This window comes from Paenibacillus sp. ALJ109b, from assembly GCF_010747435.1.
Classification (GTDB): Bacteria; Bacillota; Bacilli; order Paenibacillales; family Paenibacillaceae; genus Paenibacillus; species Paenibacillus taichungensis.
On the sequence record NZ_JAAIFP010000018.1, the window covers coordinates 1 to 50,316 of the forward strand.

Annotated in this window: 46 protein-coding genes, 1 tRNA gene, 1 rRNA gene, 1 other RNA gene, 2 pseudogenes and 1 riboswitch; of the genes and pseudogenes, 13 read left to right on the top strand and 38 right to left on the bottom strand. The window is 46.7% G+C overall.

Features of this window, described 5'->3' with window-relative positions:
• Positions 1–331 precede the first annotated feature (331 nt).
• From G3352_RS18770 to rpoE, 14 genes are all read right to left on the bottom strand, one after another.
• The gene (locus tag G3352_RS18770) at positions 332–601 is read right to left on the bottom strand and encodes a pro-sigmaK processing inhibitor BofA family protein (protein WP_163758783.1); all 270 of its coding nucleotides are present in this window, start codon (positions 599–601) and stop codon (positions 332–334) included.
• 38 nt (positions 602–639) lie between these two features.
• Positions 640–912 (bottom strand): DUF2508 family protein, encoded by a 273-nt coding sequence (locus G3352_RS18775; RefSeq protein WP_163758785.1) that lies wholly within the window; start codon positions 910–912, stop codon positions 640–642.
• Between the two features lie 296 nt (positions 913–1,208).
• A complete protein-coding gene (gene recR / locus G3352_RS18780; protein ID WP_062329683.1) occupies positions 1,209–1,808 on the bottom strand; it encodes a recombination mediator RecR in 600 nt (199 codons plus the stop codon).
• Positions 1,809–1,842: 34 nt separating this feature from the next.
• The gene (locus G3352_RS18785; protein WP_024628773.1) at positions 1,843–2,154 is read right to left on the bottom strand and encodes a YbaB/EbfC family nucleoid-associated protein; all 312 of its coding nucleotides are present in this window, start codon (positions 2,152–2,154) and stop codon (positions 1,843–1,845) included.
• 48 nt (positions 2,155–2,202) lie between these two features.
• Positions 2,203–3,963 carry a DNA polymerase III subunit gamma/tau gene (gene dnaX, locus G3352_RS18790; RefSeq protein WP_163758787.1) on the bottom strand — a complete coding sequence of 587 codons (1,761 nt, stop codon included), beginning with the start codon at positions 3,961–3,963 and terminating at the stop codon, positions 2,203–2,205.
• A 173-nt stretch (positions 3,964–4,136) separates the two neighbouring features.
• Positions 4,137–4,404, bottom strand: an RNA gene (gene ffs, locus G3352_RS18795) — signal recognition particle sRNA large type.
• Positions 4,405–4,553: 149 nt separating this feature from the next.
• On the bottom strand, positions 4,554–4,751 hold the full coding sequence (rpmE, locus tag G3352_RS18800) for a 50S ribosomal protein L31 (RefSeq protein WP_024628775.1): 198 nt from the start codon (positions 4,749–4,751) through the stop codon (positions 4,554–4,556).
• A 103-nt stretch (positions 4,752–4,854) separates the two neighbouring features.
• A complete protein-coding gene (locus G3352_RS18805; RefSeq protein WP_163758790.1) occupies positions 4,855–6,129 on the bottom strand; it encodes a radical SAM family protein in 1,275 nt (424 codons plus the stop codon).
• Positions 6,130–6,228: 99 nt separating this feature from the next.
• Entirely contained in the window at positions 6,229–7,554 is a 1,326-nt protein-coding gene (gene rho / locus G3352_RS18810) for a transcription termination factor Rho (RefSeq protein WP_076292185.1), read from the bottom strand.
• 469 nt (positions 7,555–8,023) lie between these two features.
• Entirely contained in the window at positions 8,024–9,277 is a 1,254-nt protein-coding gene (locus tag G3352_RS18815) for a UDP-N-acetylglucosamine 1-carboxyvinyltransferase (protein ID WP_063567653.1), read from the bottom strand.
• Positions 9,278–9,426: 149 nt separating this feature from the next.
• Positions 9,427–10,281 carry a class II fructose-1,6-bisphosphate aldolase gene (gene fba, locus G3352_RS18820; protein ID WP_024628780.1) on the bottom strand — a complete coding sequence of 285 codons (855 nt, stop codon included), beginning with the start codon at positions 10,279–10,281 and terminating at the stop codon, positions 9,427–9,429.
• Positions 10,282–10,541: 260 nt separating this feature from the next.
• Positions 10,542–10,928 carry a response regulator gene (locus G3352_RS18825; protein ID WP_024628781.1) on the bottom strand — a complete coding sequence of 129 codons (387 nt, stop codon included), beginning with the start codon at positions 10,926–10,928 and terminating at the stop codon, positions 10,542–10,544.
• 222 nt (positions 10,929–11,150) lie between these two features.
• Positions 11,151–12,755 carry a CTP synthase gene (locus G3352_RS18830; protein ID WP_076292186.1) on the bottom strand — a complete coding sequence of 535 codons (1,605 nt, stop codon included), beginning with the start codon at positions 12,753–12,755 and terminating at the stop codon, positions 11,151–11,153.
• Positions 12,756–13,247: 492 nt separating this feature from the next.
• Entirely contained in the window at positions 13,248–13,823 is a 576-nt protein-coding gene (gene rpoE / locus G3352_RS18835) for a DNA-directed RNA polymerase subunit delta (protein WP_163758792.1), read from the bottom strand.
• Between the two features lie 462 nt (positions 13,824–14,285).
• On the opposite strand from rpoE, the gene G3352_RS18840 reads away from it, so the two are divergent.
• A complete protein-coding gene (locus G3352_RS18840) occupies positions 14,286–15,440 on the top strand; it encodes a S8 family peptidase (RefSeq protein WP_163758794.1) in 1,155 nt (384 codons plus the stop codon).
• A 245-nt stretch (positions 15,441–15,685) separates the two neighbouring features.
• Here G3352_RS18840 and argS read toward each other — a convergent pair whose 3' ends face one another.
• The 7 genes from argS to speE all read right to left on the bottom strand — a co-directional run bounded on the left by argS (position 15,686) and on the right by speE (position 23,786).
• Positions 15,686–17,365 (bottom strand): arginine--tRNA ligase, encoded by a 1,680-nt coding sequence (gene argS, locus G3352_RS18845; RefSeq protein ID WP_163758796.1) that lies wholly within the window; start codon positions 17,363–17,365, stop codon positions 15,686–15,688.
• Positions 17,362–17,787, bottom strand: coding sequence for a YwiB family protein (locus tag G3352_RS18850; protein ID WP_063567645.1), 426 nt, complete (start codon positions 17,785–17,787; stop codon positions 17,362–17,364). Before G3352_RS18850 ends, argS begins: the two co-directional genes overlap by 4 nt.
• Before the next feature lie 265 nt (positions 17,788–18,052).
• On the bottom strand, positions 18,053–18,274 hold the full coding sequence (locus tag G3352_RS18855) for a DUF6171 family protein (protein WP_345940778.1): 222 nt from the start codon (positions 18,272–18,274) through the stop codon (positions 18,053–18,055).
• Between the two features lie 76 nt (positions 18,275–18,350).
• Entirely contained in the window at positions 18,351–19,832 is a 1,482-nt protein-coding gene (locus G3352_RS18860) for an alpha-N-arabinofuranosidase (protein ID WP_163758800.1), read from the bottom strand.
• Positions 19,833–20,048: 216 nt separating this feature from the next.
• Positions 20,049–21,236 (bottom strand): WD40/YVTN/BNR-like repeat-containing protein, encoded by a 1,188-nt coding sequence (locus G3352_RS18865; RefSeq protein WP_163758802.1) that lies wholly within the window; start codon positions 21,234–21,236, stop codon positions 20,049–20,051.
• An 838-nt stretch (positions 21,237–22,074) separates the two neighbouring features.
• Entirely contained in the window at positions 22,075–22,944 is an 870-nt protein-coding gene (speB, locus tag G3352_RS18870; RefSeq protein WP_024628791.1) for an agmatinase, read from the bottom strand.
• Between the two features lie 14 nt (positions 22,945–22,958).
• Positions 22,959–23,786: a polyamine aminopropyltransferase gene (gene speE, locus G3352_RS18875; protein WP_064641349.1), complete on the bottom strand. Its 828-nt coding sequence runs from the start codon at positions 23,784–23,786 to the stop codon at positions 22,959–22,961.
• A 294-nt stretch (positions 23,787–24,080) separates the two neighbouring features.
• On the opposite strand from speE, the gene G3352_RS18880 reads away from it, so the two are divergent.
• Positions 24,081–26,159, top strand: coding sequence for a transglycosylase domain-containing protein (locus G3352_RS18880; protein WP_163758804.1), 2,079 nt, complete (start codon positions 24,081–24,083; stop codon positions 26,157–26,159).
• A 144-nt stretch (positions 26,160–26,303) separates the two neighbouring features.
• On the opposite strand, the gene G3352_RS18885 is transcribed toward G3352_RS18880, so the two are convergent.
• Complete coding sequence (locus G3352_RS18885) at positions 26,304–26,807, bottom strand: YwhD family protein (RefSeq protein ID WP_163758805.1); 504 nt, start codon at positions 26,805–26,807, stop codon at positions 26,304–26,306.
• A gap of 101 nt (positions 26,808–26,908) precedes the next feature.
• On the opposite strand from G3352_RS18885, the gene G3352_RS18890 reads away from it, so the two are divergent.
• The 5 genes from G3352_RS18890 (at position 26,909) to G3352_RS18910 (ending at position 32,017) form a co-directional block, all read left to right on the top strand.
• Entirely contained in the window at positions 26,909–28,900 is a 1,992-nt protein-coding gene (locus tag G3352_RS18890; RefSeq protein ID WP_163758807.1) for a M1 family metallopeptidase, read from the top strand.
• Between the two features lie 10 nt (positions 28,901–28,910).
• Positions 28,911–29,753 (top strand): hypothetical protein, encoded by an 843-nt coding sequence (locus G3352_RS18895; RefSeq protein WP_076292198.1) that lies wholly within the window; start codon positions 28,911–28,913, stop codon positions 29,751–29,753.
• A 252-nt stretch (positions 29,754–30,005) separates the two neighbouring features.
• Positions 30,006–30,143: riboswitch (cyclic di-AMP (ydaO/yuaA leader) on the top strand.
• A gap of 3 nt (positions 30,144–30,146) precedes the next feature.
• On the top strand, positions 30,147–30,617 hold the full coding sequence (locus G3352_RS18900; RefSeq protein WP_163758809.1) for a C40 family peptidase: 471 nt from the start codon (positions 30,147–30,149) through the stop codon (positions 30,615–30,617).
• Positions 30,618–31,012: 395 nt separating this feature from the next.
• Positions 31,013–31,507 carry a GNAT family N-acetyltransferase gene (locus tag G3352_RS18905; protein WP_163758811.1) on the top strand — a complete coding sequence of 165 codons (495 nt, stop codon included), beginning with the start codon at positions 31,013–31,015 and terminating at the stop codon, positions 31,505–31,507.
• Positions 31,508–31,657: 150 nt separating this feature from the next.
• On the top strand, positions 31,658–32,017 hold the full coding sequence (locus tag G3352_RS18910) for a c-type cytochrome (protein ID WP_063567633.1): 360 nt from the start codon (positions 31,658–31,660) through the stop codon (positions 32,015–32,017).
• Positions 32,018–32,350: 333 nt separating this feature from the next.
• On the opposite strand, the gene rbsK is transcribed toward G3352_RS18910, so the two are convergent.
• The 3 genes from rbsK to G3352_RS18925 form a co-directional block, all read right to left on the bottom strand.
• Positions 32,351–33,337 carry a ribokinase gene (gene rbsK / locus G3352_RS18915; RefSeq protein ID WP_163758813.1) on the bottom strand — a complete coding sequence of 329 codons (987 nt, stop codon included), beginning with the start codon at positions 33,335–33,337 and terminating at the stop codon, positions 32,351–32,353.
• Positions 33,338–33,381: 44 nt separating this feature from the next.
• On the bottom strand, positions 33,382–33,678 hold the full coding sequence (locus tag G3352_RS18920; protein WP_064641360.1) for a 4a-hydroxytetrahydrobiopterin dehydratase: 297 nt from the start codon (positions 33,676–33,678) through the stop codon (positions 33,382–33,384).
• 244 nt (positions 33,679–33,922) lie between these two features.
• Positions 33,923–34,216, bottom strand: coding sequence for a hypothetical protein (locus G3352_RS18925; protein WP_063567630.1), 294 nt, complete (start codon positions 34,214–34,216; stop codon positions 33,923–33,925).
• 234 nt (positions 34,217–34,450) lie between these two features.
• Between G3352_RS18925 and motA the strand changes: the two genes are divergently transcribed.
• Positions 34,451–35,251: a flagellar motor stator protein MotA gene (motA, locus tag G3352_RS18930; protein ID WP_024628803.1), complete on the top strand. Its 801-nt coding sequence runs from the start codon at positions 34,451–34,453 to the stop codon at positions 35,249–35,251.
• Positions 35,238–36,053: a flagellar motor protein MotB gene (gene motB, locus G3352_RS18935; RefSeq protein WP_076292202.1), complete on the top strand. Its 816-nt coding sequence runs from the start codon at positions 35,238–35,240 to the stop codon at positions 36,051–36,053. The genes motA and motB overlap by 14 nt, the downstream gene beginning before the upstream one ends.
• 132 nt (positions 36,054–36,185) lie before the next feature.
• Here motB and rluF read toward each other — a convergent pair whose 3' ends face one another.
• Entirely contained in the window at positions 36,186–36,887 is a 702-nt protein-coding gene (gene rluF / locus G3352_RS18940; RefSeq protein ID WP_163758815.1) for a 23S rRNA pseudouridine(2604) synthase RluF, read from the bottom strand.
• 18 nt (positions 36,888–36,905) lie between these two features.
• A complete protein-coding gene (locus tag G3352_RS18945) occupies positions 36,906–39,245 on the bottom strand; it encodes a PAS domain S-box protein (protein WP_163758816.1) in 2,340 nt (779 codons plus the stop codon).
• A gap of 335 nt (positions 39,246–39,580) precedes the next feature.
• Here G3352_RS18945 and tadA point away from each other — a divergent pair, with 335 nt between their 5' ends.
• Both tadA and G3352_RS18955 read left to right on the top strand, forming a co-directional pair.
• Positions 39,581–40,081, top strand: coding sequence for a tRNA adenosine(34) deaminase TadA (tadA, locus tag G3352_RS18950; RefSeq protein WP_163758817.1), 501 nt, complete (start codon positions 39,581–39,583; stop codon positions 40,079–40,081).
• Positions 40,082–40,115: 34 nt separating this feature from the next.
• A complete protein-coding gene (locus tag G3352_RS18955; RefSeq protein WP_163758818.1) occupies positions 40,116–40,685 on the top strand; it encodes a GNAT family N-acetyltransferase in 570 nt (189 codons plus the stop codon).
• 86 nt (positions 40,686–40,771) lie between these two features.
• Here the strand turns inward: G3352_RS18955 and G3352_RS18960 are convergent, their stop codons facing one another.
• From G3352_RS18960 to G3352_RS18975, 5 genes are all read right to left on the bottom strand, one after another.
• Entirely contained in the window at positions 40,772–41,866 is a 1,095-nt protein-coding gene (locus tag G3352_RS18960) for a hypothetical protein (RefSeq protein ID WP_163758819.1), read from the bottom strand.
• A 265-nt stretch (positions 41,867–42,131) separates the two neighbouring features.
• Positions 42,132–42,284: a small acid-soluble spore protein P gene (locus G3352_RS18965; protein WP_063567623.1), complete on the bottom strand. Its 153-nt coding sequence runs from the start codon at positions 42,282–42,284 to the stop codon at positions 42,132–42,134.
• Positions 42,285–42,307: 23 nt separating this feature from the next.
• Positions 42,308–42,484 carry a hypothetical protein gene (locus tag G3352_RS30925; protein ID WP_205524943.1) on the bottom strand — a complete coding sequence of 59 codons (177 nt, stop codon included), beginning with the start codon at positions 42,482–42,484 and terminating at the stop codon, positions 42,308–42,310.
• 25 nt (positions 42,485–42,509) lie between these two features.
• Complete coding sequence (locus G3352_RS18970) at positions 42,510–42,851, bottom strand: hypothetical protein (protein ID WP_064641367.1); 342 nt, start codon at positions 42,849–42,851, stop codon at positions 42,510–42,512.
• 193 nt (positions 42,852–43,044) lie between these two features.
• Positions 43,045–43,133 (bottom strand) — tRNA-Ser (locus tag G3352_RS18975).
• 293 nt (positions 43,134–43,426) lie between these two features.
• Between G3352_RS18975 and G3352_RS31725 the strand changes: the two are divergent.
• A pseudogene (locus tag G3352_RS31725) lies at positions 43,427–43,498 on the top strand (S-layer homology domain-containing protein); the annotation flags it as partial.
• Between the two features lie 15 nt (positions 43,499–43,513).
• Entirely contained in the window at positions 43,514–43,744 is a 231-nt protein-coding gene (locus G3352_RS18980) for a hypothetical protein (protein WP_240343143.1), read from the top strand.
• A 150-nt stretch (positions 43,745–43,894) separates the two neighbouring features.
• On the opposite strand, the gene serS is transcribed toward G3352_RS18980, so the two are convergent.
• From serS to rrf, 6 genes and pseudogenes are all read right to left on the bottom strand, one after another.
• Positions 43,895–45,178 carry a serine--tRNA ligase gene (serS, locus tag G3352_RS18985; RefSeq protein WP_163758820.1) on the bottom strand — a complete coding sequence of 428 codons (1,284 nt, stop codon included), beginning with the start codon at positions 45,176–45,178 and terminating at the stop codon, positions 43,895–43,897.
• A gap of 264 nt (positions 45,179–45,442) precedes the next feature.
• Complete coding sequence (pdxT, locus tag G3352_RS18990) at positions 45,443–46,033, bottom strand: pyridoxal 5'-phosphate synthase glutaminase subunit PdxT (RefSeq protein WP_099859271.1); 591 nt, start codon at positions 46,031–46,033, stop codon at positions 45,443–45,445.
• A 57-nt stretch (positions 46,034–46,090) separates the two neighbouring features.
• Positions 46,091–46,165 (bottom strand): annotated as a pseudogene (locus G3352_RS18995) (hypothetical protein); the annotation flags it as partial.
• Positions 46,166–46,461: 296 nt separating this feature from the next.
• A complete protein-coding gene (locus tag G3352_RS19000) occupies positions 46,462–47,850 on the bottom strand; it encodes a D-alanyl-D-alanine carboxypeptidase family protein (RefSeq protein ID WP_163758821.1) in 1,389 nt (462 codons plus the stop codon).
• A 432-nt stretch (positions 47,851–48,282) separates the two neighbouring features.
• Positions 48,283–49,740 (bottom strand): IMP dehydrogenase, encoded by a 1,458-nt coding sequence (gene guaB / locus G3352_RS19005; protein ID WP_163758822.1) that lies wholly within the window; start codon positions 49,738–49,740, stop codon positions 48,283–48,285.
• A gap of 356 nt (positions 49,741–50,096) precedes the next feature.
• Positions 50,097–50,213, bottom strand: a 5S ribosomal RNA gene (rrf, locus tag G3352_RS19010).
• Positions 50,214–50,316 lie beyond the last annotated feature (103 nt).

A 50,316-nucleotide genomic window follows, 5' to 3' on the forward strand; every position in this document is an offset into this window, starting at 1 on the left:
TGAAACTGACGAGATTAAAAATCTCATTTGTGCTCCAGTCGATCCAAGCCAAGGCTTGTCTCTAACTTTCGCGTTCATTCTGCAAGCAGAATGTTTACTCACTCGTTGTTCAGTTTTCAAAGATCAAACTTGATAATTTTCTTGCTTTTTCGTCACCATTTTCTCTCAGCGGCGACTTTTATAATATACCATACTTCGTTTGTTTCAGTCAAGCTTTTTTTGAAATTCTTTTTTCGAGTTCTTATCGAACTCAATCATTTCGTCAAAAGCATTTAACCAAGCAAGCAAAGCAACGAGATATAATGTACCATATAAACATCGAAGGAGTCAACTACCCAAACAAAGAAATTTTCAAACCCAATAATAAACCAACACCCGGCAATCCCAGAATGCTTACAGTACCTATTGTGGCAGGGTTCAGTGGAATGTAAGTTCCGGTGATCCAACCTGAATAATTAACAACATATATCCCCACCGCAGCCAGTACGAGATGAATCCCGAATGATGTAAAAAAGGATAGCCCAATTCTTTTTCTAAATAAGATGATTACCAGCCCTAGCAACGACACAACAAGCACACTGCCTAATATAAGACTCTTCATACTCTCAACACCTCCATAATTGAATGTAATACCTCCACCTACATGCTCACTCCCCGATCACCTGTAACTGCCTTATTAATCCCTACGCGTTTAGCGCGCTTCAAATGAATCTGATATTTACGCTCCGCGGCCTCCAGCACATAGATCGCATAATCGATCTCATCCTGCCCCTGTGCCTCTTCAAACTGTCTAACAGCCCGTTCCCACTCCGCCTTGGCTTTCTGTATATCTGAATAAATCTGGTCCTCTTCCATCTCCTTTAAGATTCTTTCACGTTTCTCCACCGATCTTCCATTTCTCCATGTAAACATAAGCCATCCCCTTCCTGATCAGCACAGCATATTCTCATACATATCAGGGAAAGGACAAACTTAGAACTGAGCTAAACAATTTAATGAATCGTTATTTTAATCTCAACGATATTCTATGAATTTATAACCATACATCAGTAGAAACGAGAGACTTCACATTTAAGCAACGTTAGAAAGGGGATTAAAACAAAAAAAGAGAGCCTAGTAGGCTCTCTAAGTAATCCAAACTCATCTATTCTTTTCTTTTAGGAAAACAATCATTATAAACGCATGCTCTTATTAAGAAACACGCATTGCTATCTCATCTCCCTGCGCCCTTCCAGCGCCTTCGAAAGAGTCACTTCATCCGCATACTCCAGATCGCCCCCAACAGGCAGTCCATGGGCAATCCGAGTCACCGAGATCTCAAACGGACGGACCAGACGGGAAATATACATCGCCGTGGCCTCACCTTCGATATTCGGATTTGTAGCCAGAATCAGTTCTTTAACTCGCTCATCGCTCAAACGGGTCAAAAGTTCCTTCAGACGGATATCATCCGGACCTATTCCCTCCATAGGAGAGATTGCACCCTGCAGCACATGATAGTATCCGTCAAATTCCTTGGTACGCTCCATAGCCACTAAATCTTTGGAATCCTGAACTACACAGATTACCGAGACATCCCTGGATTTATCCTGACAGATCCGACACGGGTCAGTATCCGTAATATTACAACACACCGAACAGTAATGAAGATTCCGCTTCACACTGACAAGTGCTTTGGCAAAATCAATAACGTCATCTTCCTTCATGTTAAGCACATGAAAAGCTAGTCGCGCTGCAGTCTTGGGGCCAACACCCGGCAAACGGGTGAAGGCGTCAATCAGCTTCGCTATCGGTTCGGGATAATACAATCGATTGCGTCTCCTTTGATAGGATCAATTTTAATTAAAATAATCCCGGAATTTTCATGCCGCCTGTGAATTTACCCATATCCTGGTTCGCAATTTCATCAGCTTTGGTCATTGCGTCATTGACTGCTGTCATAACCAGATCCTGCAGCATTTCTACATCTTCTGGATCAACCGCTTCTGGCTTGATAGTGATAGCCAGCAATTTCTTATGACCGTTAACTTCAGCAGTTACAACACCGCCACCAGAAGTACCTTGGACTGTTTTGTCCGCCAGTTCCTCCTGTGCCTTCAGCATTTGCTCCTGCATTTTCTTCACTTGTTTCATCATTTGGTTCATGTTGTTCATGATTATTCATCTCCTTTGGTATAGTTATCGCGCCAAGCGCATGTATATCTATTCTTTGATCACTACAAGGTCCTCACCAAAGAGCTGGATGGCTTCATCAATCCAAGGCTGCTTGTTGCCTGAACCGCCGTCTTCATGCTCAGGTTCAAGCTTAAAGTCCTCCTTTGGCGTTTCAGTAGCTCCTTCCATCGCTCCAGTCCAATCTTTGAGCATCATCGTCACAAGACGTGCTGAACGTCCAAGCTGTTCAGACAGCACCCGTTCAATCACTTCGCGATTAGCCTGCTTCTCCGTAGTTTCACGGTGGATGTTGTTCTTAAACGCCACCAGAACATTGTCTTCCAGCAGCGATACCGGTTCACCATCCATAAACCAGGCGTGAACAGTTACTTTCTCTTCTTTGACGCGCTGCAGGATCTGCCCCCACTTCTTGCTAACCTCCGCAAACTCAGGAGATCCCTTACGTGCAACGTACTGATCAAGCTGTGCAGGCAGCTTCGCTGGCGAATTGCCTCTCGACACCGGAGCTCGTGTTGCAGGGCGTGAAGGAGCACTTGATGCAGCCTCCCCACCAGACAAACCGCCCTTAAGCGCGCGATCCAGCTTTTTCTCCAGTTCAGCAAGCTGTTGCTTCAGTCGGTTGATCTCCCCACCATCCGCTGGTGTGGTTACAGTAGGAGCCGCACCGACCGAACCCGCCACCTGACCCGATGACGCCCCTTGAGCAGGAATACTGCACAGTTTAAGAAGAGCTACTTCAAACAGCGTCTGAGGCTGAACTGCATATTTCATCTCACTCTGGTACCGGTTAAGGGTATCAATCATCTGGAACAGCTGTTCCTTGGTGAATGATTCCGCCATATCACGGAACGACTCGGGGTTAAGCACCCGATCCGTCAGTTTATCTGCATCCGGCACCATCTTAATCATAAGCAAATCACGGAAATAATAAAGCAAATTTTCCATGCACTTGTCCGCACTCTTACCTTCATGCATGAACCCTTCGATCATTTGCAAAATATGACCTACATCGCCTTTAAGCAGAGAAGCAGCCAACTTTGCAAACTGTTCGGAAGGAATGCCTCCGGTCATATCCATAACCTGCTGATAGGTTACCTTTCCATCTGTAAAGGAAGAGATCTGATCCAGGACACTAAGTGCGTCCCTCATCCCTCCGTCAGACAAGCGTGCGATATACTGGAGCGCATCCTGATCGGCTTCCATGCCTTCCTGTTCACAAATCAGCGTAAGTCGTGCTGTCTGTTCTTCCAGGGACACCCGGCGAAAATCAAATCGCTGACAGCGAGAAATAATCGTTGCCGGAAGACGATGGGGTTCTGTTGTTGCCAAAATAAACATCACATGTGGCGGAGGCTCTTCCAATGTTTTGAGTAGCGCATTAAATGCCTCTGTCGTCAGCATGTGCACTTCGTCAATAATATACACTTTCTGCCGGACTTCAGTCGGGGCGTATTTCACCTTTTCCCGAAGATCGCGGATTTCTTCAACGCCACGGTTGGATGCGGCATCAATTTCCTGCACATCCATCACAGCGCCAGTCGTAATCCTGCGGCAAGCTTCACATTCGTTACAAGGCTCAGGCGCAGGCCCGCGTTCGCAGTTTACAGCTTTGGCCAAAATCTTGGCGGCACTCGTCTTCCCTGTTCCTCTGGGCCCGCTAAACAAGTAGGCATGGGAAGTCCGCTGTTCACGAATCGCGTTCTGCAAGGTCTGAATAATATGCTGTTGTCCCACCATATCTTGAAACGACTGGGGACGCCAAGCCCGGTATAACGCGATATGCTCCATGATGCGTTACCTTCCTTCCACTTCGCATTCGAGTCCTTTGTCGTTCCCCCATTATACTATATTCCGGGGTGAATCCAAACTTTATCTGACTCATCGTGCGTGGTTTTTTTAGACATATCAAAAAGACCTCTGCATACATACAACTGCAAAGGTCTCTACATTTAAATGGTAAGCCGTGCACCTGCTATCGATATTTGCGATCCAAGCGGCACCCCTTAACAACAGCTCGGGCTAGGCGACCCTCCGGCACAAGAGTGATCTCACTTATGGCTGCTTCCTTCCGGACCTGACCAGGTTCATGAGTACTCATTGCGGAGGACCCAACCGTCAACACCACGTTAAGGGACCAAACCTCACATCGACAAAACCTCTAGCAGGAATTCAACCTCGCTGTAGCGGATTGCGAGTTACAGGGCACCGCTACCTCCCCATCTAGCACGGTAAGAAATAGTATAACTTAAGGTTGTCTAAATTGCAACCAGATCGAAACGGGTATCAATACAACCACATAAAAACAAATAAAAACCCCTGCCGGAACGGCAGAGGTGATTTGGATGTAATAGTCAGACAATCCCCAAGGAATTGCTGAATTAGATTCCGTATTTTTTCTTGAAACGATCAACACGGCCGCCAGCATCGATAAACTTCTGTTTACCTGTGAAGAACGGATGGCACGCGGAGCAAATCTCTACACGAAGTCCGTCTTTAACCGAACCAGTTTCAAAAGTATTCCCGCAAGCGCAAGATACTTGACCAATCGTGTATTTAGGATGAATTGCTGCTTTCATTACCTTTCACCTCTTTCCGCCCTGAGCCTCAAGCGGACCCAGAGTAAATGGCACAACATCGAAGATTATAACACGGCCTAATGCCGGTTGCAATCCATTATTGTCATGAGGTGATCAGACGTTTGGGACGTGCCATTCCAGCTGGGGGAACGTGCGTATAGGAGCCTATAACGACATCAGGCAGCTCTTCCTCAAAGATCTCAATCATTTGCTTCATGCCCAAAATATCACCTTGTGCTGGAGGAATCAATTCCAGATAGCTCTCCGGGTCTATATTAAGGTTACGCATTTGAATAAGACGCAAATCGGTTCTGCGAGCAAACTCAATCATCGCTTCAATCTCTTCCTCACGATCCGTTACTCCCGGGAAGATCAAATAGTTAATCGACGTATACACACCCTGGGAAGCAGCGTATTTCATCGATTTTTCTACATTGGCCAGTGTATATCCGCGAGGTTTGTAGTATGCATTATAGTGGTCATCCAGTGCGCTGATTGTACTTACACGCATTAGGTCAAGCCCTGCATCAACAATACCTCTCATGTGATCATTCAAACCAGCATTGGTATTAATGTTGATATATCCCATGTCAGTAACGGAACGCACTTCGCGGATGGCTTCAATAATCAATTTGGCCTGTGTGGAAGGCTCCCCTTCACAACCTTGACCAAAACTGATAATTGATTCCGGCGTTTTCAAGTGCTCCAGCATTACTTCAACGATTTCGTCCACACGCGGACGGAAATTCATCCGGGTCTGTGGGGAAACGAAGCCACTATCATCCGGTTGCTCGGAAATACATCCGAAACAGCCTGCGTTGCAAGAATAGGATACTGGAACTCCGCCTTCCCAACGATTCAGGAAGGTATTGGATGAAGTCAGACATTCATATCCGAGTGCACAATTGGACAAATGGGTATAGAGACGATTTTCGGGATATTGCTTCGTTAAACGTTTAACACCCGCACGTACGTCATCCCGATCACAGTTCAGCGGATTCCATTGATCTGGATGATCCGACATCCGGGCAGTGACGTAAAACTGACCATCTTTCCACACAACAGCCGAGTAACCGAACAAAGGCAGTTTGTACTCCTTATCGGTTTTTACATACCCCGGCAGACACAACCGAGTGAATCCTTGCGGAAGCAAAGCCCCAACCGCCTGTGTATCACTAGGCATTGGCAGCATTTCGCCAGTCTCCGGGTCCATACCAATCGGACGTGTACTCGGCAGTCCAACCAGCGTTGCACCTTCCGGTAAAGGAATCAGCTCATCCTCCATAATTTCAACGATCATATCTCCACTGCGGGCCAGCCCGTACAGGGATGGGTGATCAAATACATTACCTTTTTCATCTGCGTATACTAAATACATGATGTTCTCCTCACATCTAATGGGTTAAAGCCAAACGACGAGTATATTGTTAATCCAGCAGCAACGCTGCAAAATTCGAGTTAAATCAAAGATGTAAATCTAGGTGGTTGTACCGGACGCCGCAGTCTGTCTTGGCGAGCGCCGAGTCGTAGTCGATCCGGAGTTGCTGGTCGGACTGCTGCCAGCTGTATCAAACGCCGCTAGAAACTCAGCATTCGTTTTGCTATTACGCAGTTTCTTCAAGAATCCTTCGACAAAGTCGTGGGAATCGTTCATGTTTTTACGAATCGCCCAGATTGTATCAAGTTCTTCCTTGCTCAGCAACACTTCTTCGCGACGTGTACCGGAACGACGAATGTCGATAGCCGGGAAAATACGACGCTCGGCCAGCTTACGATCCAGATGAAGCTCCATATTGCCCGTACCTTTAAACTCTTCATAAATGATATCATCCATACGTGATCCCGTATCAATCAATGCTGTAGCCAGGATCGTCAGGCTTCCGCCTTCTTCCACATTCCGTGCAGAACCGAAGAAACGTTTCGGACGATGGAATGCTGCTGGGTCAATACCGCCACTAAGTGTCCGTCCGGACGGTGGGATGACCAGGTTGTATGCACGAGCAAGACGCGTAATGCTATCCAGCAAAATAACCACATCTTTTTTCGCTTCAACCAGACGAAGCGCACGTTCCAGTACCAATTCCGCAACTTTGATATGGTTTTCTGGCAGCTCATCGAACGTAGAAGCCACAACTTCCCCTTTAACCGAACGCGACATATCCGTAACTTCTTCCGGACGTTCATCAATCAACAGGACAAATAGTTCAATTTCTGGGTTGTTGGTTGAGATGCTGTTGGCGATTTCTTTGAGGAGTAGTGTTTTACCCGCTTTGGGAGGTGCTACGATCAATCCGCGCTGTCCCAGTCCTACCGGGGCGAGCACATCCATAATGCGTGTGGACAAATGGTTGGGGGATGTTTCGAGAACCAGTTTCTTCTGCGGGTACAATGGGGTTAATGCCGGGAAGTGAAGTCTTTCCGCAGCTGCCGATGGATTCTCACCATTTACAGCGTTGACTTGCAGCAAACCGAAGTATCGCTCGTTTTCTTTAGGTGTTCTACACTTACCTGATACGAGGTCACCTGTTCTTAGGTCAAACTTGCGAATCTGAGAGGCTGAAATGTAGATGTCTTCCGTACTTGGCAGGTAATTGATCGGACGAAGGAATCCGTAACCTTCAGGTAGAATTTCGAGCACACCCTGCATGAACATCAATCCACTCTGTTCAGCTTGTGCACGTAATATGGCGAAGATCAATTCTTTCTTTTTCAAAGTGCCGTAGTAGGGGATTTGATATTTTTTGGCCAGTTTGTAAAGGTCCGTTAGTTTCATTTCTTCCAAATCGGAAATTTGTAGATCCATATAATAACCACCTATTCAATTAATAAGTCCGTGAAATGGATAGTTTCGCTTGATGTTCCGGCTATAAGAGCAGCATCGTTCTGCATTTCTCTTCTGTCCATTGTACGGAATGTAACCGTTATAATGCAAATACTTGTCTTTGAGTGTAAGTTTCCGGGCGGGATAGCCAACTTTCGGCAAGATCCGTTAGTGAGTGAACACGAATACATGAGGCGTTCGATCCGGGCAGACCGGCTATGGAGCGCAGTTCAAACAAAACCGGGGTTTGGGGAAAAGGAAATGATGTTCTTAAAGCCATATGAAGTCTGACTCAAAAAAAGACCCTCCGGTAAAGGAAACAGGAACATTTCGTCTTATCCCGGAGAGACTGAGAACTCTATTAAAACAGGTTTACCCAATTACTGAAAGGATATGCAGTTCTGTTAAAATAATCACTTTATTGCCGTGAAAATCGTCATGCAATACAGAATTAATCGGTTTCTCGCCACACATCTGCACCTAGCAGACGCAGATTGGTTACTAGATGATCGTACCCGCGATCAATAAACTCCACGCCTGTCACTTCGGTCACACCTTCACTGACGGTGAGACCTGCGATCACCAGCGCTGCACCAGCGCGAAGATCGGACGCTTTTACCTTGGCCGCATTCAATGCACTGCCTTCAATAATAGCTGAACGCCCTTCCACACGGATTTTTGCGCCCATGCGTACCAACTCAGGAACGTGCTTGAATCGATTGCTATATACAAAGTCGCTCAGGACACTCACACCCGTTGCCTGTGTCAACACACTGGTCATCGGGGACTGCAAATCCGTAGGAAAACCGGGATATACGAGCGCCTTAACGTCTACATGATTGTAGCTTGGTTTGCCAATGACACGAATACTTTCATCCAGCTCTTCAATGCCAACGCCCATCTCCAGTAACTTTGCCGTCAAAGCCTCCAGATGTTTGGGAATGACATTGTCAATCAGAACGTCGCCACGCGTCGCAGCCGCAGCGATCATATACGTACCTGCTTGTATACGGTCCGGAATGATAGAATGACGGCAACCCTTAAGCTCCGACACACCTTCAATACGGATCGTTTCGGTACCGGCACCTTTGATGCTGGCACCCATTGAATTCAAAAGTGTTGCTACATCTATAATCTCAGGCTCTTTAGCCGCGTTTTCGATAATTGTAGAGCCTTTGGCACGAGTAGCCGCCAGCATGATGTTAATGGTTGCACCTACACTGCTTACATCAAGATAAATCTTTGCTCCGCGCAGCTCTTTGGCATGCAAATGAATGGAGCCATGTTCGTTCGTTACGGTTGCGCCAAGCGCTTCAAACCCTTTGATATGTTGATCAATCGGACGAGGCTCAAAGTTGCAGCCCCCGGGTAAACCAATGGTTGCTTCTTTAAAACGCCCAAGCAGTGCCCCCATCATATAATACGAAGCACGAAGCTTCTTCACAGGACCATTCGGCATGGGAATAGATTTAATATCGGAAGGATCGATCTTCATCTGACTGCCTTCCCAGTGTACACGAGCTCCGAGTTCCTCCAAAATTTCTGCATAAACCGCCACATCACTCAAAAGCGGCAGGTTGTCCAGCACGACTTCTGACTCGGCAAGCAATGCTGCAGGAATAAGCGCGATGGCGCTGTTCTTGGCGCCGCTTATAGTTACAGTTCCCTGTAACGGACGTCCGCCACTAATCATCAATTTTTCCATAAAGCTTAATGTCCCCCTACGTGTTTTGCAGCCGGTTAACGGCAATACGTGCTGTTGGCTTTCGATGTAGAAATAAGGCGTGAAAATGGAAAGACACCGGCTAGGCGGTGTTCTTTCCACTTACACTGTATGGAACTGGTAATGAAAAATTACGCTTTGTTGTTGGAACCAAACTCGCGAATTTTACCTTTAACGGTTTCTTTGATTGCATCACGGCCTGGTACGATGAATGTACGTGGATCGTAAGCATCTGGTTTAGCTGCAAGCACTTCGCGAACCACTTTGGAGAACGAAATTTGGTTCTCAGTGTTCACGTTGATTTTGGAAGTTCCCAGGGAAATCGCTTTGTCGATATCATGTTTAGGGATACCTGTACCACCATGCAATACCAATGGAACGTTAACTGCATCGCGAACTTCTTCCATTTCTTTGAAGCCCAAGTTAGGCTCGCCATGGTAAGGACCGTGTACGGAACCAAGAGCTGGAGCCAATGTGTCGATACCTGTTTCTTTAACGATACGTACACACTCGTTCAGGTCAGCGTACATGATACCACCGATAACGTCGTCTTCTTGTCCACCAACAGTACCTACTTCGGCTTCTACAGAAACGCCTTTAGCGTGTGCATATTCAACAACTTTTTTAGTCATTTCGATGTTTTCATCGATGGAGTGGTGGGAACCGTCGATCATTACGGATGTAAATCCAGCATCGATCGCTTCTTTACACTTATCAAAGCTGGAACCGTGATCCAGGTGAATAGCAACTGGAACAGTGATTTTCATGTCGTGAATGAGTCCTTCTACCATTTTAACTACTGTGTAGAAACCGCTCATGTGACGCGCTGCGCCTTCGGATACGCCCAAGATTACTGGGGATTTCTCTTCTTCAGCAGCAGCAAGAATCGCTTGAGTCCACTCAAGGTTATTGATGTTGTATTGACCAACTGCATATTTTCCTTCGAGTGCTTTGTTCAACATGTCTGTCATAGATACTAATGGCATGGTTTCAATCCTCCTAGGGGTGTTGGGTTGTGTCTATGGTTTTTAGCCGAAATCACATACGGGCTTATTATACCACATCCCATGTCAAATACTAAACAAGCATTTGCAAAAATGCTGTGCTTTGCAGCACAGTTTTCATAGACACAGCATGACGACGCCCCCATTTCCAATATTCCCCGGATGCTTGACCGAAATACCCTGCATACCCACCCGTTAACTCTTAGAGCTTCACACGCAAAAAAATCCTGTATCTACAGGATTCAGCTGCACTTATTCGCAGTATCATTTCGAAGCTGCATATTGACTGCCACACGCATTTCATCGATATCAAACGGTTTCGTAAAGTGCATGAGCGCTCCAAGATCCGTAGCTTCTTTGATCATGTCCAGTTCACCATAGGCCGTCATCATGATGACTTTGATATCCGGATCAATTTCCTTAATATGTTTCAGAATTTCCAGGCCATCCATGCCAGGAATCTTCATATCAAGCAGCACAAGATCAGGTTTGTCATTATTTACTATCTCCAGGGCGATCTTCCCATTAGGCGCTTGGAACGTATTATATCCTTCGCTGCTGAACACTTCCATTAACAGGATTCGAATACCGTTTTGATCATCAACAATCAACACTTTTTTATTTTCCACTGAGTAACCTCCTAGAATTAGGAAAGCATGTACGTCTGAATCTGGATAACAATCCCATAGTCGTCATGATAAGTATTCTACCTTACCCATTGAAATCCTGCTTACATCCCAAAATGCCAAAAACCATTTTCACTTAACTTTACCCACTAAAAAAGGATGCCCCCGGCACCCTTATCGGCCGCCAAGAACATCCATTTATTTATAACTTAATGATCAACACTCTTATTTTCCAGCGCTCTCCAGAGAAGCTTTTACAAACTCACGGAACAACGGCTGCGGACGGTTCGGACGGGAAGTGAATTCCGGGTGGAATTGTACTGCCAAGAACCATGGGTGTCCTGGAAGCTCCACGATCTCAACCAGACGTCCATCCGGGGATGTACCCGAGATAACCAAACCGGCTTTTTCAATCGCTTCACGGTATTCATTGTTGAACTCGTACCGGTGACGGTGTCTCTCATAGACCAGTTCATCATCATAACAAGACATTGCCAAGGAACCTTCCTGAAGCTTACAAGGATACAGACCCAGACGCATTGTACCACCCAGGTTTTCGATATCTTTTTGTTCAGGCAACAGGTCGATTACCGGGAACTCTGTAGCTGGATTAATCTCGGAGCTGTTCGCTCCAGTCAAACCAACGATGGAACGTGCATATTCAATAACGGAAACCTGCATACCCAAGCAAATACCGAAGAACGGAATTTGTTTCTCACGGGCATAACGAATCGCCGATACTTTACCTTCAATACCCCGATCACCAAATCCGCCTGGTACGAGGATCCCGCCTACGCCGTTCAGCAGATCGCCCACATTCTCATCCGTGATATCTTCGGAATGAATCCAGCGGATCTTCACATCAGCATTGGATGCAAATCCTGCATGAGACAAGGATTCAACAACACTCAAATAAGCATCATGCAAAGCTACATATTTACCTACAATGGCAATCTCCACTGTATGCTTCAGCTTGTTGATACGGTCAACCAGCCCTTCCCACTCGCTCATATCCGGTGCAGGAGTAGTCAGCTTGAGGTGGTTTACGACGATCTCATCCAAACCTTCTTCACGCAGGTTCAAAGGCACTTGATACAATGTGTCTGCATCACGGCATTCCACCACGGCATTTTCATCAATGTCACAGAAGAGAGCGATTTTAGCTTTCATGTCTTTGGACAGCTCATACTCTGTACGGCATACAATGACGTTCGGTTGAATTCCGATACTGCGCAATTCCTTCACACTGTGCTGCGTTGGTTTAGTTTTCACTTCGCCGGCAGCCTTGATGTAAGGAATAAGTGTTACATGGATGTACATGACGTTGTCACGACCTACATCACTCTTGATTTGACGAATAGCTTCCAGGAACGGCAAGCTCTCGATGTCACCCACCGTACCGCCGATCTCCGTAATAACAACATCCGAACCCGCTTCACGTCCTGCGCGGAATACGCGCTCTTTGATCTCGTTCGTAATGTGTGGAATGACTTGTACCGTTCCGCCCAGATATTCCCCGCGCCGCTCTTTGCTGATGACGGAGGAGTATACTTTACCAGTCGTGACGTTGCTGTTTTTGGAGAGGTTGATGTCAATAAAACGTTCGTAGTGGCCAAGGTCAAGATCCGTTTCCGCGCCATCATCCGTTACAAAAACCTCACCATGCTGATAAGGACTCATTGTTCCCGGGTCGATATTGATGTATGGATCAAATTTTTGAATGGTTACCTTCAACCCTCTGTTTTTCAGCAATCTGCCCAGCGAGGCAGCCGTTATCCCTTTGCCCAGGGAGGACACAACTCCGCCCGTCACGAAAATATACTTTGTCACTATTATTACCCTCCTAATATAAGTACAGAAATTCAGGCGATATATGGTATTATCGTAACCCGTTTCCCAGGTAATCATCGTTAAAAAGAGCAATGGCAGAAATTCCCTGCATCTGCGAACTGCTCTTTCATGCGAAGACCATGTGTAAACAACGTTGTTCTACAGCGTAGAATGGTGCAAACCTTCCGAGAGCCAACTACCGAGCCTGTCCCTAAATAGATATCATTACATCGATCCATTTGGTGTTTTGGATATACAAAAATAGACCACGGATTGTTGGCCGGGAGCATGCGGAATTCAAATCATTTTGCAAAATTCTGCCTCTAAAAATACAAAAAAAGTACTCCCGCAGGACGGGGCACTTTTTATAAAAAACATAAATATTTTGTCGCTCATTCATAAGCCCATGCAATAGTTTACCCGTTACCCCGTCTGCTGTCAAGGCTGACTATGCGGGGAAAACGGGTAAACTATCGACATCAAAAATGACTGCTACTTATCGGAATCGTCGTCAAATTCACCCTCGTCTTCGGACTCTTCTTCATCGTCTTCATCGAGGTCTTCCTCTTCCAATTCGTCATCTTCAACTAGAACTTCTTCATCGCCATCTTCTTCGTCAAAGATGTCGTCTTCGTCATCATCATCGTCATCATCATCTTCGTCCTGATCATCGTCAGAATTATCGAAGTCTTCGTCGCTGTTATAGCTGTCTTCCTCTTCCCCGAAGTCCTCATCTTCCAGATCATCGTCTTCATCGTTGATGATGCGCGGACGCTTCGCACCCGTCATGGTATCTTCCGATCCAGCTACCGGATACCAGCGCTTCAAGCCCCACAGACTTGTACCGACGCAAGCAAAACGGCCATCGATATTAATCTCGGTATATAGCTGGGCGATAAACTCGTTGATTTCTTCATCAGTCATTCCGCGCTGTTTAGCTACCTCATTCATCAAATCACGGTAGTAATACGGCGTATTGGCCGCTTTCAGCACCATAAAGGCGAGGTCCACCAAAGGAATCTCTCTGACCTTTTCTTTATCAATTTTCAAATTGAGCGAGGTACTCACTGACAGACACTTCCTCTCACACAAAATTCACTTTATATCCCTACGAACTGGAACGTTACGTATAACATATCCATTAACAAACCTAAGTAAAACCTATTTAGCCTCAAAAAGCAAGTTTTTATGTATGGATGTCTCATAATTCCAAGAAGCAACTTCAAACGAGCAATGTACAGACCCGTAAGAGACATCTAACTCGCGGGCATATCGTCCTTTGTGCAAAAAAGCATCGTCATATAAAAAAGACGGAGTCCCCTCCGCCTTCTGACTGTATACCCTTGAAGGATCGCTCCTCACCAGGGTCCCCGCAAGAGCCCTCTAGCCCTCCATCCATCATATGTCCCTGCGCCCGTTTTGACACGAAGAGAATGTGTTTTTGTAAAAAAAGGGCAGGTTCCCCATGCGGCGGGATCAATGCATTCATAGAATACCTCAGCATGTTCATCCCGAAGGGGGCTGCCCATTATGGACTATACTGGTTTTCTACATCAATTGGTTGAAGGAATGCAACGTCCCGAACCAGAACAGGGGCGGCGGTACCTGATCCGGTTCGCCAAACCGAAGCAATATGAAGCCTGCCTCGTGGAACTGTCGCGGATGAGGAATGAATTTACGGATCTTGGTATGGTACGCTCCTCCCGGCTGGCCCGCTCCATTATCGCCCCGGTGCATGACCCAGAAGAATTATCTCGCTACAGCGATGAGATTACGGTAGAAGAAGATGTATCTATCTCACTGCATGCCACCGCGCTTCATAGTAAACCGAGCAGTGCTCAGGGCATACCTTGGGGTGTCAAACAGATTCATGCTCCCAAAGTATGGTCCGTATCCACAGGACATCGAATCAAAATCGGCGTGATCGACACAGGTGCCGATTATCAACACCCCGATCTTCGCTATTCGCTGGCACGCGGAATCAATCTGTTAAACCGCAGTCTGCTTCCTCATGATGATAACGGTCACGGCACGCATATTGCCGGAACCATTGCCGCAGCCAATAGTACGGCAGGTATGATTGGCGTAGCTCCTCGCTCCCTGATCTATCCGGTGAAGGCATTCGACCATAATGGTTCGGCTTTCGTGTCAGACATTGTGCTTGGCATCGATTGGTGTGTTCGCAATCGGGTCGATATTATCAATATGAGCTTTGGCATGAAAACGCGTAGCAAAGCATTGCTTGATGTCGTGAACCGTGCCTATCAGGCCGGGATTGTCATAGTTGCATCGTCAGGAAATGACGGCAAACGCCGCAGCATTGATTATCCGGCACGTTATCCGCAAACGATATCGGTTGGGGCAACTGACAAAAACCGGCGTATTGCCTCGTTCAGTAACCGAGGTGCATACGTCGATGTATATGCGCCAGGGGACAAAATTGTTTCATCCTGGGTGCAAGGCAAGCACCATGAGATGAGCGGCACCTCCATGGCGACGTCGCACGTCAGTGGCGCCATAGCGCTCTTGCTTGCGAAGCATCCCGGCCTATCGCCAGCCGAGATCAAAACGCTCGTGAAGCGCGCAACCGTTCCGCTGCGCGCACGCAAGACCACCACCGCGAAGAGCAAAATACGCGGTGGAGAGATTGACGCCCTCAAGCTAATGAAGGAGTGCGGAGGGTAAAGTACATCGCCTGCCGCAGGGAGCCGTTCCGTGAAGCATCGCTAAGCGCAGCACTGCTGCGTGATGTGATGCTTCACGGTGTTGCCCACGACGGCAGGCGGCGCTGGCTCTAGGTGCCTCGGGGCCGTATGAACTCGGCCGCGGACACAGCAAAAAAGTCTCCATGTCCACGCTGCATTGCAGGCGTGATGCATGGAGACTTTTTGTCAAAGCCACAGGGCGGTTGTGCACCGCCAGGGCTTGAATTACATTTTGTCCGGTGCGGATACGCCCACCAGACGAAGCGCTGTTGCGATGACGGTGCGTACAGCACCGATCAGCGCCAGACGCGCCTGGGTTTGTCCCGCGTCTTCCGTAATGACGCGCTCTGCACGATAGTAACTGTGGAACAGGGATGCCAGTTCATATACATAACGAACAATACGATGCGGCGCATATCCCGTAGCGGCAGTCGCGATTTCTTCAGGCAGTTCACCCATTTTGCGAAGAAGGTCATATTCATGTTCCGTGGTCAGCTTCGAAAGGTCGATCTGTGACAATGGCAACAGTTCAATGCCTTGTTCTTCTGCCTGACGGTATACGCTGCATACCCGAGCGTGAGCGTATTGTACATAGAATACAGGGTTTTCATTGGACGTCGAAATCGCAAGGTCCATGTCGAAGTCCAGATGAGAATCCATGCTGCGCATGGTAAAGAAGTAACGAATGGCGTCAATGCCTACTTCGTCCATCAGATCCTCCATCGTTACCGCCTTGCCGGTACGCTTGGACATCTTCACTTTCTCGCCGTTCTGGAACAAGCTCACCATCTGTGCAATCAGCACGACCAATTTCTCAGGATCATTGCCCAGTGCTTGCATGGCCGCTTTCATCCGTGGAATGTAACCATGGTGGTCTGCTCCCCAGATGTTAATCATCGTGTCGTATCCACGCGCATATTTATCACGGTGATAAGCAATGTCCGGTGTAAGGTACGTGTACGTACCGTCATTTTTGATCAAAACACGCTCTTTATCGTCACCATACTGCATGGTTTTCAACCAAGTTGCTCCGTCTTGCTCATAGATTTCGTTACGATCACGCAATTCGTCAAGTACACGCAACACTTCTCCGTTATCATACAGTGATGTTTCGCTGAACCAGATGTCGAAATTGACACGGAAGCGATTCAAGTCACGTTTGATCTTGTCCAGTTCTTTCTCCAAACCGAAGTCGCGGAAGTAAGCTGCACGGTCACCTGGATGCATGGACAGCAAAGAATCACCTTTCTCAGCCACTAGCTCCTTGGCAAACCCTTTGATATCCTCACCGTGATAACCGTCTTCCGGCATCTCTGCGTCTTGGCCCAGTTCCTGCAAATAGCGAGCTTCAATGGAACGAGACAGATTAAATACCTGATTACCCGCGTCATTAATGTAGTATTCACGTGTTACATCATATCCGGCATAGTCGAGGATGTTGCAAAGCGCATCACCCACAGCCGCTCCACGCGCATGGCCCAGATGCAGACTGCCTGTCGGGTTGGCACTGACAAACTCCATCTCGACCTTGCGCCCTTCACCAACATTGATTCTTCCATAATTCTCACCCTGCTCGTGCACAAGCCCCAGCACAGGATAGAGATAACTCTTGTCCAACTTAAAGTTAATGAATCCCGGTCCAGCAATCTCCGCTTTCTCGATTCCAGCTTCAGCCAGGTTGAGATTGGCAATAATCTCTTCTGCAATCTGGCGTGGATTGCGCTTGGCAATCTTGGTCAGTTGCATAGCGGCATTGGTCGCCAAATCGCCGTGTGTTTTCTCGCGTGGTACTTCAAGGGTGATGGTCGGTAGATTCTCCTGCGCAACAATGCCAGCAGTCACAATGGCATTGCCGATGGCTGTACTTACCCGTTCGTTAATCGTATCTAATGGATTACGTGTCATGAAATTGGTTCCTCCTGTATATGCAAACTAATCGCGAAATGTCCGGATTCTTCGTCAAAGCGGTAAAAGTCGTAGCTCCACGCTGCGCGTGCGCTCAATCCCTGAATGGAAAGTTCCAGCTCCTGTGTATGCGTGGACAAGGCAAACGACATATACGGCGAGCGGTAAAAACCAGGGAGCTTGCGGTTTAACTCAAATGTTTGCTCCGATTCCACCTCGCCGTGACGTATAATCTTGATGGATTGTCCGCCCAGCTTCAATGTTGTTCGAGTAATACCGCCCTCGGGGCCAGCCTGTGGCTCTTCATAACGAACATAGAGCACAGATCCCTTCAATACGGCTTCACCCTGCATTTCCTGCAGTACATCTTCACCTTCATAACGGCTGTGCAGCCGGATCTGAACCGGTCGCATGTTCGACATGAATGTTAACCTCCATTATATTCGAGGCGACGCAAAATCAGGCACGGCCGGTGAGAACAGCCCTTCCTGTATTGTTGTGCCGCTATACGCGCTCATATTCCCGGATAGCTCGCTATCCTACACTCTACTGTATAACTATATCCAGTTCACCCGCTCAATTCAAATCCAAATTCAGAGTTTTTGCCCATCAGCACCAAAAAAAGCAGAGCTACACCTGTAAAGTGCAGCTCTGCCTTGCTTCATTAATAAAGAAATACATTCTGGATCAGGTCCATCGCGGCTCATATGGAAACGGACAGGTCGACTCTACCAGCTTGGCGCGCACCTGTACGAGACAACCACAATAACGGCAGGTTGTACCGTATTGTAACCCTGGACAATCAGCGCAGATGGATAAACGCCGCTCATATTCAGCATCCTCGACGGCCGGACGTGAGCTTGAGGCCAGCTCCACGAGCCTGGCCATCTTGGCTTCACTAATCTTCACATCATATTGATCATTACATCCCTTGCATGGTTCCCGTTTCCCAGCACTTCTACTCTGCACAGATGAATCCATCTGTTCATTCCTTTATACCGACCACACCAACAGAAGCCGGAGGCAGTACAAAACGCAGTTTGTTATTTTCGAGTGTAATACCCTTCCATTCCGCAGGTTGAACCTGATCCGGCTGTTCAAATGTGTTGAATGCACTATAATCTGCGTGATGCAGAATTCGTCCCGATACAGCAGAAGCGTCCGTTGATTCAATCTGACAAACCACTTCAAGCTCATCCGTATGACTAAGGTTACACGCCGTCACATGAATAACGCCTTCATTGCTGCGAGAAGCCGACAAACTCAGTTGAGGAATGGTCTCTTCTCCGAAAGTGTATTCAGGGCTCTCGTAATTCAGTTCCAACCGTTGCGCGTCCATGTGCACCTGATACATATCAAACACATGATATGTAGGCGTAAGCAGCATCTTCTCTCCTTCTGTCAAAACCAACGCCTGGAGCACATTAACGATCTGGGCCAGATTAGCCATATGCACTCTTTTATTATGTTGGTTAAAAATATTCAGATTGATCCCGGCAAGTACAGCATCACGCATCGTATTTTGTTGATACAGGAACCCTGGATTCGTACCTGGCTCAACGTTATACCACGTTCCCCACTCATCCACGATAATACCAACTCTGCCCTCAGGATCATATTTGTCCATGATCTCGGAGTGCTTCACAAGTAACTCTTCCATATATAGCGTCTTTTTCAAGGTGGTGAACCATTCAGCTTCTCCGAAACCTGTAGCTTGACCTTTATCTGCCCACTCACCTGTTGGAATGGTGTAATAATGCAGGCTGATTCCATCCATAAAACGACCGGCCTCCCGCATTAACACCTCCATCCAGTGATAGTTGTTGTCATTGGGGCCGCAGGCGATTTTATAAATTTCATTTCCAGAATAATTGCGTACATATGTAGCATAACGACGATATTCATCTGCGTAGTATTCCGGACGCATATTACCGCCGCAACCCCAGTTCTCGTTCCCCACACCAAAGTATTTCAGCTTCCATGGCTCTTCACGGCCGTTACTCTTCCGCCAGTTCGCCATCGGTGATTCCCCATCAAACGTGATGTACTCCACCCATTCCTGCATCTCCTGCACTGTACCGCTCCCCAGATTGCCACTGATATATGGCTGCGTATCAAGTAGCTCACATAGTCTCAGGAATTCATGGGTACCAAAATGATTGTTCTCTTCTACCCCGCCCCAGTGCGTATTGATCATCCGGGCGCGCTCACTTTTTGGACCTACGCCATCTTTCCAGTGGTATTCGTCGGCAAAACAACCTCCAGGCCAGCGAAGTACGGGAATATGAAGTTTTTGCAGTGCAGTAAGCACATCATTTCGGATACCTTCTGTATTGGGAATGGGTGAGTCCTCCCCCACCCAAATGCCTTCATAGATGCAGCGTCCCAGATGCTCTGAGAAATGACCATATATATTGCGATTTATTAATCCTTGTTCCGAATCAGCCTTTAAAATAACATCAACCATAATTTCAACCTCCCAAAAAGTATTGTTATCGCTTACAATAACGTGTTTCTGAACAGGATTCAACCGTTTTTATTTAAACAAAAACAAGCCCATTCCGGCTTCATTTGTCCGGAAAAGGCTTGTTTGTTTGCACTGGCCTCATCAGGCCAAACAAGTTAAGATTTATACTCTTTTAGATTGAAATCGCCTTAAAATTATTCCATGGCATGACGCCATTTACTCGTTTTCAGCGGGCAACAACATTTTTTGCTTCCATGTTGTTCCACCATCTGTCGTCTCATAAATCGCAGGTGAATTGTCGCTTGTTACGACGAGCCAACCTATTTTGGCAGAAGGAAACGAAATGCGAGAGCTATAACCTGGATCTTTCAGGTCAATATTTTTCCACGTGGAACCTGCATCATAAGAACGCCCAATCCCCACTTTGCCTGCTGCAGGTGATCCTGCAGAGAGATAGGCCGTCTGATTACCGATCAACGCCATGTTCCCTGGGTGACCCCCTGGGTCTGCGGGGCCTTTTCCATTCCCTGTGCTGCTTGCACCTGGAGCCGGGCCACCACCTGCTGTCGATTGAGCAAAGACCTGTCTCCAATTCTTGCCCTCATTTCCGCTCGCGTAGAGGGAATACGACTGCTGGGACATCCCTGCGTCGCCATACAGAAGAGCCCATACCTGGTTACCACTTGCGTATAAATCTCCACCGCTCCAAGTTGTTGAGGCTACCTTCAGCGATTGCGTCCAGTTCTTACCGCCGTTACTTGTCTGCATAATACGGTAACCCGCACCAGGAGCCACTATAATGGCATAACCTTGCTTCTCTGTCGTGAACACAGCTCCGCGTGTATTGGCTGGTGTGGAGATTCGATTCCATGTTTCACCGCCATCCTTCGTCAAATAAGCTCCGTTATAGGTGTATCCAAAGCCATCGTTTTTATTGCGAAAATCAATACGTTTAAATTGTACCCCTTTAGTATCCATGCGTGTCCAGTGCGCGCCACCATCCGTTGAGCGGATGAGATATGTCGTTGGAGAATCCTTGACCTGTGCCAAAGCAAATCCATTCACATTATTCGGGAAATCAAGTTGTGTGAACTGCCATTGGCCTGTATAGATGGACTGCCAAGTGCAACCTGAATTCGATGTACCAATGAGGATTCCCTCACCAGCAGCCCGTCCGGTTGTACTGTTTAGAAAATCGATATCCGTAAATTGCAGTCGTTGGTCTTCCACACCACTGCCTTTTTTCAACGTAGCTGTTAATCCGTGATCTCCACTTCCACACGTTGGGGAGGATGCAGCGTTAGCGCCGGGTAGAGTATGTACCGGTCCCAGTCCCCAAGCCAATGTTACCGATAGTGCGAGTGCGCCAATCCGTTTCCATGTCGTTCTGCTCTTTGTTGTCATTGTGACACCTCCTTCTATGTTTTTACCCCATTTCGCAGGATTTAACGTAACAATTTGTTTAATTCGCGTGACATTATTGCAATAAAAAACCACTCATGCCCACATTTTTTATCTCATGGGCATGAGTGGTTCATCATTAATCTCTGATAAGAGCTGAATTAAATGGGATATGTCTTAAAAGCAATGATCACAAAAGTGATACTTAAAATAAGACACAGGACAAAATGCAGTTTATTGTATTTAAGTGTCTTGATGCTAAAGGCGGCATATAACATGGCGAGATTAGCCAGTATTAACGTTAAATTGATGAACAAGGTCATTGTTAATATAAGGTTGATGATAAATATCATAAGTACCGCTATGAACCATTTGGGATACATACTCAATTGAGCCCGGATTGCATGCATAACAAAACCCCTCCCTCTATTTCCATATTATACATAAATATTAAGATAGAGTCATCCCAAATACATGTTTTCGCTTAACGCGCGGGCGGAATCATATATACAACAAATGGTAGAGGGACGGGAACGTACGTGCTATAATCAATGTTATGGACTTTGAATTGCAAGCCAAAACCCACCTCATAAGGTCGGAAGCCTGACGGTGGGTTTCGCTTGAATAGCAATATTTAATTCTTGCACGCCGTGGCAATCCACAGTCTTTCGGGGTCCTAAGAGTCTTTACCGTTGGCGCGGTGAAGGCTCTTTTTTAGTATATGGTCGAACCCAATCACCCTATACTTTTACGAATGAGATCAGGAGGCAATCACACAAAAAACGCCCTCTCCTGCGCAGGCTTCAACCTGACGCAGACAGAGGATGCTGTTATTTTGCGATTACTTCACGAATCCAAGCAGCATTTCACGGATCATCTTCGCAGCCACAATTTGTGTCTGTTCTGTAGGATCGTAAATCGGCGCCACTTCAACCAGGTCACAACCAACCACATTTACATCTGATCCTGCGATCATGTGAATGGCTTCAAGCAGTTCCTTGGACGTAATACCGCCCGCTTCTGCCGTTCCTGTACCCGGAGCCGCAGATGGATCAAGTACATCGATATCGATTGTAACGTACACCGGACGGTTACCCATTTTCGGAAGAGCTTCCTTCATCGGAGCTGCCACTTCAAACGGATAGAAGTTGATGTTCTCCCGTCCGAATTGGAACTCTTCACGGGAGCCGGAACGAATTCCGAACTGATAAATATTTTTGCCACCCATCAGTTCAGCTGCTTTACGCACTGGCGTTGAGTGAGACAATGGCTCGCCTTCATAGTTTTCACGAAGGTCTGCATGTGCATCAATATGGATCAGGATAAGGTCGGGATATTTTTTGTACATTTGCTGAATGACAGGCCAAGTGACGAGGTGTTCCCCGCCGAGACCAATCGGGAATTTGTCGTCAGCCAGCAGGCCACCGATATATTCTCCGATGACTTCGAGACTGCGTCCTGCGTTACCGAAAGGCAAAAGCAGATCCCCAGCGTCAAAGTAAGTCATATCCACAATGCTTTTATCCAGGTAAGGGCTGTACTCTTCAAGTCCAACCGACGCCTGACGGATATGAGAAGGACCAAAACGGGACCCTGGACGGAAGCTGACGGTGTAATCCATCGGCATACCATAAATGACCGCTTTGGAGTTCTCATAATCCTCTGAACTGCAAATAAACACGTTACCTGAATAAGCTTGATCCAATTTCATCTAATTATTCCTCCTTATTTCGTAAGGTCTTCCACGAATTTAGGAAGAACGAACGCCGCTTTGTGCAGACGTGGAGAGTAATATTTCGTATCCATCTCTGGAATCTGCGTCTCGTCCACCTCGAGCGGATTATGTTTTTTGCTACCCATTGTAAAAGTCCACAGACCACTTGGGTACGTAGGGATATTACAGCCGTACACATGTACGATCGGGAAGATTTCTTTAACGTCTTTGTTTACCTTTTGGATCAGATCCGCTTTAAACCACGGGTTGTCCGTTTGAGCAACGAAGATCCCGTCTTCTCTCAGCGCTTCATAGATACCTTGGTAGAAACCGCGTTCAAACAGCGGAGCAGCTGGACCTACAGGCTCTGTGGAGTCAACGATGATTACATCGTATTCATTTTTATGCTCTATAATATGCATGTAGCCGTCGTTCACCAGCACTTCAACGTTAGGCTCGTCCAACTTACCGGCGATTTCAGGCAGATACTTTTTGGAATATTCAATCACTTTCCCATCGATTTCGACGAGAACTGCTTTTTCTACAGCAGCATGCTTAATGACTTCACGGATAACTCCGCCGTCACCGCCACCGACAACCAGCACCTTTTTCGGGTTCGGATGTGTATTCAGCGCAGGGTGAGCCGCCATTTCGTGATAAACGAACTCGTCTTTCACCGTCGTCATCACCATGCCGTCAAGCAGCAACATATTGCCGAATTCTTCGGTCTCTACCATAGCCAGATCTTGAAAATCCGTCTTTTCGCTTACATAGGTCTGTTTAATCTTCGCGGTGATTCCGAATGCGGGGGTCTGTTTCTCCGTAAACCACAATTCCATAATCTCTACCTTCTTTCCGTAAAGTTTATATTAAATTGACCAGAGCGTACGTAGCGTCTGACTAATCAAAGAATCCAATCACTGACAACGGGTACTGTTCGACCTTCCTTGCCTATTGTATGTTGTGCCGAACCGTTACTTTTCATTACCCTTTTGCATTATACGCGATTGACGTTTATACTGCAAAACGGTTTTTTTCTGCAAAAAAGCTTTATTTTATACCGTTGAACGGGCGGATTGAATATCCGTGTCACTGAATTCCCATACTGGAAAGAAAAGAAAGGAGCCCGTTCCATGACCCAATCAAGCCAAAAGACCCGCAAACGCGGGTTCCGCACATGGAAAGTCATCAAAAGCCTAGCTCTGCTCGCTATTCTCGGCCTAATCGCCACGGCAGCAGCATTGGTCTATCTATACGCCACCAGCCTGCCACTGGCCGACTCCGACCGCAATTCCAGGCTGCTGGACAGCCAGGGGGAAGTCATTGCCACTTTCTCGGCAGGCGGCAAAGACTCGGTACCCGTACAGTTGGGAGATATTTCACCTGATTTGCTTAACGCTACACTTGCTGTAGAGGACCGCAAGTTCTATGATCATATCGGCTTCGACATCCGAGGGATGGGACGGGCTGTACTCGTCAACCTGGAACATATGCAGATGTCCCAAGGAGCAAGCACACTGACCCAACAGCTCGCACGCAACTTGTATTTATCGCATGAAAAGACATGGACCCGCAAAGCCAAGGAAGCCATGTACACGGCACAATTGGAGATGAAGTACAGCAAGGATGAAATTCTGCAGATGTACCTAAACGAAATTTATTACGGTCACGGCGCCTACGGGATCGAAGCAGCCTCACGGATGTATTTTGGCAAATCCGCCAAACAGTTGACGCTTGCCGAAAGTGCCATGCTTGCAGGGATTCCAAAGGGGCCGACCTACTATTCTCCATATAATCATATGAAGAACGCCAAGGACCGACAGAAGGTTGTATTGAATGCCATGGCTGACGTCGGCAAAATTACGCAAGCGGAAGCAGACAAGGCTTATGAGGAAATGCTTTCGTTTAAACCGGAAAGTGAACGTAAAACTGTGGAAAGTGCACCTTATTTCCGCGATTATATCCGTAATCTGGCCATCAAGGAGCTGGGGATCAGCGAAGCGATGCTGGATCACGGAGGATTGAATATATACACCACGCTGGATTTGCGTGTGCAAAAAGCGGCGGAAGACGCCGTAGCCAAAGGTATGGACGCCAAAAGCGAGCTCGAAACCGCGCTGGTATCGATCGATCCCCGAACTGGATATATCAAAGCGATGGTGGGCGGCAAAAATTACCGCACCAATCAGATTAACCATGTACTGGCGACTACACGCCAGCCGGGATCTGCTTTTAAACCAATTATGTATCTGGCTGCCCTGGAATCGAAACAGCTCACCAGTGCGTCCATGTTTAAAAGCGAGCCGACCCTGTTTCATTATGACAATGATCGCAAGACCTATAAGCCTGGTAACTTCGGAGACAAGTATTTAGGTGAGATTGATCTGAGACAGGCTATCGCCGCTTCGGACAACATCTACGCGGTAAATACAATTATGCAGATTGGACCTGAACAAGTGGTGAAAATGGCCAAAAACCTAGGGATTACGAGCAACATGAGCCCGGTACCTTCCCTTGCACTCGGCACCTCACCTGTTAGTCCACTGGAGATGGCTTCAGCATTCTCCGCTATCGCCGCAGGTGGGCAAAGAACACCTCCTGTAGCCATTCTACAAGTGACGGATGCCGCAGGACGAGTCATCTATGAAGCACCTCAGACCAAGGCCGAGAGGGTCGTTGAACCCGCTGCCGCTTATGTATTAACACGGTTGATGGAAAGTGTGTTCGAAAATGGTGGAACGGGCAATCGAGTATCTGCAACCATTAAGCGACCTGTCGCCGGCAAAACGGGGACAACCAATACGGATGCTTGGCTAGTCGGCTTTACTCCAGAGCTCTCAACAGCTGTCTGGGTCGGTTACGATCAAGGCAAAGCCATTTCCACATCTGACGGGCGTCGGGCGGCACCCATGTTCGCCCAGTTTACGGAACAGGCCCTCGCCAGTGTTCCACCGAAGATTTTCACCGTACCGGATAATGTCGTCAGTGTATATATCGATCCCGAATCCGGCAAACTGGCTGGCAATGGCTGCGCCGAGAAACGGCTGGAAGTTTTTATTGATGGCACGGAACCGACTGAGGTCTGTCGCAGCGCTTCAGACGACTCGGGTTCAGAGAATGATAAAGACAATCGCGAAGTGCAAAACCAGCAGGGAATACAGGAAGAGAAACATTCTTGGTGGAAGGATTTCAAACGCTGGTGGGTGGAGTAACCAAAGTGACGTAAATGCGTAATGACGCAATTGCGTCAGCGTCTGTAAAATTTAATTTTAGCAAAGAAGCAAAAAACCCGAACCGATCATCTCGGTCCCGGGGCTTTTGCTTCTTTTTTTTGAACAACTTTGAACATTCATTAATTAGGCGAGCGCTTCTTTCAATTCATCCGGAGAAGCGTTCCACCATTCTTCGTTATGCGTAATCAGCAACGTCTTGAGTGCCGCGCGATCCTCAGGTCCAAGGTCATCCAGCATGAACCGGCGCTTCATGGCATAATCCATGCGGTTCACATGTTCGGCCAGCAGTTTCCATCCACGACGCGCTTCTGTATCAATCCACATCTCACACGCTGTTGCTCCACCATAGAACTGCCCCTGTTCGTTTCGGTCCACAGCTACCCATACCAGCCATACCTGGCGTCCATTGGGTACGTCCTCACGGTTGGTTGAGAACTTGATGTTGCGCTCCACTTTGCTCTTTGCATGCATCGCACCAATATCGATCTTGGCTTCTCCGTTATCAATAATAACTGGAGACAGGTTGTTCAGATCTATGGAACCTGCACCGAAGCCTTTGTGTTTGCTCTTTGCACTAACGATATTCAAGGCAATCTGTTTTTTGCCGTTTTGCTCGTTTTGGTCCATGTTTATAGCCTCCAAGGGTTGATACAAATATTTTAACTAATAATCGCTCCAATGCAAACATATACATGCTGTAGATGCTTGTCAACGGGAGGTATTTAACGATGATTCCACGACGCGCCAAGAGCTGGCTCACCGCAATTATAGCCCTGTGTGTAGTTGCCGGAGGGATATGGCTTGGTCTGGGTTCCACACGTTCCATTCATTCTGACTTGCCTGCGCTCGCCCCGGAATCGGGCAAGCCTACGGCACCCGTCAAAACCCAAACATCTCCGGAAAGTATACAGACACCTACAGCTGAAGTGTTCAGCAACCGCGTAGTGGAATATCACATGGATGTGAAGCTGGTAGACGGGAATGTACTGCAAGGGACTCAGACGATAACCTGGACACATCCAGGTAAGAAAACCGTCAGCGAGCTTTATTTTCACATGTATCCCAATGCCTTCTCTTCTGCTGACACCACTTTTATGAAAGAATCCGGGGGGAAACTTCGCGGTGATGTCATGCCCACGAACGGTTATGGTTCTATGCATATTACAGAAATGAAAACAGAGGACGGACTTTCTCTCTTGCATCGGATGCAATATGTGCAACCGGATGACGGAAACATGAAAGATACTACCCTCATTAAGGTACGGCTGCCCAAACCCGTTAAAGGCAGTGAAAGCATAACGCTTCACACCCGATTTGAGGTCAAGCTACCGAAAATTTTTGCCCGCATGGGAACGGCAGATAATTTTGTTATGGCAGGTCAATGGTTCCCTAAACTTAGCGTATATGAGCCAGTAGGCACACGAGGTCGGACGACCGAAGGCTGGAATCTGCATCAGTATCACGGCAATTCAGAGTTTTATGCTGATTTCGGTATCTATAGTGTGCGTATTCGGGTACCGGAAACATACAAAGTAGCTGCTACCGGTTTCCCAACCCAGCAAGCTGTTGTGAAGAACGGCGAAAAAGTATATCAGTTCTATGCCGATGATGTGCATGATTTTGCCTGGTCAGCCTCTCCTGATTTTGTTTATGCGGAAGAACCCTTCTCTGCTCCCAATGTGCCAGGCGTCCGAATCAAGCTGTATCTCGACCCTGCTCATGAGGACCTGAAGGAACGTTATTTCTACGCCGCCAAAGCAGCGTTATCCAATTATAGCAAGTGGTTTGGCCCTTATCCGTATTCCACACTGTCCATCGTTGTCCCGCCCAAATCGGGGAATGGCGCAGGGGGAATGGAATATCCTACCTTGGTCACCGCTTTCGGTGCGGATGATTCTACACCTGGTTACGATCTGGAACGCACGGTTGTGCACGAGATTGGGCATCAGTATTTTTACGGCATGGTCGCCAGTAATGAATTTGAGGAGGCTTGGCTGGACGAAGGGTTCACCTCCTATGCAGAAGACAAAGTGATGGAACAGGAATACGGACTTATCCCGAATCTGCCTGTACAATCAGGTCTCATTACTTCTCCAGCTTCTCTGACACAGGACTCCTGGAAGTTCGATTCCCAGAATCAATATGCCGCCAACGTATACACACGAGGCAAGCTTGTATTACTCGGGATAGAACAACAAGTTGGTGCCAAAACGATGGAGCGTATTCTCTCGACCTATGTAAAGAAATACCGTTTCAAACACCCTACTTCGTCTGATTTTCAAAAGGTCGTGGAGCAAGTAACCCGTACCTCCTGGACCGATTATTTTAATCAATATGTATACGGTGACGGCATGGCTGACTTTGCAGTGGAGAAGATCACAATCAATCCTACCCTGAAAGACGGTCAAACGTTGTACGAGTCATCCATTACAGTCCAGAAAAAAGGCAGTGAATATAAGAAGGTGCCTGTTCGAATTATGTTCGAAGATGGGAAAACCATGACGAAAGAATGGGATGGCAGCGAGGAGCGCATTACCTACAAACTGACCTATACTTCCCCTGTTTCCTGGGCCATGACTGATCCGCTGTACACGATTGTGCTGGAGAACCATCATATGAACAATTTTCTGAAAGCCGGACTGGATGAGCCAACCAAATCCCGCTGGAGCATGAGTGCAACCAAACTTATAGAAGCCATATTCGGAAGTCTGTCATGGTGAGGTGGATACAGTGAAAGCGAAAATACGTGAAGGCTGGTTTCTCGTCCGTCAGCATATGTTCATTGCAGCACTCTTATTTCTCTATCAATTAGTATGGGGATACTTTCTTTATCGAATGGTTCAATCAGCTGTGGTTCCGCTACTCCTGCGTTATCCCGACCCTGATGCAGGGGAACTCAGTACAATTTTATTCAAAATGGAGAGCCAACTCGGCCTGACAATGAATCCAGAGGTCCATCGCTATTTATGGATTTTAGGGGCTATGCTGCTGCTACGGATGCTAATTAGCCCTCTCATTCAGGCAGGGCTGCTCTACTCGCTCCAGCATTATAATCATTCGGAAGAGCGCATTCCATTCATTCGCGGCATCAAAAATTTGTGGAAACCAATGCTTCTGCTCCACACTATTCGCACCCTATTGCTGCTGCTACCGGCTTATTGGATCGCACCAAAACTTTATTCCATCCTTATGGAAGGTTTTCATTCCCTCCATCTGCTCCTGCCTGGTATTCCCTATGTTGCTGGTTGGATTGTATACGGGTGGGTTATCCATCATGTCCTGCTGTACATGCAGTTTGGTATCTCGGCTCCTGATGGGGAAGGCGGAGCACGTGGTACGTTTCAAGCTCTATGGATTGCACTACGCCAGGTCATCACTCTAATTGGCATTGCCGTACTGCTGGGTGGCCTACATCTCCTGGTCTTTGGCGCCTTCACTTCAGCTTCATGGTTACTAACGGGCTTAACTGGTCTTATACTACAACAGACGTATCCACTTGCCCGGTGCTTGCTGAGCTTATGGAAGATATGCGCCCATTTCCGGTTATGGCAGTCCAACTCGGTCAAGGATTAACATGCACAGTTAAAAATGGTTACCATCTATATGTAAAGTTGTTTTCATCAAACACCTTTAAACAAGCAAACCTCGACCTTTCCCCGTCAAAGGTCGAGGTTTTTTTTGCTAATTTTTCTGTTAAACGTTGCCAAAGTGATACACCTCTGTTACAATAATCGCAGTGAGTTTTTAGTAACAACTTTGTAATCTTTACCTTCATATTTGTAACTACTTAAAATTTAATCGTCATTTCTTGATTTCGCAGGTGCATAACTAGCATAGCCAAATTCCTAGCACCTGGGAAGCGGGGGAACCAGTTATGGGTGAATTGATCTTGCAACAGAGGGATCATAGGGGACCTTCAACCGAATCCTTAAGCTAACCTCGCAGGCATTGGAAGGGGTATATCTCTTGTTTAAGAAGAAATTAACCGCAGCTGTACTCAGCATCACATTCGCATTATCGCTTGGAGCAGGCAGCGCATTCGCAGATTCAAAAATGGACCAAGTCATTGATTCAGCAATGGGAACTACATACAAAAGCGGAGGAACAACGCTTAGCGGCTTTGACTGCTCTGGGTTCACAAGCTATGTATTCGACAAGCTGGGTATTGATCTGGCTCGCCAATCGAGTTCGCAATTCGACATGGGTGATTCAGTATCCCGTATGGAAATGAGACCAGGTGATCTGGTATTCTTCAATACAACGGGCAAAGGGGTCTCACACGTAGGGATCTTTGTAGGGGATGGAAAGTTTGCACACTCTTCTTCTTCCAAAGGAGTTACAATTAGCGCATTAAGCGAAAGCTACTGGGCTAACCGCTATGTTGGCGCTAAACGCATTATGAGCACGGACGCATATGAGACATTGGCCATCGACTAGGGACAAGCTGAGCAACGTCATGCTGTAACAATAAAACTACTGTAACGAAGCATAATAGAACCGTCTGGTACATTCTCCGCAGGAATGTATCCGGCGGTTTTTTTGTGCTTCGTTTCCTTTAACGTATTCGGGACAGCTATCAAACCTAACTTTAACTTTTTTTAAAAGCTATTTTTCGTTGCTTTGTCCGTGCTCTTATAATGTTTTTACCCATCCCACTATAATATAAACGAAATTACCGGAACTTTTGTTTCACTTTTTTTTCAAAAACGAGGACTTGCCAAATGAACGCCTCTTTTGTAGAGTGGAAACAAGCTTAGATATGGAATGACATATGTATATGGACAAATCAGAATCATTATAGCTTGTTCACAATGAGAGGAGCGTGCAGTTGTATGGATGAAGCCCCTGTGACGTTTCACGTTGTGCCCATGCAAGAAGAACATGCGGAGCTCATCTGCAATTGGCAGTATGACCCGCCTTATAATATTTATAGCTGGCTGCCCTGGGAGCAGATGAAAGCACTTGAAGTGGAATTCGGCGATCCCCAGCTACGAAAAGAACAATATGCGGTGGTGCTGGGAGAGGATCATCAAATTTGCGGCTTCGCTCAATACTTCCCACTTGAAGGTGTCACCCGCATTGGGCTTGGCATGCACCCCGATCTGTGTGGTCATGGTCAAGGAACGGCTTTTGTCTCGGCCATTGTGCAGGAAGCGATTCGCCGGAACCCTGCAAACGAAATTGATCTGGAAGTTCTGACCTGGAATGGCCGGGCCATTCGTGTCTATCTCAAAGCCGGATTTGTTACGCAGGATACATACGAACGACAGACACCAAGCGGTTTGAAGCCCTTTTACTGTATGGTCTATGAAGGTCCACGCGGATAAAAAGAGCTTAAAATCACCCTAGAAAGTCCCCGGTTATGTGATTAGTTCAAAAAATTACCACAAAATGCTATGATGTCACTACAGGTTCCGTTATAATGATATGGATAGTTTCAAGTTAGATGATCTTTCATTCTGGAGGGGACATAAGGGATGCACAAATGGATCATGAGCGGGGTATTTTTTGCAGCGTGCGCTTTAGCTATTGTACTAATGTTTACGCTTCCAGGGAAAGAGGAAGTTGCAGAAGAAGCGAAACCGACGATGCCGCAAGTTACAATGGATGCAGGACAGGCTGAGGCACTGGTCAAAGCAAACTGTATTACCTGCCACGGTGATCAGCTTCAAGGGGGTATGGGCCCTAGTCTGCAGAAGATTGGTAGCCAGGACGATGTGGAGAAGATTTATACCACGATTGTTAAAGGTAAAAGCGGCGGTATGCCTTCGTTCAAAGACAAGCTGAAAGATGAAGAAATCGCGAATATTGCGATGTGGCTGGCGGAGAAGAAGTAATCCAAGACGTCCCAGGCGATCAGTTTGTGGCGGGTTGCATGTGTAGTGCGTATGGCGGCTTCAATCGCCTCCTGCTCTTTACGCATTCTCTAAACCACGCTGACGCTAGATGTACAACGTAGTCGCCCCGTATTTATATTACAGGGTTGCTGTTTTTATCAATGGTTATACAGAGAAGAGGCTCTTACTCTCCCGTACTGGGAAGTAAGAGCCTCTTGGTTATTTCAGGGATGCTCCGATGAAAACATCCACCACGCTATGGCTATCTAGATGCATTAGCGTATCCTGCCTACTGACACCTGCCGCCTCTGATTCAGCTAAAGCATGCATAGATTACTGGGTCTTTGCCTTCTGCTCGGCAAGGAAAGCCTGCACTTCACGTGCGGACGGCATCCCGGACTGGGCGCCGAGCTTCGTCACGGACAACGCGGCTGCGCCCATGGCGAAGCTTACCGCCGCGTCCAGCGTCTCTCCGCGCGCAAGGGCTACTGCCAGCGCGCCGTTGAAGCAATCGCCAGCGCCGGTCGTGTCGACGGCGCTTACGGCGTAGCCGGGCGCACGGCACGCGCCGGCACGCCCTGCCTTTACGCGGCCGCCAGGCGCTGCCGCGTACACAGCCCCCTCGGGGCCGAGCGTCGTGACGACAGCGGCCCCGAGGGATGCGGCGAGCTCTGCGACCGCCGCATCCACGTCTTCCGGCCGGAGATCATCCCGGCCGGTGAGCACGGCGAGCTCGCTGCGGTTCGGCGTGACAACGTCGACGCACCGCAGCAGCTCCTGGGGCAGACCCGGCACCGCAGGCGCCGGGTTGAGCACCACCAATGCGCTGCCTTCAGCCGCCAGTTGGGCGGCGCGGGTGACCGCAGGCAGCGGGATCTCCAGCTGCAGCAGCACCGCTGCAGCTGCAGTCAGGCTTTTTACCGTATCCGCCTCTTCCAGCATCGCAGGCACAACCTGCCCATTCGCTCCGGGAATGACAATAATCCGGTTATCTCCTTTGGAGAGCCAGATGGAGGCCGTACCTGTAACGGTATCATCCAGAATGCGAACTTGCGAGGCATCCGCCCCGCTTTCCGTTAGACTGTGCAATAGGCGTTCACCAAAACCATCCGAACCTACCGCACCAATCATCGTTGTCTGTCCGCCCAGTCGTGCAGCAGCAACCGCCTGATTGGCGCCTTTGCCCCCGGCCAAATAGTGCAGTTCCTCCCCGCTCACCGTCTCGCCTTCCTCAGGAATGATATCCGTCTTCACCACCAGATCCATATTAAGGCTGCCTACGACAGCAATAAGAGGTTTGTTCTGATTATTGTCTGACATGTATGCTTCACTCATTTCCGGTAGTGCGATATAACCGATCCAGGTTATTCCGACCTCATTTTCTCAAAAGCCTCATTATATTGTTGCGCTTCTTTAATATCTACAGATGTGATGCCACCTTCATCCCATGATGTGAGACGCAGTGTGACCGTTGTATAGTCAATCGTAATGAAAGGGTGATGATTGAACGCTTCCGAAATCGCTGCGACCTCGTCCACAAATGCAATCCCTTTCATGTAGTTGGAAAATACGAACTTGCGGACAATCCATCGTCCCTCTTCCAGTTCCCAGCCTTCCAGCCTTCCCAGATGAGCTTCGACTTCCTCTTGCGTAAAAACCATACGTTATCTTCCTCCCCATATGATGGCTCATCACAGACAACTGCCACCGAAACCTTTGGTGCTACCCATAGCAACCCAAACGCATAGGTCCACCGCCCTGCGGTTCGCCCGTTTCATGACTATCATCTTACCACGGACAAGCCTCAAATTCCAATAGTGCAAATGGCGCTAGATCCACTAACCATAAGGCTTTAGGGAGATTCTCCAACTCAGGTTTCCATGCCAAATATCTTATGGGAGCATACTAAATGAGCGGTACAAAAGTCAGCTCTTCTTCCCCAATTAAGATATGAATTCGGTGCTGATCCTTGTCATGAATGACCACTCCACTTCCTACCGGAATGACCGACTCCTCACCCAGTGCATAGAACAGATCTTCAGCGAGCGCCTCATCTACTTCAAGTTGCTCTGTTACACCAAGGCGTGACCATTCTTCCTCATCCATCTCAAAGAAAACATAGCGGTCCGGTATTCGTCCTATAGCCTCTGTCAAATCTGTCAATATTCCTTCATAATCTCGTCCATGCTTTACGCCCATTGGCTTTTCACTCCTATTTAGCCCCTAAGGAGCAGATTTGATCTTATTATACCTGAAAATAACCCTTAAAAAAAAAGGCCATCTGGTCGATAAATACTATACATGACCGTTTTAACTGTTTCTGCAACCCTAAAGGATGCCTAACATTAAACGGATTGCGGTGTAACGTTCGTCCGGAAGCCCGAATAAAGCCGCTTGAAAGGATTCAATTTTATCTCATGGATGAGGTGTATGATGGAAATTTCAACGATTATCGGACTAGTTTTAGGGCTGGTTTCACTTGTAGTGGGTATGTTCCTGAAGGGTGCGCCCCTAATCAACCTGGTTAACAACCCGGCAGCCTACGTTATTATTTTTGTTGGTACGGCAGCAACTATTTTCATGGCATTTCCCATGTCTGAAGTTAAGAAAATCCCCAAGCTTTTCGGGGTACTGTTCAAAAAGCAACAACTGATTGACCGTGTTTCTCTAATCGGCACATTTATGGACTGGGCTTCCACTACCCGTCGTGAAGGTTTGCTCGCACTTGAATCGAAAGTCGAAGATATTGATGATCAGTTCCTGCGCGGCGGTATGCGTATGATTATTGACGGCAATGATCAGGAATTTGTAAGTGATGTACTCATGGAAGATATTCATGCTACAGAAGAGCGCCATCGTGGCGGTGCCTTGATCTTCGCCCAAGCGGGGATGTATGCACCAACGCTCGGGGTACTCGGGGCCGTTGTAGGTCTCATTGCAGCGCTTGCCGATCTCAGTGATATGGAAAAGCTCTCGCATGCGATTGCAGCGGCGTTTATCGCGACACTTCTCGGTATCTTTAGTGGTTACGTGTTGTGGCATCCAATGTCCAATAAACTGAAGCGGATGTCCAAAAAAGAGATGGAAATCAAGCTGATGATGGTGGAAGGCTTGTTATCCATACAATCTGGTGTATCCACCATTGCCATTAATCAAAAATTATCTGTATTCCTGACACCTTCCGAACGTAGACAGTTGGAAGAGAAGGAGGGCTCATCAGGTGAAAAAGGCTAAAAAACACGAACCGCATGAAGAACATATAGACGAGAGTTGGTTGCTTCCCTACTCTGACTTGATGACGTTGCTGCTCGCTCTGTTTATCACATTATTCTCTATGAGCTCTATAGATGCAACGAAGTTTGAACAGATGGCTTCCGCACTGAGCAGCGCATTGAATGGTGGTTCGGGTGTACTGGATCATACCTCCATGAACCCTACAGAATCTACTATAGATTTGGGTAAGAACAAACAGCAGCCTGAAGATATCAAGAAGACAGCCGCTCAGATTACAGATGCGCAGATGGCTCAGAAAGAACAGGAAGATCTGGAGAAACTCAAGAAACGGCTTGATCAATATATTCAGAAAAACGGTCTCTCCGATCAGCTGAATACGAAGCTGAATCAGTCTGAGCTCAAAATCACGATCAGTGATAACGCTCTGTTCTCCTCAGGCCGGGCCGATGTTAAACCCGAATCACGCTCGCTGGCCAAAGCCATCTCGAGCATGCTGCAGGAGTTCCCGGAATATGAAGTCGTTGTGTCTGGCCATACTGATAATGTTCCCATTTCGAACAGCCAATATAAGGATAACTGGGATTTGAGTGCCGATCGAGCACTGAATTTCCTCAAAATTCTGTTATTGAATGAGGCGCTGGACCCTTCGAAGTTCACACCTAGCGGTTATGGAGAGTATCACCCAGTCGCTAGCAACCAAACAGATGCTGGACGAGCTCAAAACCGTCGGGTAGAAGTTTCGATTATCCGGAAATATCAGAGTAACAACACGGCCGTGAAAGCAGTCGGAAAAGATAACTAAAGAGTTGTTCGTTGTAAAAAAGTAATGCTTAAGTCACTCCCCTTCATTACAGGGGAGTGGCTTTTTTCTATCCACTGATATGAAAAAGCGCTGCTTCCCCTTGAGGGAAAGCAGCGCCTTGGATATCATCATTTATTCCATATTATAATCTAGCAAACTGCTCAATTCCGACTTTTCTGCGAGTGTCAGCTCTCTCCAGGTCCCTGTGGCCTGTTCACCGAGATGAATGTTCATAATACGAATCCGCTTCAACTTCCGAACCTCATAGCCAAATGCACTGCACATCCGGCGAATTTGGCGGTTTTTTCCCTCCGTCAGAATAATGCGGAACACCCGCTCTGATATACGAGTCACTGTACAAGGCAGCGTCATTTCTCCAAGGATCTTGACTCCTGTGCTCATGCCTCTTAAGAAACTCGGCGTTACCGCACGATCCACGGTGACAATATATTCTTTCTCATGACGTCCTTCTGCCCTTAGAATTCGATTGACGATATCACCGTCATTGGTCATCAGAATCAAACCTTCCGAATCCTTATCCAGGCGACCAATGGGGAAAATACGCTCTTTGTGCCCTACAAAATCAACGATATTCCCTTGAATGTGCTGTTCGGTTGTACTCGTTATTCCGACAGGTTTATTGAGTGCAATATATACGTGTTTCCGTTTTTCCTTAATAGGTTGACCATTAATTCTTACATCATCGCCATCTTCTGCTTGACTGCCCAGCTCTGCCTTGACTCCATTAATCGTTACTTTCCCGCTTTCCACCAATCTGTCGGCTTCTCGACGGGAACAAAAACCCGTTTCACTGATAAATTTATTAATACGCAAAAGGTAATCTCACCTCATCTAGTTCTCTTCGTCTGTAGGTTCATTGTCCGTCTTATGCTCTTCCTCCATACTCTCCGGTTGCTGTTGGGAAGCAGGCAGCTCGATAATGACGGTCGTTCCCTTGTTCATGACGCTTCTGATATCCATCATGCCCTTATGTGATTGAATAATGCGCTGGCTGACCATCAGGCCAAGCCCTGTTCCCGATTCCTTGCTTGTAAAGAATGGTTCCCCCAGCTTAGGCATCAATTCTTCTGGAATTCCAGTGCCTTCATCCTTAATTTCAATCCGAACCCGACTATTCTCTTCGTCATGATTGAGTTTAATACGAATATTACCTCCGTCTGGCATGGCCTCCATGCCGTTCTTCAGCAAGTTAATGAAGACCTGCTTCAACTGGTTCTCTTCACAGTGTACCATAGCTGAATCGGATGAAGCATTCAATACAAATTCCACACCATGCAGATGCGCCTGACTGTCCAGTAATGATATAACATCTCCCAGAATGAAGCGAATATCCCGTTCCTGAAAATGAACCGCCTGTGGTTTGGCCAGTATCAGGAACTCACCCACAATAAGATTAATTCGATCCAACTCGGACAGCATCAAGTCCAAGTGCCGGTGGTTAAGCTTGTTCGTCTCTTGTTGGAGCTGAAGAAACCCACGCAGGGTCGTAAGAGGATTACGTATCTCATGCGCAACCCCTGCTGCCAGCTGACCAACCGTCGTCAGTTTCTCGGAACGTCTGAGCAGTTCCTCCATACGGTTACGGCTGGTAATATCTCTTGATACGCTGATTAGTGCTGTGATCTCGCCTGCTTCATCCCGGACTGGTGCTGTACTCACGCTGACTTCGACACGGCTACCATCCTTCTTCATCCATGTCGTTTCATTGGACGTAATTGACATACCCTCAATCAACTGGGCATGCTGCTCTTCCATCTCCTCTTCAGTACCAGGAGGGATAATTTTCAACTTACGGCCTTCTACTTCACGACTGCGCCAGCCGTACAACTGCTCAAAGGCACGGTTTACCCGCAGAACATTTCCATCCAGATCCGTAATATGAATCGCATCTGCGGTTTGGTTAATGATCGATTCCAAATGCTCTTTTACCGCACGATTTTCTTCATACATCTGTTTCAGACGATTCGTATAATGGCCCAAATTACGAATCATGGCATTAATGCGATTCGCTAATTGGCCCAGTTCGTCTTTTCTTCTCACTTTCAGACGGAAATCAAAATGGCCATCAGCCACATCATTCACTTTGCCCAGAATAGATTGAATTGGACGCGTAATGTATCCTGCGAGCAAATAGCTGCCAAAGATCACAATCTCCAGCAACACAAGTGAAATGGAGGCATGGCTAACCAGTTGTTCCGATACCATGGAGGATATTTGCTTATAGTCCATGACAATACTAATCACATAAGATGATTCATTGGGGGTGAATATCGGGATGAAACTTTTGAGCACCTTCTGTTCATGAGTTTCACTGACAAAGGATACATTCTGCCCAGTACGAATGGCCCGTACGACCGCCTTGTGATCCTCTTCTGCGGCACCATATTGATAAGTACCGAAACGAATTGGCCTGTTATTCAACTTGTTGTGGTTCGTATCCCTTCCGTCATTGCTCATGCTCGAGCTACCGAAGGTCAATGGATTGATGCCTGTAATCTCCAGAATCGAAGGATTCACTTCACGAATCTTATTCAAAATCTCGTCTGGACCAGAGATCTTCACATAGTCGTCAACAGCGGCATTATTATAGAAGGGATTGATTATGTAATTCCTCTTCCCATCATGATAGTAACCCCAGATATCAACATCTGACGGATTGGATGTAGAATATTCGAATCCATCCGACCAAAAATGGTCTAATTTCTGTCCTTGTGAAATCGTAACCTGATGGTTTTCGAACAGCTGTTTAAATGCCTGATACCAGTACGTCATGGATTTGGTAGATAATCCAATCTCCTTTGGATCGGAAGATCGGGTAACCACAATATCATCAGCCGTTTGCTCCATCAATGAAATGTGGGAAACACCGACTTTTTCGCTCATGCGAACCAGGTCTTCATTTGTGATATTATTAATATTCGGGTCCAGTTCTTCCGCTGCCATTACTGAGGCCAGCCATAGATTGTTCCCAATTTGTCGTTTTACATATTCTGAACTGGACTGACTCTGTTCGACAGCGATTGCAATCTGTTTGGCCGTAAGCACCATCTTGGTTTCGCTGTCCTGCCTTAGATTCTCTTCTGTAGTATAATAACTCAGTGCTATATTTAAAACTAAAATGACGAGCACTGAGCACGACATAATCATGGATAATTTCGTTTTAATAGACAACTTTTTCGTTCACCTCTCGGCTTGTACCCTCTGGCGATATATGGCAAAACCTATATCCATCATAACTGTTGTATGTCTATTTGAAAAGGATAATTGACCCTTGTCCAAAAGTTACCGCTTGGCTGAAAAACGCGAAATCAATTGTATTTTGTCATTTCCATGCCTACAATGGGAATAACCACTAAAAATTATACACAAATCCACAGGCATGTGGATAGTATGTTCATAACTATGTGAGCAACTCGCGTGTTATCCACAGACTTATACACAACATGTTAACAAACGAATGTTTGTTCGCCGCACAAAATGCTCTTTGGAAGGAGTTTTACATTTTAATGAAGGATGACGTTCTCCAACCTGATCTTACGCATCTCTCGGAGGAGGCTCAGCACGAGCACTGGATGCGTGAAGCTATTGCTGAAGCTTACAAGGCAGAAGCACTAGGGGAAGTACCCATCGGGGCTGTAATTGTTCAACATAATCGCATTATTGGTCGTGGATTTAACCTGCGCGAGACGACACTTGATTCCACAGCACATGCGGAAATGGTAGCCATCCGGCAGGCCAGTGAAGCCATAGGTGCATGGCGACTGCTGGATTGCAGTCTGTACGTTACACTGGAGCCCTGCCCGATGTGTGCAGGTGCCATTGTGCAATCCAGAGTGCCTCGAGTCATATATGGTACCGCAGATCCCAAGGCCGGCTGTGCAGGAACGCTGATGAATCTGCTGCAGGAACCTCGTTTTAATCATCGAACCGAAGTGGTTGCTGACATTCTGCAACCAGAATGCTCCACCATGCTGACTCAATTTTTCCGGCGTTTACGCAAAAAATAGATTTTTATATCTATCTAGAGAGGAAATGCATTCCATGCCACTAACACTATACGACACACCAAAAGGAATAAGTCTCCGTTTACTTACTCCACAAGATGCAGAAGCGTATCTTGCTCTTATTCAGATCACACGGCTTCCCTACCAAGCTGTAGAGCCTATCCGGGATGATGAGTTCTATACGCTGCATGCGCAAACCAGACGCCTTCAAGACAGAATGCAGGCGGCTGAGGAAGGAACAGGTTATCAATTCGGAATTTTTACAATCGACGATGGTATTCTGATCGGTCAGGTTAGCTTGAACAATGTCGTTCAGGGCGTTGCCAATTATGCAGACATGGGATACTTCATCCATCCAAATTACCAAGGCGGAGGACGAATGACCGCAGCCGTGAAACTCGCTGTATCCTACGCCTTCCGTGCTCTGAAGTTAAATCGTGTTCAAGCGGCCATTCTATTATCCAATACGGGTTCAAAACGTGTTCTGGAGAAGAACGGCTTTCAAGCTGAGGGCATTGCTCGTAAATATCTCAAGATTAACGGAGAGTATCAGGATCATCAGATCTATGCTGTGCTGGCCGAGGACTTGGGTGAATCTTTACAGTAATTGAACGAACATGGAACAACATACAAAGAGCCGCTCAACCCTAAGGTCGAGCGGCTCTTTGCTTTAACTAATGAATCTCTGAGAACTTAGTATCCGTAAGATGCATTCATTAGTTCTTCGAACTCATCCATTGTAATAACATCTTCGCCAGTAGGAATGTTGATTTTGAATGCTGGCTTCTCATTAATTTTGGTGTACGTGTTCGAACCAGTGAAAGCAAGTTTAACTTCATCCTTGGTATCAGGTTGTTTAATCAACAGATCAGCAACCAATTTTTGATATACCGGGAAATCTTTTTTGTCCAAAGCAAAATCAATGTGGAACTGGTTAATGGTCAGTGTATCTTTCAACTGGTCCAGATCTTTAGCCATTTCAGCTTGATCTGCTTCAGTAATTTTCAGATCCTCTTTAGCTTTGTCGATATCTTCCTGACTCATTTGCAACATGTCACGATACTCTTCTTTAGAAATGATATCCAATACTTTAGGCAATGCTTTGGTTACCAGGACAGTAACAGCTTCCTTCACATTGTCATTGTTGACCGAAAATTGAACAACTTGCTTGGCATCCAAACCTTCTGGAAGCTGTGCATCCTTCACGTCCAGGTTTTTAAAGAATTTATCCTGATCGTACTCACTCAGGACCGCATCCATAACTTCATTGCTCAGCTTTTGTGTTTTCGCTGCATCCATAGCATTTGGATTCCATTCCGTTCCTTCTTGCTCAGCCAGTTCTTTCAGATCCAGCTCCAGGAATTTACCAACAACCGTTTCCGGAATCGGGAAGAACGGAATACTTGGTACCTTAACATATAACTTCTCAGCGGTCATAACCATTGGTATGGTAAATGTCATACCCATATCGCCTTTAAGCTCAATACCTACCGTCATTTCGGTCTGCATTGGCTCGCTTTGGTATACGCCAGTTACATTCAACTGAGCATCCTTCAGCATGCTCATAAACTGAGACATCGTTGGATCCTGTTGTGACTCGTCTGCAGCTTTATAGCTCAATTCATTAATAGTGAAGTTAGAACTCATCTCATACGAAGTCAATTTGGAAGCATTGGCTGCCGCCGTCTTCAATGCCTCTTTTGGCTCTTGCTTGCTGCTACATGCTGTCAGTGCCATGGATACGGTTAACAGCAACGTAAGAAGAAGCGCCCCCATACGTTTAGTCATTTGTTTCTCTCCTCTCGTGATAACCCCAAAAAAATAATTCAATATCAATGATATACCATTTATTCTGAAACGGAAACACGATTTGGGAAATTTGTGAGCTTTACTCTCTAAATTGGCTACAAAGACCTATGTAAGCTTTAGATATCAATGATGTCCTCCTCTAAATCATGTATGAACGCGCAAAAACCCCGGTTTGTTAACCGGAGTTATGGGTTATAGTTATGCATTAATTATGTGCTAAAGAAAGGAATGAATCTTCCTTAACTTAGCCTTGAGGATTGTGATGATCTACATGATTCTGGTTTTTCACTTTTTTGGAGCCTGACAACGGTTCCTGCATGGAAGAATGCTTTTCAGGTTTTCGGTGCTGCACATTAGCCTGAGCTTCAGGCACAGGTGTTGTTTTGGGTTTACTCATGTTGTTCCCCCCTCTTCATTGGATTAGGAATGGGATGGGTCCATATCTTCCGTTTTGTCATGATTCATGGAATCCTGATGCCGACGGTCATTCGAGTCCTGTTGAATTTGCTGGGCATGGTGACTATTCACAGCTGTCTGATCCAGATCTGCGACTACATTTTGCAGGTTTTTATCTGTTCCATCTTTGGCTTTGCTCACGTATTACCACTCCTTTGACGTCTACCTAGTGTCTGGTTTTGGGTTGCAACGACTGGGCACATTCATGAATATGACGCGTGTAATCCTGAGCCAATTCCTGAATGGGCTCTGTACGCTCATCCGTCGTCCTTCCATCGCGTTCCACATCAATTAGCTGTACACTGACTTCACGAGAATCCACATAGGCACACTTGAAATCAAAAGAGTACATCTGGTGTCCCGCTGTTGCGATGTGAATTCGAATAGCCTGTTGATCAGCCTCGTCAGCCATAACCTGAGCCCGATCTCCGACATTTAGGACCTCAGGCAATCTTTCCTGCCAAGCACCTACAAGCTCCGTCTGATCTATGTTTAATTCGCGGTTCATCTTACCACCTCCACTCTTATATAAAGTGCGGCGATTCGGATGTTTTTATGCATCACACAGATATTGAAACAAACTGATTTCTTGTCGTAAAAATTCTTTATAAATACAGCATGTATGCGGCTGCGCTAAATGTATAAATAAATGCAAAAAAGGACCCGAGCTTATCGCTCGGACCCTTATCATAATTGTAATATGGCGGAGAGGGTGGGATTCGAACCCACGTGGAGTTGCCCCCTAACGGTTTTCAAGACCGCCCCGTTATGACCGCTTCGGTACCTCTCCAGGACATTAACTTTTATAAACTTGCCACGAAATAGATCATACCATAATTGTATAGCAGAAAGCAACCTTTTTATATGATTTATTATTCGATACATCAAAAAGGGGATTTTCGCCTACTAAGTAACGGTAACCAGCGCTACCTGACGATTGAAATGATTGTTCAGAATCGGTTCAGCCCTGCTCTGTATAATCGAATTTAGACTTTTTCATTATGGGGTGGGTGGTTGCTTATAGGTGTGTATCGTAAAAATGACCCTTTGAACACATTGCCTTAGGAACAATCGTATGCGGCAACAGCGGCACACCTTGGACTTGTTAAAGGCTATGCTAATGGAACATTTCGTGCCGATCGTCAGGTCACCCGGGAAGAGTTGGCAAGCATGGCTTATCGGGCAATTCAGTATGCAGGAGGAGATTCTGTCGCTAATAGATCAGCTGTGAAATCCTATCTGGACCAAGACTCTATCTCTCCTTGGGCCACAGCCCAAGTCCAGGCCCTGACATCGCTCAATTTGCTTCAAGATACATTCGGGACATCCTTCGAGCCGAAAAAAGCAGCAACCACAGACGAAGCACTTATGATCTTGGTGCCCTGCGCTCCATTGAACTAATATTACGCTTTCGCTTAGGTGATAATCATAGCTAACGTATCGTCTTCTTAAACAATAAACCACAAAAAACCGTCGCCCTGTGAAAATGGAACGTTCTAAACTTCCATTTGTCAGGAGACGGTTTTTATTTCATTCATTTAGTCGAACATCCTAGGAACGACGAGCAATTACGCTGACTCCGCCCATATAAGGACGCAGTGCTTCAGGAATAACCACTGTTCCATCTTCTTGTTGGTAGTTCTCCAGAATAGCAGCTACAGTACGCCCCACTGCCAGTCCTGAACCATTTAAAGTATGGACAAATTCCGGTTTCGCTTTTGGCTCTCTGCGGAAACGGATATTAGCTCGACGTGCTTGGAAGTCTTCACAGTTGGAGCAAGACGAGATTTCACGATACGTATTGCTTTCCGGCAACCAAACCTCAATGTCATATGTTTTGGCAGACGTGAAGCCCATATCTGCTGTACACAACGTCAGAACACGGTAAGGCAGCCCCAATAATTGAAGCACACGTTCCGCATTTAGAGTCATGTTCTCCAATTCCTCATAAGAAGTCTCAGGAGAAGACAGTTTCAACAACTCAACTTTATTGAACTGGTGCTGACGAATCAAGCCACGTGTATCCCGTCCAGCAGAACCTGCTTCAGATCGGAAACACGAACTGTATGCTACAAAGTGTTTAGGCAACTGGTCAGCATTCAAAATCTCTTCGCGATGATAGTTCGTTACCGGAACTTCAGCGGTAGGGATCAAATAATACTCGGTATCTTTCAGCTTAAACAGGTCTTCCTCGAATTTCGGCAGTTGGCCAGTTCCAAACAAGCTGTCACGGTTAACGATGTATGGAGGCAGAATCTCTTCATACCCATGCTGATCGCTGTGCAGATCCATCATAAAGTTAATCAAAGCACGTTCCAAACGTGCACCCAATCCTTTATAAAAGGTAAAACGGGAGCCTGTTACTTTGGCAGCCGCTTCAAAATCAAGAATGTCGAGGTCCTGTGCGATTTCCCAGTGTGCTTTTGGTGTAAATGAAAAGGACTTCGGCTCTTCCCAACGACGAATCTCCACATTATCATCTTCGGACGCACCAACAGGTACACTCTCGTTAGGGATGTTCGGAATCGCCATAGTCAGATCGTTGATCTTCACTTCCAACTCACGCACTTCTTCATCCATTGCTTTGATTCGATCGGAGACTTCGCGCATCTCAAGGATCAACTCGTCTGCATTTTCGCCACTCTTTTTAAGCTTGGCAACTTCTCCGGATACCGTATTCCGGCGACTTTTCAGGTTTTCACTCTCTTGCAGCAACTCACGACGCTTGGCATCCATATCCGTAAACCCGGCGATTAGATCCAGCGATTTGCCACGTTTCGTCAACGCTTCTTCAACACGTGCGTACTCATTCCGCAATATTTTCACATCAAGCACTAAATACCCCTCCTAAATAACACCACAAAGTAGAAATCTTCCATATTAACTCCTGTCAAAACTTTGCAGCCTTATAACTTCATCATTTCTTAATGGTAAAAAACAACCTATGGCCTCCGGTGCTGCCCTACGCTGCGATTCCCGCTTTGAAAGCAGATACGGGCAACATCAGGCATCTGACCAGACAGCACCTTGCCAGCAAGCCTTGTGAGCCTCTGGAGGACTGATCCGGTTCACCGGCAGTCATAGGTTGTATATCAATCACTATTGGTTCTGTACAGGCTGTTTATACGACCTAGCCATGTCCACAAAGTAAGCATGCAGTCGATAATCATCTGTCAGCTCAGGGTGATAGGAGCAAGCCAGCAGATGCCCCTGGCGGGCAGTAACAATCTCATCCTTGTAAGTGGAGAGAACTTCTACCTCTTCCCCCACACTCTCAATTAGAGGTGCCCGTATAAACACAGCTCTTACCGTCTCCTCAATGCCTTTTACCGGGAGATCCGTTTCGAAGCTTTCCCTCTGCCGTCCAAATGCATTTCTCGAAACGGTCATATCCATTAGCTCCAGATGAGCTTCCTCTTGTCCTTCAATATGTTTGGCCATAACAATCAAACCAGCACAGGTGCCGAACACCGGTTTACCCTCAGCAGCGAATGCCCGAATGGCCTCCATGAAACCATATTTGCGCATCAGTTTGCCAATCGTGGTACTCTCACCGCCAGGAAGAATCAACCCATCCAGCTCCTCGAGTTGTTGAACCTGTTTGATTGCCAATCCTTCTGCTCCGGCCCGTTCAACACTACGAATATGCTCGGTGACTGCCCCTTGAAGTGCTAAAACGCCGATCTTCATTTAAAATCCACCTTTCTCTTACCAGCCGCTATCCTGCATGGGCTCGGAAGGTGCAAGTTTGGAATTGGTACCGATCATAGAAGCACCTTCGCCAATCCGGCGCAACGCTTCACCCAAGTCCTTGGCGCCACAATGTCCGATCTGCGCTTTGGCCCCTCTTTTAACGCGTGCTATTCCCGTTTCCATACCCCAACCCTACCATAATGGATGTGTCGTTCTTGCCCATGAAAAGGATGTGGAATATTCAGTGTCAGTTAGAAGAACAATAGACTTTTCAACTGAATTATACGTAGAATTCTAACTTGATATTTTACCGGAAAAATTGTAAATATACAATCCATCCAGTCGGAATTAATTGTATTTTGTCAATGGTCTAACGACACTATATTGAAAATGTCATATTATCCCGTCTTCCTTCACCATGTCTATTAGAACAGGTTTTTGATGCCATCAAACAGATCAACGAAGAAATCTTTCACTGCACGGAAGAAGAGACGGAACCAACCGCCCTTTTCCGCTTCTTCTGCGGTGATGAGGTTCACTGTTTTCTCTTGTGGCTCAATTCCCTCTGCTTTGTACGTATAAGTAACCGTACCAACCTTGGTTCCGGCCTTGATTGGAGCAACCAACTTATCAGCTTCAGTTACATTCGCTTTAAATGTCACGTCCAGGTTTTGAGTACCTTTAGGTACAACGAAACTTACTGCATTATCTGTCACAACAGGTACTGTTGTTTCCTTCCCTTTTTTCAAAGGTACAGCTTCCCAGCCTGTGACTTTAGTTTTAGCAGCAACCGCCTGTTTCACTTCAAAATTGTTGAATCCGAAGTCCAATACTTTCTTCGTTTCTCTGAAACGCGCTGGCTCCGAATCGGTACCCATAACTACACTGATCAGACGCATGCCATCACGTTCAGCAGTGCCTGTAAAGTTATTGCCTGCGTTTGTGGTATGGCCCGTTTTCATCCCGTCCAGACCTTCATAGGCATAGCTTTTGAAGTTGGTTATATTTTTATTCGCTTCCAGCATCCAGTTATAGTTAATAATTGGATCTTTGTCGTTGGGGCGGAATTTATAGGATTGAATTGTCGTGAAATCTTTGTAGTCCGGGTGATCCATGATGATATATCTGCACAAAATGGCTGCATCCCGTGCCGACATAACGATTTCCTTATCTTCAGTTGGGCGGAAATCCGCAGGCATATCTGCACGATCCAGTCCTGTGGAGTTGATGAAATAGCTATCTTTCATTCCCATACGCTTCGCTTCATCATTCATCATTTTCACAAATGCTTGCTCGGAGCCAGCGATGTGCTCAGCCAAGGCCACTGTAGCATCATTGGCTGATCCTACAGCCATGGCGATATATAGTTCCTTAATAGTATGCTGATCACCTTCTGCGAGGAAAATGCGTGAGCCAGTACTTTCTGCAGCGTTCTTTTTGATTGTAACAACATCATCCCAACTAAACTTTCCCTGTTTAACCTGTTCAGCCACAATGTACTCGGTCATCATTTTGGTCATGCTGGCTGGTGGCATAGCTTTATCCGCATTCACATTGAGCAGAATCTGGCCCGTTGAAGCCTCCATCAGTATGGCTGATTTAACATCGAGTCCTAATGAGTCTGCCGAAGGAATGTCCACGGCTTTTTCGGTCTTCGTTGTTGTAGCCGCCGCGATCAAGACCTGCCCTGAATCGTTTGCAGCAGCCATAACAGGCATTACCGCAGACATGCAGAGCATATTAATCAGCATAACCGAGGCTACGCTTTTTTTGAGCATTTGACGTTTTTTCTTATTCATTTGTTTGGCTTTCAATGATGAATACTCCCTTCGGTCCGAAGCTTTCTATTGTGTGCTTCAGTACAGCTTGAGCTGCAATATTTTCTTAGTCCCTAACAGGTGAAGATGATGTGTGAGATGTCTGTTGTATATGCGCTGTATCGAAAGAGCAATGTCATTGCTCCTAAAGTTCGAATCGATTGTCACTTAGTTAGCATTAAATGAAATGCTTATGTAAAAGGACGTCCGCGCTTCTTTTTTCGCTGGGCAACCTTCAACCTTTTTCTATCACTCAAAATTCATTGTCGGAAACAGTTCATAGACTCACGTCAAAAAATCGCCGCAACGCCCTAATCCATTAAAGGATCATCACCGCTTGTTCTATTCTATCACAGGGGTATCCGCAAAAAAAGACAGGCCCGGCGAAAATCGCCAAGCCTGTCCTGGAAATGATTAACACAATTCAGATTACAACGAGTAGTTAGGAGCTTCTTTCGTAATCTGTACATCATGCGGATGGCTTTCACGAAGCCCCGCGCCTGTAATACGAATAAACTGAGTGTTGTTACGAAGCTGCTCCAAACTGCTTGTACCACAGTATCCCATACCTGAGCGTAGACCACCAATCAACTGATGAATCGTATCAGACAAAGGACCTTTGTATGCAACACGTCCCTCAATTCCTTCCGGAACCAGTTTCTTGTCATCATCCTGGAAGTAACGATCTTTACTTCCTTGTTTCATCGCAGCCATTGAACCCATACCGCGGTAAACTTTGTAGCTACGTCCTTGGAAGATTTCCGTTTCTCCCGGGCTTTCTGCCGTACCTGCAAACAAGCTTCCCAGCATAACTGCATGAGCACCTGCAGCAAGAGCTTTAGTAATCTCACCAGAGTACTTGATACCACCGTCAGCAATGATTGGTACGCCATATTCACGTGCTACATTTGCACAATCGTATATTGCTGTAACTTGAGGAACACCAATACCAGCAATTACACGAGTTGTACAGATGGAACCTGGACCAATTCCCACTTTGACAACGGACGCCCCAGCTTCGATCAACTCACGAGTTGCATCGCCTGTAGCAACGTTACCCGCAACAATGGTCAGGTTCGGGAAACGCTCGCGCAGCTGGCGAACCGCATCAATGATGTTAATGTGATGTCCGTGTGCCGAGTCTACCGTAATCAGGTCTACACCAGCTTGAACCAATGCATCAGCACGTTCAAAGGTGTCTTTGGAAATCCCGATCGCTGCTCCAACCAGCAAACGTCCTTGTGCATCTTTAGCTGCGTTAGGGAATTGAATTGCTTTTTCGATATCTTTAATAGTAATGAGACCTTTCAGTGTGTTGGACTCATCTACTAATGGAAGTTTCTCAATTTTATGCTTCTGGAGAATACCTTCTGCTTCTTGCAGTGTAGTACCTACAGGCGCAGTAACCAAATTCTCACGAGTCATGACTTCGCTGATTTTAATGGAGAAGTCGTGGATGAAACGCAAGTCGCGATTTGTCAGGATACCAACAAGCTTTTGATCTCCTTCAACAATCGGTACACCGGAAATGCGATATTTCGCCATAACCGACTCTGCATCAGAAACCAGATGTTCAGCTGTCAGTGAGAACGGGTTGGTAATAACACCACTCTCCGAGCGCTTAACCCGATCCACTTCCTCCGCTTGCTGCTCAACAGACATATTTTTATGGATGATACCAATACCGCCTTCACGGGCAATGGCAATAGCCAATGTCGCTTCAGTAACAGTATCCATACCAGCACTAATCAAAGGAATATTCAGTTTTACGCTGTCACTCAAACGAACAGATACGTCCACTTCTTTAGGCAGTGTCTCGGATTTACGGGGCACCAGCAGTACATCGTCGAAGGTGAAACCTTCCTTACCAAATTTATCTTCCCACACGCGGGCGTTCCTCCTTATGTTTGCTCAGCTTTACGGTCCAAAACCCGAAGATCTCAGGCTGTATTTTATGCCGAAAATACGTTTTCTGAAAAATTTATTATTGCCATCTTAGCAAAGCGTTATTTAGACTGTCAAGGGAAACTCCCTGGTTATATTAGGTGTATTGCCTGATGCATACAACTGTATTTTCCATACGGACAGGTTGATTTTATATATATATAAAACGCCACTCATATCGAGTGACGCTTATCTATGTTAAATCATTTAGTGCAATGTCTCTAAACTAATAGTTAATTCTAATTTTTGCTTATAAACAAATAAAAACCACCACCGAATAACATCGGCAGTGGTTCTTTGCTTGGCGGCGTCCTACTCTCCCAGGACCCTGCGGTCCAAGTACCATCGGCGCTAGAGGGCTTAACGGTCGTGTTCGGGATGGGTACGTGTGGAACCCCTCCGCCATCGCCACCAAACGCATAGCTTAGCTTACATCTCAGAGTTTGTTCTCTGAAAACTAGATCCGAAACGAAATTTGCGACTTACAACTTGCATATTTGGATAAGCCCTCGACCGATT

Excerpts from the sequence above, each read along its gene's own strand:
- G3352_RS18880 (WP_163758804.1), top strand. The coding sequence starts at position 24,081 with ATGACCCAATCAAGCCAAAAGACCCGCAAACGCGGGTTCCGCACATGG.
- speE (WP_064641349.1), bottom strand. The coding sequence starts at position 23,786 with ATGGAATTGTGGTTTACGGAGAAACAGACCCCCGCATTCGGAATCACC.
- G3352_RS18885 (WP_163758805.1), bottom strand. The coding sequence starts at position 26,807 with ATGGACCAAAACGAGCAAAACGGCAAAAAACAGATTGCCTTGAATATC.
- argS (WP_163758796.1), bottom strand. The coding sequence starts at position 17,365 with ATGACACGTAATCCATTAGATACGATTAACGAACGGGTAAGTACAGCC.
- motA (WP_024628803.1), top strand. The coding sequence starts at position 34,451 with ATGGAAATTTCAACGATTATCGGACTAGTTTTAGGGCTGGTTTCACTT.
- dnaX (WP_163758787.1), bottom strand. The coding sequence starts at position 3,963 with ATGGAGCATATCGCGTTATACCGGGCTTGGCGTCCCCAGTCGTTTCAA.
- rbsK (WP_163758813.1), bottom strand. The coding sequence starts at position 33,337 with ATGTCAGACAATAATCAGAACAAACCTCTTATTGCTGTCGTAGGCAGC.
- G3352_RS18980 (WP_240343143.1), top strand. The coding sequence starts at position 43,514 with ATGGCTTATCGGGCAATTCAGTATGCAGGAGGAGATTCTGTCGCTAAT.
- G3352_RS18955 (WP_163758818.1), top strand. The coding sequence starts at position 40,116 with ATGCCACTAACACTATACGACACACCAAAAGGAATAAGTCTCCGTTTA.
- rpmE (WP_024628775.1), bottom strand. The coding sequence starts at position 4,751 with ATGAAAGCAGCAATTCATCCTAAATACACGATTGGTCAAGTATCTTGC.
- fba (WP_024628780.1), bottom strand. The coding sequence starts at position 10,281 with ATGCCATTAGTATCTATGACAGACATGTTGAACAAAGCACTCGAAGGA.
- G3352_RS18840 (WP_163758794.1), top strand. The coding sequence starts at position 14,286 with ATGGACTATACTGGTTTTCTACATCAATTGGTTGAAGGAATGCAACGT.
- G3352_RS18925 (WP_063567630.1), bottom strand. The coding sequence starts at position 34,216 with ATGGGCGTAAAGCATGGACGAGATTATGAAGGAATATTGACAGATTTG.
- G3352_RS18815 (WP_063567653.1), bottom strand. The coding sequence starts at position 9,277 with ATGGAAAAATTGATGATTAGTGGCGGACGTCCGTTACAGGGAACTGTA.
- G3352_RS18920 (WP_064641360.1), bottom strand. The coding sequence starts at position 33,678 with ATGGTTTTTACGCAAGAGGAAGTCGAAGCTCATCTGGGAAGGCTGGAA.
- G3352_RS18805 (WP_163758790.1), bottom strand. The coding sequence starts at position 6,129 with ATGTATTTAGTATACGCAGATGAAAAAGGTAATGTATTTGATCACCCA.
- tadA (WP_163758817.1), top strand. The coding sequence starts at position 39,581 with ATGAAGGATGACGTTCTCCAACCTGATCTTACGCATCTCTCGGAGGAG.
- G3352_RS18905 (WP_163758811.1), top strand. The coding sequence starts at position 31,013 with ATGGATGAAGCCCCTGTGACGTTTCACGTTGTGCCCATGCAAGAAGAA.
- G3352_RS18770 (WP_163758783.1), bottom strand. The coding sequence starts at position 601 with ATGAAGAGTCTTATATTAGGCAGTGTGCTTGTTGTGTCGTTGCTAGGG.
- speB (WP_024628791.1), bottom strand. The coding sequence starts at position 22,944 with ATGAAATTGGATCAAGCTTATTCAGGTAACGTGTTTATTTGCAGTTCA.
- G3352_RS18850 (WP_063567645.1), bottom strand. The coding sequence starts at position 17,787 with ATGTCGAACATGCGACCGGTTCAGATCCGGCTGCACAGCCGTTATGAA.
- rho (WP_076292185.1), bottom strand. The coding sequence starts at position 7,554 with ATGGATCTACAAATTTCCGATTTGGAAGAAATGAAACTAACGGACCTT.
- G3352_RS18890 (WP_163758807.1), top strand. The coding sequence starts at position 26,909 with ATGATTCCACGACGCGCCAAGAGCTGGCTCACCGCAATTATAGCCCTG.
- G3352_RS18970 (WP_064641367.1), bottom strand. The coding sequence starts at position 42,851 with ATGAACCGCGAATTAAACATAGATCAGACGGAGCTTGTAGGTGCTTGG.
- G3352_RS18965 (WP_063567623.1), bottom strand. The coding sequence starts at position 42,284 with ATGAGTAAACCCAAAACAACACCTGTGCCTGAAGCTCAGGCTAATGTG.
- G3352_RS18865 (WP_163758802.1), bottom strand. The coding sequence starts at position 21,236 with ATGACAACAAAGAGCAGAACGACATGGAAACGGATTGGCGCACTCGCA.
- G3352_RS18785 (WP_024628773.1), bottom strand. The coding sequence starts at position 2,154 with ATGAACAACATGAACCAAATGATGAAACAAGTGAAGAAAATGCAGGAG.
- pdxT (WP_099859271.1), bottom strand. The coding sequence starts at position 46,033 with ATGAAGATCGGCGTTTTAGCACTTCAAGGGGCAGTCACCGAGCATATT.
- G3352_RS18960 (WP_163758819.1), bottom strand. The coding sequence starts at position 41,866 with ATGACTAAACGTATGGGGGCGCTTCTTCTTACGTTGCTGTTAACCGTA.
- G3352_RS18775 (WP_163758785.1), bottom strand. The coding sequence starts at position 912 with ATGTTTACATGGAGAAATGGAAGATCGGTGGAGAAACGTGAAAGAATC.
- G3352_RS18910 (WP_063567633.1), top strand. The coding sequence starts at position 31,658 with ATGCACAAATGGATCATGAGCGGGGTATTTTTTGCAGCGTGCGCTTTA.
- G3352_RS18860 (WP_163758800.1), bottom strand. The coding sequence starts at position 19,832 with ATGGTTGATGTTATTTTAAAGGCTGATTCGGAACAAGGATTAATAAAT.